Origin of the sequence: Streptomyces sp. NPDC050619, assembly GCF_040654815.1 — a bacterium.
GTDB lineage: Bacteria > Actinomycetota > Actinomycetes > Streptomycetales > Streptomycetaceae > Streptomyces.
Window position 1 is genome coordinate 56,932 of sequence record NZ_JBFAIR010000036.1, and the last position, 57,671, is coordinate 114,602.

At 69.9% G+C, this 57,671-nt stretch carries 46 protein-coding genes and 3 pseudogenes (2 of these 49 only partly in view); 34 read left to right on the forward strand and 15 right to left on the reverse strand.

The features are described from left to right. On the reverse strand, positions 1-1,202 hold the 5' portion of the coding sequence (locus AB0I77_RS41360) for a Cmx/CmrA family chloramphenicol efflux MFS transporter (RefSeq protein WP_363287995.1). It extends 61 nt beyond the left edge of the window; only the first 1,202 of its 1,263 coding nucleotides appear in the window; the start codon lies at positions 1,200-1,202; the stop codon falls past the left edge of the window. 397 nt (positions 1,203-1,599) lie between these two features. Here AB0I77_RS41360 and AB0I77_RS41365 point away from each other — a divergent pair, with 397 nt between their 5' ends. From AB0I77_RS41365 to AB0I77_RS41410, 10 genes are all read left to right on the forward strand, one after another. Then, positions 1,600-2,184 (forward strand): TetR/AcrR family transcriptional regulator, encoded by a 585-nt coding sequence (locus AB0I77_RS41365; protein WP_363287996.1) that lies wholly within the window; start codon positions 1,600-1,602, stop codon positions 2,182-2,184. Between the two features lie 87 nt (positions 2,185-2,271). Beyond that, positions 2,272-3,072, forward strand: coding sequence for a cupin domain-containing protein (locus AB0I77_RS41370; protein ID WP_363287997.1), 801 nt, complete (start codon positions 2,272-2,274; stop codon positions 3,070-3,072). Between the two features lie 22 nt (positions 3,073-3,094). Then, on the forward strand, positions 3,095-3,535 hold the full coding sequence (locus AB0I77_RS41375) for a luciferase family protein (RefSeq protein ID WP_363287998.1): 441 nt from the start codon (positions 3,095-3,097) through the stop codon (positions 3,533-3,535). A gap of 71 nt (positions 3,536-3,606) precedes the next feature. After that, entirely contained in the window at positions 3,607-4,374 is a 768-nt protein-coding gene (locus AB0I77_RS41380) for an SDR family oxidoreductase (protein ID WP_363287999.1), read from the forward strand. Between the two features lie 1,332 nt (positions 4,375-5,706). Further along, positions 5,707-5,892: a tautomerase family protein gene (locus AB0I77_RS41385; RefSeq protein WP_363288000.1), complete on the forward strand. Its 186-nt coding sequence runs from the start codon at positions 5,707-5,709 to the stop codon at positions 5,890-5,892. Positions 5,893-5,979: 87 nt separating this feature from the next. Continuing rightward, positions 5,980-7,800 carry an asparagine synthase (glutamine-hydrolyzing) gene (gene asnB, locus AB0I77_RS41390; protein ID WP_363288001.1) on the forward strand — a complete coding sequence of 607 codons (1,821 nt, stop codon included), beginning with the start codon at positions 5,980-5,982 and terminating at the stop codon, positions 7,798-7,800. After that, positions 7,797-8,861: a PrpF domain-containing protein gene (locus AB0I77_RS41395; protein WP_363288002.1), complete on the forward strand. Its 1,065-nt coding sequence runs from the start codon at positions 7,797-7,799 to the stop codon at positions 8,859-8,861. The genes asnB and AB0I77_RS41395 overlap by 4 nt, the downstream gene beginning before the upstream one ends. Next, positions 8,840-9,979 carry an acyl-CoA dehydrogenase family protein gene (locus AB0I77_RS41400; protein WP_363288003.1) on the forward strand — a complete coding sequence of 380 codons (1,140 nt, stop codon included), beginning with the start codon at positions 8,840-8,842 and terminating at the stop codon, positions 9,977-9,979. The genes AB0I77_RS41395 and AB0I77_RS41400 overlap by 22 nt, the downstream gene beginning before the upstream one ends. Beyond that, positions 9,976-11,487 carry a dihydroorotase family protein gene (locus AB0I77_RS41405; protein ID WP_363288004.1) on the forward strand — a complete coding sequence of 504 codons (1,512 nt, stop codon included), beginning with the start codon at positions 9,976-9,978 and terminating at the stop codon, positions 11,485-11,487. The genes AB0I77_RS41400 and AB0I77_RS41405 overlap by 4 nt, the downstream gene beginning before the upstream one ends. Positions 11,488-11,526: 39 nt before the next feature. Continuing rightward, entirely contained in the window at positions 11,527-12,027 is a 501-nt protein-coding gene (locus AB0I77_RS41410) for a flavin reductase family protein (RefSeq protein ID WP_363288005.1), read from the forward strand. A 296-nt stretch (positions 12,028-12,323) separates the two neighbouring features. Here the strand turns inward: AB0I77_RS41410 and AB0I77_RS41415 are convergent, their stop codons facing one another. The 5 genes from AB0I77_RS41415 to AB0I77_RS41435 form a co-directional block, all read right to left on the reverse strand. Then, on the reverse strand, positions 12,324-12,725 hold the full coding sequence (locus AB0I77_RS41415) for a helix-turn-helix domain-containing protein (protein WP_363288006.1): 402 nt from the start codon (positions 12,723-12,725) through the stop codon (positions 12,324-12,326). Next, positions 12,722-12,973 (reverse strand): hypothetical protein, encoded by a 252-nt coding sequence (locus AB0I77_RS41420; RefSeq protein ID WP_363288007.1) that lies wholly within the window; start codon positions 12,971-12,973, stop codon positions 12,722-12,724. Before AB0I77_RS41420 ends, AB0I77_RS41415 begins: the two co-directional genes overlap by 4 nt. Before the next feature lie 79 nt (positions 12,974-13,052). Then, a complete protein-coding gene (locus AB0I77_RS41425; protein WP_363288008.1) occupies positions 13,053-14,717 on the reverse strand; it encodes a hypothetical protein in 1,665 nt (554 codons plus the stop codon). Between the two features lie 187 nt (positions 14,718-14,904). Beyond that, entirely contained in the window at positions 14,905-17,163 is a 2,259-nt protein-coding gene (locus tag AB0I77_RS41430; protein ID WP_363288009.1) for a hypothetical protein, read from the reverse strand. Continuing rightward, entirely contained in the window at positions 17,160-17,948 is a 789-nt protein-coding gene (locus AB0I77_RS41435; RefSeq protein ID WP_363288010.1) for a hypothetical protein, read from the reverse strand. The genes AB0I77_RS41430 and AB0I77_RS41435 overlap by 4 nt, the downstream gene beginning before the upstream one ends. Positions 17,949-18,135: 187 nt before the next feature. Here AB0I77_RS41435 and AB0I77_RS41440 point away from each other — a divergent pair, with 187 nt between their 5' ends. The 4 genes from AB0I77_RS41440 (at position 18,136) to AB0I77_RS41455 (ending at position 21,003) form a co-directional block, all read left to right on the forward strand. After that, positions 18,136-18,993 carry a TIM barrel protein gene (locus AB0I77_RS41440; protein WP_363288011.1) on the forward strand — a complete coding sequence of 286 codons (858 nt, stop codon included), beginning with the start codon at positions 18,136-18,138 and terminating at the stop codon, positions 18,991-18,993. 30 nt (positions 18,994-19,023) lie between these two features. Continuing rightward, positions 19,024-19,917 carry a 2-hydroxy-3-oxopropionate reductase gene (locus AB0I77_RS41445; RefSeq protein WP_363288012.1) on the forward strand — a complete coding sequence of 298 codons (894 nt, stop codon included), beginning with the start codon at positions 19,024-19,026 and terminating at the stop codon, positions 19,915-19,917. Between the two features lie 99 nt (positions 19,918-20,016). After that, complete coding sequence (locus AB0I77_RS41450) at positions 20,017-20,250, forward strand: hypothetical protein (RefSeq protein WP_363288013.1); 234 nt, start codon at positions 20,017-20,019, stop codon at positions 20,248-20,250. 135 nt (positions 20,251-20,385) lie between these two features. Further along, positions 20,386-21,003: a TIGR04222 domain-containing membrane protein gene (locus tag AB0I77_RS41455; protein ID WP_363288014.1), complete on the forward strand. Its 618-nt coding sequence runs from the start codon at positions 20,386-20,388 to the stop codon at positions 21,001-21,003. 79 nt (positions 21,004-21,082) lie between these two features. Here AB0I77_RS41455 and gcl read toward each other — a convergent pair whose 3' ends face one another. Then, positions 21,083-22,867: a glyoxylate carboligase gene (gene gcl / locus AB0I77_RS41460; RefSeq protein ID WP_363288015.1), complete on the reverse strand. Its 1,785-nt coding sequence runs from the start codon at positions 22,865-22,867 to the stop codon at positions 21,083-21,085. A 173-nt stretch (positions 22,868-23,040) separates the two neighbouring features. Between gcl and AB0I77_RS41465 the strand changes: the two genes are divergently transcribed. Both AB0I77_RS41465 and AB0I77_RS41470 read left to right on the forward strand, forming a co-directional pair. Beyond that, positions 23,041-23,976, forward strand: a complete 936-nt coding sequence (locus tag AB0I77_RS41465) for a hypothetical protein (RefSeq protein ID WP_363288016.1) — start codon at positions 23,041-23,043, stop codon at positions 23,974-23,976. 43 nt (positions 23,977-24,019) lie between these two features. Further along, on the forward strand, positions 24,020-24,532 hold the full coding sequence (locus tag AB0I77_RS41470; protein ID WP_363288017.1) for a GNAT family N-acetyltransferase: 513 nt from the start codon (positions 24,020-24,022) through the stop codon (positions 24,530-24,532). Here AB0I77_RS41470 and AB0I77_RS41475 read toward each other — a convergent pair. Both AB0I77_RS41475 and AB0I77_RS41480 read right to left on the reverse strand, forming a co-directional pair. Beyond that, entirely contained in the window at positions 24,529-26,127 is a 1,599-nt protein-coding gene (locus AB0I77_RS41475; RefSeq protein ID WP_363288018.1) for an AMP-binding protein, read from the reverse strand. The genes AB0I77_RS41470 and AB0I77_RS41475 overlap by 4 nt on opposite strands. Further along, positions 26,124-27,794, reverse strand: coding sequence for an AMP-binding protein (locus AB0I77_RS41480; RefSeq protein WP_363288019.1), 1,671 nt, complete (start codon positions 27,792-27,794; stop codon positions 26,124-26,126). The genes AB0I77_RS41475 and AB0I77_RS41480 overlap by 4 nt, the downstream gene beginning before the upstream one ends. Before the next feature lie 114 nt (positions 27,795-27,908). Here AB0I77_RS41480 and AB0I77_RS41485 point away from each other — a divergent pair, with 114 nt between their 5' ends. From AB0I77_RS41485 to AB0I77_RS41495, 3 genes are all read left to right on the forward strand, one after another. Continuing rightward, on the forward strand, positions 27,909-28,754 hold the full coding sequence (locus AB0I77_RS41485; protein ID WP_363288020.1) for a LuxR C-terminal-related transcriptional regulator: 846 nt from the start codon (positions 27,909-27,911) through the stop codon (positions 28,752-28,754). Between the two features lie 161 nt (positions 28,755-28,915). Further along, positions 28,916-31,729 carry an AAA family ATPase gene (locus AB0I77_RS41490; protein ID WP_363288021.1) on the forward strand — a complete coding sequence of 938 codons (2,814 nt, stop codon included), beginning with the start codon at positions 28,916-28,918 and terminating at the stop codon, positions 31,727-31,729. A gap of 221 nt (positions 31,730-31,950) precedes the next feature. Further along, complete coding sequence (locus tag AB0I77_RS41495) at positions 31,951-32,757, forward strand: serine protease (protein WP_363288022.1); 807 nt, start codon at positions 31,951-31,953, stop codon at positions 32,755-32,757. A gap of 130 nt (positions 32,758-32,887) precedes the next feature. Here the strand turns inward: AB0I77_RS41495 and dmpI are convergent, their stop codons facing one another. Together dmpI and AB0I77_RS41505 are read right to left on the reverse strand one after the other, a co-directional pair. Next, positions 32,888-33,070, reverse strand: coding sequence for a 4-oxalocrotonate tautomerase DmpI (gene dmpI, locus AB0I77_RS41500; protein WP_363288023.1), 183 nt, complete (start codon positions 33,068-33,070; stop codon positions 32,888-32,890). A 199-nt stretch (positions 33,071-33,269) separates the two neighbouring features. Next, positions 33,270-34,136 carry a LysR family transcriptional regulator gene (locus AB0I77_RS41505; protein ID WP_363288024.1) on the reverse strand — a complete coding sequence of 289 codons (867 nt, stop codon included), beginning with the start codon at positions 34,134-34,136 and terminating at the stop codon, positions 33,270-33,272. A 53-nt stretch (positions 34,137-34,189) separates the two neighbouring features. Between AB0I77_RS41505 and AB0I77_RS41510 the strand changes: the two genes are divergently transcribed. Continuing rightward, positions 34,190-34,837 carry a LysE family translocator gene (locus tag AB0I77_RS41510; protein WP_363288025.1) on the forward strand — a complete coding sequence of 216 codons (648 nt, stop codon included), beginning with the start codon at positions 34,190-34,192 and terminating at the stop codon, positions 34,835-34,837. A 4-nt stretch (positions 34,838-34,841) separates the two neighbouring features. Here AB0I77_RS41510 and AB0I77_RS41515 read toward each other — a convergent pair whose 3' ends face one another. Then, entirely contained in the window at positions 34,842-35,945 is a 1,104-nt protein-coding gene (locus tag AB0I77_RS41515) for a winged helix DNA-binding domain-containing protein (protein WP_363288026.1), read from the reverse strand. Between the two features lie 120 nt (positions 35,946-36,065). Between AB0I77_RS41515 and AB0I77_RS41520 the strand changes: the two genes are divergently transcribed. Continuing rightward, positions 36,066-37,238 carry a magnesium and cobalt transport protein CorA gene (locus AB0I77_RS41520; RefSeq protein WP_363288048.1) on the forward strand — a complete coding sequence of 391 codons (1,173 nt, stop codon included), beginning with the start codon at positions 36,066-36,068 and terminating at the stop codon, positions 37,236-37,238. 286 nt (positions 37,239-37,524) lie between these two features. Here the strand turns inward: AB0I77_RS41520 and AB0I77_RS41525 are convergent, their stop codons facing one another. Both AB0I77_RS41525 and AB0I77_RS41530 read right to left on the reverse strand, forming a co-directional pair. After that, the gene (locus AB0I77_RS41525; RefSeq protein ID WP_363288027.1) at positions 37,525-38,751 is read right to left on the reverse strand and encodes a site-specific integrase; all 1,227 of its coding nucleotides are present in this window, start codon (positions 38,749-38,751) and stop codon (positions 37,525-37,527) included. Positions 38,752-39,394: 643 nt separating this feature from the next. Next, the gene (locus tag AB0I77_RS41530; RefSeq protein WP_363288028.1) at positions 39,395-39,976 is read right to left on the reverse strand and encodes a tyrosine-type recombinase/integrase; all 582 of its coding nucleotides are present in this window, start codon (positions 39,974-39,976) and stop codon (positions 39,395-39,397) included. A gap of 317 nt (positions 39,977-40,293) precedes the next feature. Between AB0I77_RS41530 and AB0I77_RS41535 the strand changes: the two are divergent. From AB0I77_RS41535 to AB0I77_RS41555, 5 genes and pseudogenes are all read left to right on the forward strand, one after another. Beyond that, positions 40,294-40,502: pseudogene (locus tag AB0I77_RS41535) on the forward strand (Scr1 family TA system antitoxin-like transcriptional regulator); the annotation flags it as partial. 289 nt (positions 40,503-40,791) lie between these two features. Further along, positions 40,792-41,400: a hypothetical protein gene (locus tag AB0I77_RS41540; RefSeq protein WP_363288049.1), complete on the forward strand. Its 609-nt coding sequence runs from the start codon at positions 40,792-40,794 to the stop codon at positions 41,398-41,400. 366 nt (positions 41,401-41,766) lie between these two features. Next, the gene (locus tag AB0I77_RS41545) at positions 41,767-42,351 is read left to right on the forward strand and encodes a hypothetical protein (RefSeq protein WP_363288029.1); all 585 of its coding nucleotides are present in this window, start codon (positions 41,767-41,769) and stop codon (positions 42,349-42,351) included. Positions 42,352-42,410: 59 nt separating this feature from the next. Further along, positions 42,411-43,950, forward strand: a pseudogene (locus AB0I77_RS41550) (ISKra4 family transposase). Between the two features lie 676 nt (positions 43,951-44,626). Continuing rightward, on the forward strand, positions 44,627-45,373 hold the full coding sequence (locus AB0I77_RS41555) for a YaaC family protein (RefSeq protein ID WP_363288030.1): 747 nt from the start codon (positions 44,627-44,629) through the stop codon (positions 45,371-45,373). Positions 45,374-45,744: 371 nt separating this feature from the next. Here the strand turns inward: AB0I77_RS41555 and AB0I77_RS41560 are convergent, their stop codons facing one another. Next, a complete protein-coding gene (locus AB0I77_RS41560) occupies positions 45,745-46,059 on the reverse strand; it encodes a hypothetical protein (protein ID WP_363288031.1) in 315 nt (104 codons plus the stop codon). Between the two features lie 387 nt (positions 46,060-46,446). On the opposite strand from AB0I77_RS41560, the gene AB0I77_RS41565 reads away from it, so the two are divergent. The 8 genes and pseudogenes from AB0I77_RS41565 to AB0I77_RS41600 all read left to right on the forward strand — a co-directional run. Then, positions 46,447-48,207: a hypothetical protein gene (locus tag AB0I77_RS41565; protein ID WP_363288032.1), complete on the forward strand. Its 1,761-nt coding sequence runs from the start codon at positions 46,447-46,449 to the stop codon at positions 48,205-48,207. Between the two features lie 18 nt (positions 48,208-48,225). Further along, a complete protein-coding gene (locus AB0I77_RS41570) occupies positions 48,226-49,725 on the forward strand; it encodes a hypothetical protein (protein ID WP_363288033.1) in 1,500 nt (499 codons plus the stop codon). Between the two features lie 658 nt (positions 49,726-50,383). Beyond that, positions 50,384-51,460, forward strand: coding sequence for a recombinase RecA (gene recA / locus AB0I77_RS41575; protein WP_363288034.1), 1,077 nt, complete (start codon positions 50,384-50,386; stop codon positions 51,458-51,460). A gap of 713 nt (positions 51,461-52,173) precedes the next feature. Further along, positions 52,174-52,356 (forward strand): annotated as a pseudogene (locus AB0I77_RS41580) (CorA family divalent cation transporter); the annotation flags it as partial. Between the two features lie 269 nt (positions 52,357-52,625). Beyond that, the gene (locus AB0I77_RS41585; RefSeq protein ID WP_363288035.1) at positions 52,626-53,225 is read left to right on the forward strand and encodes an IS607 family transposase; all 600 of its coding nucleotides are present in this window, start codon (positions 52,626-52,628) and stop codon (positions 53,223-53,225) included. Then, on the forward strand, positions 53,222-55,057 hold the full coding sequence (locus tag AB0I77_RS41590) for a zinc ribbon domain-containing protein (RefSeq protein WP_363288036.1): 1,836 nt from the start codon (positions 53,222-53,224) through the stop codon (positions 55,055-55,057). The genes AB0I77_RS41585 and AB0I77_RS41590 overlap by 4 nt, the downstream gene beginning before the upstream one ends. Before the next feature lie 349 nt (positions 55,058-55,406). Then, on the forward strand, positions 55,407-55,799 hold the full coding sequence (locus AB0I77_RS41595) for a hypothetical protein (RefSeq protein ID WP_363288037.1): 393 nt from the start codon (positions 55,407-55,409) through the stop codon (positions 55,797-55,799). A gap of 744 nt (positions 55,800-56,543) precedes the next feature. Continuing rightward, positions 56,544-57,671 carry the 5' portion of a 3-hydroxyacyl-CoA dehydrogenase gene (locus AB0I77_RS41600; protein ID WP_363288038.1) on the forward strand. 417 nt of this gene lie beyond the right edge of the window, so 1,128 of the gene's 1,545 nt are visible here — the first part of the coding sequence; it begins with the start codon at positions 56,544-56,546; its stop codon lies beyond the right edge, outside the window.

Here is a 57,671-nt window from a genome sequence, read left to right on the forward strand (position 1 = left end):
TCCGCCTGCGTCGCGGGTGCCTCGCGGGCGGTCCGGTCGGCCACCGGCGTGCGGCGGCGCTCGACGGCGTCGACGGTGCTGCCGGCCAGGGCCGTGATCAGTGCGCAACCCGCGAAGGCCACCGCGACCCAGCTCGGCGAGAGGTAACCGTGGCCGGCGCTGATGGCCAGTCCGGCGGCCCACGGGCCGACCGCGTTGCCGATGTTGAACGCCGAGATGTTGCCGGCGCTGGCCAGGGTCGCCGCGCCCTTGGCCTCGTTCAGGACCCGGGTCTGCAGGCCCGGGTTGATGAGGAAACCGGCCACACCGAACACGATCAGCGTGGCGGTCATCAGGACCTTGTTGTGCGCGGTGACGGAGAACGCCGCGAGGGACACGCCGAGGATGACCATGCCCACCCACAGGGTGCGCATCAGGTTCATGTCGGCGAACCGGCCGCCGAGCACGCTGCCGCAGAGGGTGCCCACACCGAACAGGACGAGGAGGACGGGCACGACTCCCTCGGAGAAGCCCGTCACATCGGTCAGCAGCGGCGCGATGTACGAGTAGCAGCCGAACAGCGCGGCCTGGCTGAGTGCCGTAGTCGCGAGTCCCAGCCACACCCGGCCGCTGCGGAAGGCCGCCAGCTCGCTGCGGACGCTCGCCTCCTCGGTGGAACGGTGGGGCGGTACGAGGGTGATGACGCCGATCAGCCCGACCAGGGCCAGTCCGTTGACGACCCAGAACGGGGCCCGCCAGCCCCATTCCTGTCCCAGGAAGGCGCCCAGCGGCACACCGGCGATGGTCGCGATGGTGAGTCCGCCGAACATGATCGCGATGGCACTCGCCCGCTTCGACGGCGGTACGAGGTCCGCGGCCATCACGGCGCCGATACCGAAGAAGGCGCTCTGTGCGACGGCGGTCACCACGCGGGCCACCAGGAGCACCTCGTAGGTCTGTGCGGTCGCCGCCATGACCTGGCCCGCGAGGAACACGACGAGCAGTACGACGAGGGTGGTCTTCTTCGGCAGCCGCGCCGAGAGCAGCGCCACCGCCGGCGCGCCGACGGCCGCGCCCACGGCGAACGCCGAGATGAGGAGTCCGGCGGCGGGGATGGAGACCCCGAAGGACTGGGCCAGCTCCGGGAGGAGCCCGGCGATCATGAATTCGGTCGTGCCCAGACTGAAGATCGTCAGACCGAGTACGAAGAGTGCGATTGGCACAGCGAACGCTCCAAACGGGCGTGGCGGAAGGAGGAGCTCCCACGAGGCGCTACGGAGTGGCACGTCGGGCCACATCGGTGGTCCCCCACCTGGCGCTGAACGCCTGAATGCCGCGATGAAGCGCGCGATTCCGGGGGATGCGGCCGCCGGCGAGGGGGCGGCCGGAGTGAGCGGCGGACCGTGCGACGGGCTCGTAGACCCGCGGAATCCTCCAGCGATACGTCGGTCACGCTAATCATTCAGGGACGATCGGTCCAGTAAGAGGCCAGATTTCAGACAGTCAAAATGCATATAAAAGCCATATTGCGCGTCAAAACTCTTGAGAACTGGCTGAACAAGAGCTTGCCGAGCGACCGCTTTCTTGACCGATCGGTCCGGCGCTGCCTACGTTCGGGACATGACGAGACAGCGCGGCTTCGCAGAGGACGAGGCCCTGCTCAAGATCATGCAGGTGTTCTGGACGAAAGGGTTCGAGGCGACCTCGGTCTCGGACCTGTGTGAGGCGACCGGTCTGGGACGCGGTTCTCTCTACGCCGCCTTCGGGACCAAACAGGAGGTGTATGAACGTTCGCTGCGCCGCTATGTCGACGTCACGAACCGGCGCCTGCGGGACCAGTTGGCCCGCCAGGTGCCCATCCGCCAGGTCGTACGCGACCTGTTGACGGAGCGCGTCGAGGACTCGCTGTCGGCACAGGATCGCCCCGGCTGTCTGCTGGTCGGAGCGATCGTCGAGCGGGCCGCGCACGACCCGACGGCGGCACGCATCGCACATGACGCGATGAGCGCGACGCAGGCCGCCTTCGCCTCGGCCCTGCACGCCGCCGCGGCATCCGGCGAGCTCCCCTCCGGGACGGACGTGGTGAGCATCTCCGCGTTCTTCACCACGATGGTGCAGGGACTGCGCGTGATGAGCATCTCCGTCCCGGACCGGGACCTGCTCACCTCGATCATCGACACCTCGCTGGCGGCACTGCCCGAGTGACGGGCCCCAGCGCCGCACAGTCCGTACACAGCCGAGCGGGCACAGGCCGGCCCGGGGCCGACCCCTGCCCGCTCGGGAAAGGAACGCATGTCTGCCAACGACGCCAAGGGCTGCATCATCCGGCGGTCCGAGTTCGTGTTCTCGTCCTTCGACTGGGGGGCCGTCGCCGAACCGGTGGGACCCGCCATGGGCGCCGAGCTGGTCAAGCTCAACGTCGTGGAGATCGCTCCGGGGGCCGCGTGGCGGCTGGGGTGGGCCTTCGAGGAGGAGAACACCGTGGTCGTCCTCGAAGGGACCGGCCATGGCGATGTCACTGGAGAAAGGTTTCAGCTGGGGCGAGGTTCCTCGGTCTACTCACCCACCGGCAAGACCCTGGAACTGGCCGCCGGCGACGAAGGCATGACGGCCTACGTCTGGCGCACCAAGTTGAACGGCGGCGAGACGTGGGCGGCCTCGCCCAAGCTCGCCGGGGCACTCAGCGACGACGACGTCCAGCTGCGCGGCTTCTCGGGCATCGGCGAGGCGCCCACCGAGGGCGAGGGCGCCGTCATGAACTTCGTCTTCTGGCCCGGCACCGGCAGCCCCCGGCTGTGCCTGCACTGCGGTGTGCAGCAGCCCGGACAGACGTTCAACGTGCACGTCCACCCGGACAGCGAGGAGGCGTTCATCGCCTTCCAGGGCGTCGGCCAGCTCTACATGTACGACCAGTGGAACGACGTCGAGCCCGGAGACGTGCTGTTCGCCCCGCCGGGCGTGCCGCACGGTGCCCGCAAGCCGGGCGGCGACGGGCAGGACACCGCCGAGTTCATCACCTGCGGCGGCCCGACCCCCTTCGATCCCGCCCTGTACCGCGCCGCGGGTGTGTCCGCGGACGTACAGGCCGCCTGAGCACCCGACAGGAGAAGCCCCCGTGAACCTTCCCGACAGGCCGGGACCCGCCCCGCGTACCAGGGGCCCCGTCCCGCACGGCCAGCTGGACCAGGTGGCCCCCACTCCGCTCCAGGAGGAACTCTGGCAGCGCATGCGCTCGCTGAGCGGGGTCTATCTGGCTCCCACCCACGTCCCGTACCCGGAGGCGCGCGCGATCCACCTCGCACCCGAGTTCGGGACCGGCCCGGACGACGCGTTCATCCGCGACAGCCGGGAGTTCGCCCACCAGCACCCGCCCCAGGACGGGAGCGTGCACCTCACCCTCCCCGAGGACACCAAGAAGCTGGTGACCGAGGCCGGTTGGGGCATCCCGCACCCCATCCAGAACACCGAGCTGGTCTTCGGACCGCGCGACCGCGACGAGATCGAGGTGGTCTGGCAGATCATCCTCGCCTCCTACCACTACGCCCGGGGCCGCTGAGTCACAGGACCGGCTCCTCTCCCGGGGGCCTCCCGGGTACCTACCGACACGTATTTCTAGGAGTTCAACCGATGACGGTGAAGACAGCTGTGGTGACCGGCGCGAGCAAGGGCATCGGGCTCGCGGTGACCCGCGCTCTGGAAGAGGACGGCTTCAAGGTCGTCGGCGCGGCGCGCACCATCACCCCCGAGCTGAAGGAGGCCGCGTCCCTGACCGTCTCCGTCGACCTGTCCACGCCCGAGGGACCGGCCGAACTCATCAGGCAGGCCCAGGAGGGTGTGGGCGCCATCGACGTCCTCGTCAACAACGTCGGCGCCTTCTCGCCGAGGACCAGCGGCTTCGCCGCGATCGACGACGCGGAGTGGCAGAGCACGTTCGAGCTGAACTTCTTCGGCGTCGTACGCACCGTTCGCGCCGCGCTGCCGCAGTTGATCGAGCGTCAGGGCGCCATTGTCAACGTCTCGTCCGCCCGTGCGCGCGGCCCCCAGCCGCCGACCGTGGACTACGGCGCCGCGAAGGCCGCGCTGACCAACTTCAGCAAGGCCCTGTCCATGGAACTCGGCCCGAAGGGCGTCCGGGTGAACACCGTCTCCCCCGGCCCGACCCGCACCCCGGCCTGGCTCGACTCCGACGGCTTCGGTGCCGGCCTGGCGGCCGCCTCGGGCAAGAGCCTCGATGAGTTCCTCGAGGGCTTCCCGGCCGCCGCCGGCCTGACCACCGGCCGGCTCACCGAGCCGGAGGAGGTCGCCGAGGTCGTCCGCATGCTCGCGAACGGACGCACCCGCGCCCTCAACGGTGCCGACCTGGTCGTCGACGGCGGACAGCTCAAGACCGTCTGACGCCCCATGAGCCTGGCCCACCCGGGCCAGGCTCAGCCGTGTCCGGGCAGGCCCTGGCGCGGAGGTGTGCGGCGGTACGTCCAAGGCGACGATACGGCCGCGGGCCCCAGGGCCGGGTCTCCGCCGGGGCACCGGGTCCGCACCTGTCGTCGAGGGCACGGCATCGCGACCTTGCCCAGGTGTGCCACGGCCCGTACGCATCCTGACTGCCCGTACTCCGGGCACGCCGGGGGACGTGTACGCGCCCTGTCCACCCGTACGGCTACCGGCTCCGGGGGGACACGTCCGGCCTCGGCACAGCAACGGGCAGCACGGCCCTGCCCACCTGCGCCACGGCCCGTACGCATCCTGACTGCCCGTACTCCGGGCACGCCGGGGGACGTGTACGCGCCCTGTCCACCCGTACGGCTACCGGCTCGGGGAGACGCGTCCGGCCTCGGCACAGCAACGGGCAGCACGGCCCTGCCCACGTGCGCCACGGCCCGTACGCATCCTGACTGCCCGTACTCCGGGCACGCCGGGGGACGTGTACGCGCCCTGTCCACCCGTACGGCTACCGGCTCCGGGGGGACACGTCCGGCCTCGGCACAGCAACGGGCAGCACGGCCCTGCCCACCTGCGCCACGGCCCGTACGCATCCTGACTGCCCGTACTCCGGGCACGCCGGGGGACGTGTACGCGCCCTGTCCACCCGTACGGCTACCGGCTCCGGGGGGACGCGTCCGGCCTCGGCACAGCAACGGGCAGCGCGATCCGCCCAGGCATGCCACGGGCCGTCCGCGCGCGGACCGCCCGTACGGCCGGGGCACCGAGTGCGCGGTCCGGCCCTGGCGCCGTCATATGCGTGCCCCACTGATCCGCCCGGGCACCCCAGCGAAAACTTCATATCGCCTTTCCCACGTCAGACCGACTCGAAAATGCGGCCGGCCTGCCGTTTTCGCATGCCCGAAAACCGTCGGGTAAAGGGCGTGGAAAAGAGACATGATCAGGTTGCTGACGGTGCTGCCGATGTGCTTCCGTGTTGTCGTCGGCGCGGCAAACGTCAGACGTTCCGCGATGACCGCTCCTATTTCTGGGAGACCTCGCAGCCAAAGTGCCGCTGCGCAGTAAAGACAGCCCGAGGACGTACGAACACCTCGCGGCGCAATCCGGGGGATCAATGACATTCACGCTGATCACAGCGGTTTTGAGGCTGGCGTCATACCAGTCGACGTGCGACGCCTGACCTCTCTCTTCACCTCACAGAGCCCCTGCTCACGCGCGCCGTCGCAGGCAGCAGAGCCGCTGCCGCCCACACCTCCGACATTACCCCACAGTAGCAAGGACAGTCACATGCCTGTAGTCACCATCGACTGGTGGTCCGGAAGCAACGAGGACGGACGACGAGAAGCGATCGACGAGATTTCTTCCACCGTTTCCCGCATTGCCGAATGCCCGTTGGAAGCGGTCACTGTCATTATCCGCGAAGTCGAGACCAGCTACTGGGGCAAGGGGGGAAAGCTGGCTTCCGAGCTCTAGAAAATACGCGCCGTCAAGGCGCCTGTCACCCGTTCGACCGACGTTCTCCCTGAGCACAGTCATTTCCAAAGGTTCGGTGATCCAGTCATGTGCAGGATATTCGGCCACTTCGATGCCGAGGCGACCCCCCACGAACTGAAGTCCGTCGCCGCTCTCCAGCGGCACGGCGGCCCCGACGCCCAGACCCAGGCCGCCGGTGCCGGATGGGCACTGGGCAACAACCGACTCGCGATCATGGACCTCGACGGTGGCGACCAGCCCTACCGGCTGGGCGAGGACATCGTCGCGGTGTTCAACGGCGAGATCTACAACCACCAGGAGCTGCGGGACCGGCTCTCCGCGAAGGGCCACCGCTTCGCGGACACCTGCGACGGCTCCGTCATCCCCGCCCTCTACGCCGAGTACGGGACACGGTTCCCCGAGCAGCTCGACGGCATGTACTCCGTCGCCCTCGTCGACCTGCGCGACGAGCCGACCCTGGTCCTCGCGACCGACGACGTCGGCATGAAGCCTCTCTACTACCACTGGGAGGCCTCCTCGCGGCACCTGTACTTCTCCTCCGAGCTGCCGGCACTGCTGTCCTTCCGCAACGTCGCCGCGCGTCCCTGGGACGCCGGTCTCGACGCCTATCTGGCGACCAAGACGCCGTTCGGCGAGCAGACGATGTTCGAGGGGATCAGCGTGCTGCCGCCCGCGGCGACCGCCCGCGTCACCCTCTCGGCCGGTCTGCACATCACCCGCCGCGAGGTGACCCGCGCCGCCGGCCCGCCCGCCGGCGAGGCGGAGGCCACACAGCAGGTGCGCGACCGGCTGCGGGACGAGGTGCACCGGCTCACCCTGGCCGACGTACCCGTCGCCACCATCACCAGCGGCGGACTCGACTCCAGCCTCGTGACGGCCCTGGCCGCGGAGAAGGTCCGTGACCTCCACACCTTCAACATCGCCTACCGCGGTACCTGGCCGTCGGACGAGCGCGCGTTCGCCCGGGAAGTGGCCGAGCGCTGCGGTACGCGCTACCACCAGATCGAGCTCGACCCCGCGTCGTTCCCGTCCCTGCTGTCGGACGTGGTCTGGCACCTGGGCCAGCCCAACGCCGACCCGATCACTCTGAGCACCTACGCGCTGTTCGCCTCGGTCCGCGACGCGGGCTTCAAGGTCGCCCTCACCGGAGACGCGGCCGACGAGCTGTTCGGCGGCTACGACCGCATCAGGAAGGCGGTGAGCGCCCCGTTCGGCACCGACTGGGTGACGCCGTACGTCGACGCGCTGGCCGCCGTGCCGAAGTCCCTGCGCGAATCCCTGTACTCCCCGGAGTACCGCGCCTTCGTCTCCGCCAGCGGATCGTCCTCCGACCTGATCGCGGAGCACCTGCGTGCCGCGTCGGGCGACACCCTGGAGGTCCTGACCGACTTCGAGATCGGCAGCCGGCTGCCCGCCTACCACCTGCGCCGCGTCGACCACCTGAGCATGTCGGCCTCCGTGGAGGCGCGGCTGCCGTTCTGCCAGCCCAGCGTCGTCCAGTACGCCCGCTCCCTGCCGCGGGATCTGAAGATCGCGCCCGGCAAGGGCAAGAAGGTCCTGTACTCGGCGGCCGAGGGCATGCTGCCGGACTCCGTGCTGAACCGTCCCAAGCAGCCGTTCACCCTGCCGGTCACCGCCATGTTGCGGCCCGGCCAGCCGCTGATGGACTTCGCCCGCGACGCGCTGTCCGCCGACCGGCTGCGCAGCCGCGGCCAGCTCGACCCGCGGCGGGTCGACGCCCTCTTCGAGACCCAGGCCGGCGCCCCCAACGACCAGGCGGCCATGGCTATCTGGTCGCTGATGGTCCATGAGCTGTGGCTCGAGCAGTTCTGCGGACCGCCCGCGTCCGTGACCGCCGGCCAACGCACTCTGGAGGGGCAGAAGTGATCGGCCACATAGCGCACGTGGAAGGCGCCCCCACTCCCACCGTCGTACTGGACGCCACACGGCTGCCGGGCGAGGAGGCGCAACTGCGTCCCGTGCTCACGGTGGCCCGCGAGTGGCTGGCCGGCAACGGCCAGGCGCACGTCCTCAAGATGGCGCTGGTGTCCCCGTCCGACCACCCGCTGTTCGACCTGGACTACCGGTTCGTCCAGGCGTTGCCCGACGCCCTGGACAGCTTCGACTTCCGGGGCAGTTGCGGCCACTCCATCCTCGCCTCGGTGGTCTGCGCCGAGGAGCGGGGCTGGCTGCCCCGGCTCGCCCCCGGCGGGCGGGTCCGGGTGCGGGTGCTCAACAACGGCGACCACGTGGTCTGCGAGGTGGACGAGGCACGGCGCCGCAGCGGCAGCTTCACGGTGCACTTCCTCCAGGACGCCGGCGTGCGGATGCGGGACCTGCTGCTCACCGGCCGGCCCACGGACCAGTTACCCACCGACTCCGGCGTGTACGAGGCGTCGCTGGTCTCCATGGGCAACCCGTACGTCTTCGTCGATGCCCGGGAGCTCGGCATCACCGGTGAGCAGGAGCTCTTCGGCGCCGGCGACGAGGTGTACGAGCTCCTGCTGCGGATCCGCGAGGCCGCGGCCGACCTGCTCCACTGGCCCCGCAGCGGAGCCTTCCCGAAGGTCGCCGCACTCGGCGCCTACGAGCCGGGCCGCCTGACGGTGCGTGCCGTGTCCGTGCCCAAATGGCACCCCAGCGTGGCCCTGACCGGCACGATCTGCCTGGCGGCGGCCGCGGGCGTCCCCGGTGCGCTGCCCGCGCGGCTGGCCCGGCAGGCCGGGCTGAACGACAGCGTGGTCGAGATCGCCACCGCCTCCGGCGGCACCGCCGCCAAGGCGTTCGTCACCCCCGCGTCCGACGGCTCCGGCGACGGTTTTGATGACGTACTCCAGTGGGTCAGCGTCAGCCGCAAGCTGGCCCGTCTCACCAGCCCGGCGGACATCACCCCGCTGCGCGACTACCGCTACCAGGAGGACTCCGCATGCCTGCCACTGACAGTCTGACGCCCGTTCCCTCCCACGAGGAGCTCGCCGAGCGCTACGCCCCGCTGCTGGACGTCGTCCGCGCGGAGGCCGCGGAGGCCGACGAGGCCGGGACACTGCCGCCGCAGGTCTTCGCGGCCCTGCGCGCCTCCGGGATCCTGGGTGCCGCGATCGCGGTGGAACACGGGGGCCTCGGCGGTGACGCGGTCCTGACCAACCGGCTGATCGAACTGGTCGCGGCGGCCGACCCGTCCCTGGCCATCATCCTGTTCCAGCACTACGCGGTGAGCGCCAGGATCGGCGAGTGGGGGTCCGCCGAGCAGCGGGGCGGCTACCTCCCCCTGCTGGCGAGCGGCGAGTGGATCGCCGCCTCCGCCTGGAGCGAGAGCGGCGCCGGAGCGGACAAGCGCAACCTGTCGACGAAGGCCCGGCGCAGCGGTGACGGCTGGGTGCTGGACGGCGCCAAGACGTTCACCACCGGAGCCGGGATCGCCCAGCTCTACCTCGTACTCGCCCAGTCCTCCGAGCCCGGTGACACGGACAGCACCTACGGCAGCGACGGGCAGACCTTCTTCCTCGTCGAGTCCGGCACTCCGGGGCTGGTCGCCGACACCGGCATGGACCTGGTGGGCATGCGCGCCTCCGCCACGGGCTTCGTGGAATTGCACGAATGCCCGGTGGACTCCGGCTCCGTCCTCGGCCCGGTCGGCCGGGCGACGTCCATCATCGCCGGTGTCCGCGAGTCGGGCGCCACCCTCGGCGCGGTGTCGACCGGCATCGCCGAGTCCGCCTACCGCCTGGTCATGGCGCACGCCGAGCGCCGGGGCCTGGCCCGGCAGCAGGCCGCCCGGCACCGGCTCGTCGACCTCGGCGCCCGGGTCGAGGCGGCGCGGGCCCTGGTCGAGCGGGCCGGCCGCAAGGACGCGGACGACCCGGGGACCACGACGCTGTACAGCAAGGTCATAGCCTCCACCGTCTCGGAGGAGGTGTGCCAGGAGGCCCTGCGGCTGCTGGGCAGCGCCGGTTTCCTGCGCGGCCACCAGCTCAACAAGCTGGCACGCGACGCACGTGCCGTCGGCCTGATGGGCCCGACCAACGATCTGTGCCGGGACCTGGTGAGCGCGGGATGGGCCCGGTGAACGACAGCAAGGCGGAGAACATGACCTCGACCACGACAGGGCCGGGCGCCGTGCCGGCCGACGGATTCGATCTGCACATCACCAACGCGCGGGTGGTCACCCCACGGGGGGTGGTCGACGGCGGGGTCGCCGTGCGCGGCGGGCGTATCGCCGCGGTCACCGCGAACGGGGCCGCGCCGCCCGCCCGCCGTACCCTCGACGCCCAGGGCCGCTACCTGCTGCCCGGCGCGATCGACTCGCACGTCCACTTCCGGACGCCCGGTCTGACGTACAAGGAGGACTGGGCCCACGGAAGCCGTGCGGCGGCGGCCGGCGGTGTCACCACGGTCATCGACATGCCCAACACCCAGCCGCCGCTGACGGATCCCGGCGAGGCGGAGGGCAAGGCCGCGCTGATCGACGGCCAGTCGCTGGTGGACTACCGGTTCCACTTCGGTGTCACCGAGTCCACCGTGGAGAACCTGCACCGGCTCACCCCCCGCGAGGCCACGTCCGTCAAGGTCTTCATGACGGGCCACCACACGGCTCCGCACGTCATCCGGGACCCGCTGGTCCTCGACCGGATCTTCGCGATCGCCGCGCAGCGCGGCCTGAGGCTGGTGCTGCACGCGGAGGACGACGCGGTCTTCTCCCTCCTGGACGACCTCTTGGGTCCCCCGGCCGGATACGGCGACTACGAGCCCTCCCGGCCCCGGAGCGGCGGCATCGTGGCGGCGGCCAAGGTGATCGAACTCGTCCGCAGGCACGGCACCTCCGTGCACGTCGTGCACGTCTCCTCCGCCGAGGAGTCCGAACTGCTGCGGGCCGCGCACCACGCCGGACTGCCCGTCACCCATGAGGTGACGGCCCATCACCTGTCGTTCTCGGCCGACGACACGCAGCGGCTGGGCGCCCGTATCCGGCTCAGCCCCGCCATCCGCACCGTCGCCGACCAGAGCCGGCTGTGGCGGGGCCTGGTCGACGGGGCGGTGGCCACGATCGGCAGCGACCACGCACCGCACACCATCGAGGAGAAGTCGAGGTCCGTACAGGACTCGCCGCCCGGACTGCCCGGCGTGCAGGAACTGGTCACCGCGGTCTTCACGGGCATGCGCCGCCGGTTCCCGGAGATGCCTCTGGACGAGGTGATGACCCGCGTCGCCGACTTCAGCTCGCGGCGGCCCGCCCAGCTGTTCGGCATCGCCGGACGCAAGGGCCGTGTCGCGCCCGGATACGACGCCGACCTGACCCTCTTCGACCCGGAAGCCATCTGGATCATGTCCGCCGCCGACGTGCACGCCAAGTGCGGCTGGTCGGCCTACGAGGGCTGGACCTTCACCGGACGCCCCGACGTCACCGTGCGCCGCGGCGAGGTGATCTACGACGGGCGCGGCCACGACCCGGTCTTCGGCACGCCGAGCGGTGTCTGGCTGGAGGCCGAGCCGAGCGTGCGGCCAGTCGGCGGAGCGGGCGCCGCACCGCGGGCCGACGGAGGTGAGACGCCGGACGCCAGCCCCGCACTTGTCTGACCCCGCGTACGGCCGACCACCAGGAGGAGTGGAGACCCGATGTCTGTCGACACCACCGATTTCACCCAGGCCCTGGCCCGTGTCCCGGGCCCCGTCACCGTCGTCACCACCGTCAGCCCGTCGGGGCAGTCCTGGGGGTTCACGGCGAGTTCGTTCAGCTCCCTGTCCCTCAGTCCGCCGCTGGTCCTCGTGTGCCTGGACAAGGCCGCCAGCACCCACCAGGCGTTCCTCGAGGCCGATCGGTTCCTCATCAACGTGCTGTCCGAGGAACAGTCCGATGTCGCCCTGCGCTTCGCCAAGTCGGGCACCGACCGGTTCGCCGCGGGTGACATGGCCCCGTGCGAACTCGGCCTGCCCGGTCTGCCCAGGGCGTCGGCCCGGCTGGCCTGCTCGACGCACGACATCGCCGACGGCGGCGACCACAGCATCCTGATCGGCCGCGCGGAGGCGGCCCACACCGGCGGCGGGATGCCACTGGTCTACTGCGACCGGACCTTCGCCCGGCCCGCCCCCGCCGATCCGGCCCTGGCCGCCCGATGACCCCGACCGCGGCACCGGAGCCGTCCGCCGAGCCCTTGGCGGGGCGTGCGCCCGACGTACCGCACCTCGCGGCGGCGGACGGCATGGCCGGACGGTGAACCGCGCCCGGTCATCCACAGGTACCAGCCGCGGGTGTGGGACCGGCTCGTCGCCCTGTCAGTGACGGCCCGCTGACAGCCGCGGCCGGGCACGCCGTATGCGGCCGTGCCCGGCCGCGGCGGCCGTTCACCGGCCGGTCCCTCCCGTCCGCGACCGGGAAGCAGGTGGAAGCAGTCGATCCGAGCGGCACCCGAGCCTCACTCGTCGGGCTTGACCTGCTGCTTTGTCTCCCGAGCCGCGGTGTCCCGGTTCAGGTAGTTGTAGACCGTGAAGCGGCTCACCCCGAGCGCGCTCGCCACGGTCTCCACGCCGTGCCGCACATGGAAGGCGCCGCGCGCCTCGAGTAGCCGTACGACCTCCTGCTTGGCCTTGCGGTCGAGCTCCGCCAGGGGCTTGCCCTTCTTGCGCTCCATGGCGGTCAGAATGTGATCGAGGGAGTCGGCGAGCTGCGGCAGGCGTACGGCGACGATGTCGGCGCCCTCCCAGGAGAGCACGACGTCGTCGGGGCCGGCCTCGTCCGGCGGGAGCAGCTCGCCGCCCATCGCGTCGACCAGCGGCTTCACGGCGGTGATGAAGGGCTCGTCCGATGCGCCGGTCACTTCTCGCCCTCCCCGGTCACGTTGACCTGGAGCGAGATCCGGGTGGCACCGGCCTCCAGGGCCCTGCGCATCAGGGTGTCCACGGCGGTGAGCACGACGTCGGCACTGCCCTCCGCCGTGTTGCCGAACGGCCCGACGTCCACCGCGTCCAGCTCGGCCGCCTCGATGACCTCGCGGGCCACCAGGGCGTGCGCCGGCGGTTCGTCCAGGTCGAAGGGCTCGGTCGTGAACTCCACTCTCAATCGCACGCGCACAACCTAACGCGCGCGGGGCGGCCACGGGGAGCCACGCTCGGATCCGCTGCGCCCGTCGCCCGATCAGGCCGGATCACGGCGGCGGGCAGGTGTTCTCCCCCTCCTCCTCATAGGTCCGGTAGAGCGGCGACTTGCTGCGCAGCTCCTTCGGGAAGGTCACCACGGGTACCGGTTTGCACACCGGCCACAGCCCCGTCGCCACCTCGTGCCGGGTGCCCTCGTCCCTCCCGATGCTCGCGTCGTCGAAGGTGAAGACGCCGCTCGCGCCCGGTACGCAGCCCGCGGGGCAGTGGCCACCCGGGCTACCCCGGCGCAGTTCGTCGTAGACGTCGCCCCGGTTCACCGAGTCGCTGCCGCTGCTCGAGGCCGCGGCCACGGCGGTGCCCACGGCGGTGAGGGCGTCGTGGTACATCACGGCGTAGCCGTCGTTGAGGGCGTCCGGCCTCTCCTCGTCGAAAGACCCGTCGTAGGAGTCGGCGAAGGGCGCGAAGGCCTTGGGGACCTGCTCGTCACCGCTCCTGGCGGCAAGCCAGCGGGGTGCGTCCACGGCGGCCGCGGTCACGATCTCGATGTTGCTCCGGTCGGCGATCGCGCGCATCTCGGCGGTCTCGGTGACCGGGTCGCGGCCCGTGCTGACGCGCAGGATGCGCAGCGGCCCTTCGTCCGGATCCCGGACACAGGCGGGCTGACTGTCGATCGCCTTCAGGAAGGGCCACAGGTCCGCGTCACGGCCGGCCAGGAACACCGTACTGGTGTCGGCCACGCACATCGCGGACACGGCCCGCCCGAAGATCTGCGGCTCGCCTTCGTCGGGCGGCCCCTTCCGGCCCTTGTACATCTCGGTCAGCCGCCCCACCTCGTTGTCCGTGATGCCGTACTGCGCGCCGAACTCCCGGCGGAAGACAAGGCTGAGGTTTGCGACGTAGTTGTCCTCCCGCTCGTCGGCGATCATGAACGTCTTCTCGCGGTTCACCTGGTTCGCGGGATCCGTGGCATAGCGCTTGAGGGCGTCGACGAGTTGGTCGTTGGAGGGCGAGACCTTGAAGAGGTAGCGGTTCTCCATGTCGCCGGAGCTGAGCGCCGCGCTGACGGCCGGGATTTCGTCGGCCCCGAGTCCGTACTTCACGGACTCGAGCGTGTAGTTGTCGCTGTTGGGCAGGCCGATGGCGGCCACGAGGGGGCTCTCGTCGTCGGTCCGGGCGGCCAGTGCGTCGGTCACGATCCGCCACTGCTTCAGATCCTCGCCGACATTGGCGAAGAGGAGCTGGATGGCGGGCCCGCCGCTGACGGGCCCGTTGTTGTGGTCGCGCTGGGCCAGGTAGGCACCCTGGAGGGAGTGCCGGATCAGGTCCTTCGACATGGCCGCGCCGGGGCTCCTGGAGGTGTACGGCATGACGACGGCGACGCTCACCACCGGCCTGCCCGAATCCCGTGCCGCCTTGTTCTCGTCCTCGATCCGGCCCAGGACGTCGTCGAGGTCCGGGGCGAAGGGGTACGCCTCGGCCGTGACGCCGATGCACTCCTCGCCCGCGTCCGCGCCCGCGTCCACGCGCCGTAGCTCCTGATTCTCGGTGCAGTAGTCGCGGTGCTGCTGGTAGGTGTCCACGCCCCACCAGGCACCGGCCCCGGTCAGGACGGCGACCAGGACCCACAGCGCCACCGCATCGATCAGTCCGAGCACCCGGAAGCGAAGCCGCCCCGGCAGCCAGGCCCAGTTCCTACGATCCGTCCTCCTCATCGCACCCCTCCCGTCCGCGGTTGATCCCCCTGCCAACGCGGATCAAGAGGCCAGTCCTCACCGTCCCGCACCGCACGCGGCCAACGGATCGCCGCCTGAACCGGCACCGCGCGGCCGGTCAGGTGCCGCACCCGACGCAAACGGAACCCACCCTCAAACCAAGCCCAACTCCCGCGACCCGTCCCCCTCATCGCACCCCTCCCGTCCGCGGCTGATCCCCCTGCCAACGCGGATCAAGAGGCCAGTCCTCACCGTCCCGCACCGCACGCGGCCAACGGATCGCCGCCTGAGCCAGGACCGCGCGGCCGGTCAGGTGCTGGGCGGAGAGGAAGGACAGGTCCTGGCCGATGCGGTCGGCCAGGGTCCGGTCCGCCTCGGCCAGTTCGTCCGCGGCGTACCACAGGGCGTGCAGGAGCCGGTTGACGGCCTGCTTCTCCAGGCCCGCTCCCGGGTCCGCCTGGAGCTGCTGCCGGTCCCGGCGGCCCTTCGCGACCTCTTGGCACTGCTCGAACCAGATGTCTCCCGGCGGGCGCGGCGCATGGGCCACGGTGCGCAGGATGTGCAGCCAGTCGACCGCGTCGCCGTCGTCCCTGACGAACTCCGCGTGCAGCCAGTCGACGACCTCCTGCGCCTCTCCCCCGGCGAGCCGGTGCCACAGAAAGCGGGACCGCTCGCCCCGCTCCGCCTGCCCCGAGCGGCCCTCGGCCCGCTGCCGGTGGTGCTCGGCGAGCAGGGCGTGCGCGCTGAACCAGTCCACCCCGCTGCCGCCGCGCCCGCTGCGCATCTGGTGCACCAGCAGGGCGCGCAGAAAACGGTCCGTGATGAACGGCCGGCTGCCCGTACCTCGCGACCAGCGCTCCCGCTCCAGCTGGGCGGCGGCGCCGTCGGCCGCGGCCAGTCCGTCGATGCGGCGCGGCACCCACCGCTCGGCCAGTTCCTCGGCCGCCTCCCGGTCCCAGGCCAGGGAGAACAGGCACAGTTCGTCGTGGTTCTCACTGCCGACGAGGGTGTTCAGCAGCCGCCAGATGACGGATTCGCCGGTGCCGCCGGGATGGGTCAGGTCGAGGAGTTCCTCGGCCGCCACCCACTCCTCGCCGCGCGCCTTGTGCACCACGGCGTCGCACAACCGGCGCGCTCCCATGGGGTGGCCTCGGGTCAGGTCGTGGACGGCGGTGGCGATGTACGGGTCGAAGGAGGCCCGGTCGTCGCGCTTGAGCATCCTCTCCAGGTGCTCCGTGTCGAGCGGTGGCAGCGGCAGGACCAGCACGCCCGCCGAGGGGGCGGTGCCGCCCCGGGTCCATCGGGAGTTCCTGCCGACCTCGTGCAGCGACCGGTGGGCGGCGTCCGGGTAGGGGTCGTTCTCCCCGTCGGGGTTGTCGTCCCGGGTGGCCGGGCTGTCGTCGCCGCGCAGTTCGGTGGCGATCACGACCAGCCGGTCGCGGTCGCCGCGGCTGAGCCGCGCCCGTTGCTCCAGGAGCAGTTCGAGGAAGTCCCGGCCGGCGTCGGTGTGCGCGTTGTCGAGGAGGACCAGCGGACGCGGGGCACGGTTCCCGCGCCGGAAGGGGCCGTAGCGCACATCCGCGAGGAACGCGGCCATCAGCATGCGTTCCACGCCGCGGCGGAATCCGCGGCCCTGGTGGAACTCCTGGCAGAGCCGGGCCACGGCCTGCGCGCGCTCCGCGGCCGGCACCGACCGCGGCTGCGCGGCGGCGCCCGGCGGCATGCCGCGCAGCCGGTTGTCGGCCTCGCTGCGGTAGGTCTCGTACCAGCGGACCAGATGGCGGGAGGCGAGTCGGCGCGAGCGCCATCGGTACTGCCTGCCCAGGTAGGTGCGCACGGCCGCCTCGGGAAACTCCGCGGGGTCGGGGGCAGCGGGCAGTGCCGCGCGGAAGAGGGTGTCCCAGGTGGGGGGCGGGCCCTCGCCCGACCAGGGCCCCATCAGGGCGGCCGTGTGCCGGTCGGCCACCCGCAGTTCGTCGTCGTTGCCGGGGCGCCGGGCGGACACCACGGCGAGCAGCCCGGCGGTGGTCCGGGGAAAGCGCAGCCGCCCGAACCCCGCGACGGGACGGGACAGTTGGGTGACGAGTGCGGCCAGGACCTCCACCGCGTAGGAGTTGTTGGAGATCTCCGGGCCGACCCTGGCCCGCTCCTCCAGGGCCGCGCAGTTGATCCGCGCGAACGGCACGCGCGGCCCCGGCCAGGGCCCGGCGTCAGGCGCGTAGGCCTCCTTGAGATCGTCCAGCAGGGCGCTCTTGCCGGTGCCGTGCCGTCCGCTGAGCAGCACCACCGGCAGGTCCTCGGCGAACTCCTGGTGCCGCCGCCTGCGGTGGCGGTCGCGGTCGAGGCCGACCAGGCGCGGCACCAGTTGGCGCAGCAGGGGCTGGCGCGCGTACGCCTCCGGTATCTGCTCCTCCGCGCCCGGTGCGGGGCCCACGGGATCGCTCATCCCAGCCTCAGCATCGAGTTGATGACCTCCGAGAGGATGCCGGACGCCATGTCCCTGCCCATCGAACTCACCGACCGGGAACCGGCCTGCACCAGGTCGCTGCTGTGCTTCAGGAAGCGCTGCAACGTGCCCGCGTCGGGTTCGGCACCGCGCTGGGCGGCCTCGGTCAGGGCCCCGGCGAGTTCGCGCACCTGCCGCACCTCGCTGTCGGCCTCCGACAGGTCGGGGCGGGACGCCTGCACCAGCTGGGCCAGCTGCTCGAAGGACAGGAACACTCCGGCGCCCTGCTCGCCGACGCCGACGTGTACCGGGGTGGGCAGGTCCAGGTGGTTCTTGGCGTACTCCAGGTCCTCGAGTTCCAACTGGCGGCCGCAGTAGAAGGCCTCCCGCGCCCAGAGGAAGTCCTCGGGGTTCAGCTCGCCGCTCTGGTGCCGCCCGGCTCGGTCCCAATAGGCGAACAGGGCCGCCTTGGCGTACCGGCGCCGGGCGTCGCAATCGTCGTAGGCCGCGTCCCAGACCCGGACCTCCGCGAGCCCGGCGTCGCTGGGGCTGACCAGCGGTGGCACGGCACCTGAGTCGTTGTGCACGGCCAGCCAGCCGAGTGCGGCCAGGCGTTCCACGACGTCCTCGACCAGTTCCAGGCTGCACCGCTCATGGGGTGCGTAGTCGGCGCTGGGTACGCGGTTCCCGGCGACGCCGTCGGTCTCCTCGGTGAGCCATCTGAGGAAACGTGCGGACGCGGCACCGGTCTCGTCGTACACGGGAGAGAGTCCGTTCGTGGGCACCGCCCGGGATCTGATCAACGTCCGTCCCCCAACTCCCATGACCGCCATCCGCGTTCGCCTTCCCCAAAGAGCGAAGTCACACACGTGGCACATGTGGTTCCTCTGTGTGTCCTCTTGACAGTCCCAGACCACTCCGGGCAGCCTTCCATTAAGCAGAAGTTACTTTCCATATTACGGAATGAACCCCATGCCGAGTTTTGGACTGGACACAGCCGCAGAGCAGCGCTTCACCGTCAATCTGTCGATCCTCTTCACGGAACTCCCGCTCCTGGAGCGCCCCGCGGCCGCCGCCGCGGCCGGCTTCACCGCGGTCGAGCTGTGGTGGCCCTGGGTCGACTCCCCCGCCCCCGAGCGGTCCGAGCTCGACGCCCTGAAGAAGGCGATCGAGGACGCCGGCGTCCGGCTCACGGGCCTGAACCTCTACGCCGGGCGACTCCCGGGCCCGGACCGCGGCGCCCTGTCGATCCCGGGCGAGGAGTCGCGGCGGTTCCGCGCCAACATCGACGTGGCCGCCGACTTCGCCCGGTCCCTGAGCTGCGCGGCGCTCAACGCCCTGTACGGCAATCGCGTCGAGGGCGTGGACCCGGCCGAGCAGGACGCACTGGCGCTGGAGAACCTGGTCCAGGCCGCCCGGGCGGCCGACCGGATCGGGGCGATCCTGCTGATCGAGGCCCTGAATGGGCCCGAGTCGCCGCTCTACCCGCTGGTGTCGGCCCCGGCCGCCGTCGGCGTCGTCGACAAGGTCAACCAGGCGACCGGCCTCGGCAACGCCAGGTTCCTGATGGACCTCTACCACCTGTCGATGAACGGCGAGGACCTGCCGTCGGCGATCGAGCGGTACGCCCCGAAGACGGGGCACGTGCAGATCGCCGACAACCCCGGCCGTGGTGCGCCGGGCACGGGCGCGCTCCCGCTGACGGACCTCCTCGACCGGCTGAGGAAGGCCGGTTACGAGGGCTGGGTGGGCCTGGAGTACAAGCCCGGCGACAAGCCGAGCGCGCAGGCCTTCGAGTGGCTGCCCCGCGAAGCGCGCGCCGCCCGTTGAACGCACCCCCGCACTGAGAGGCACCCCATCATGAGCAACACGCTGCCCAAGATTGCCTGGATCGGCCTCGGCATCATGGGCTCTCCCATGTCCGAGAACCTGATCAAGGCGGGCTACGACGTCACCGGCTTCACCCTGGAACAGGAGAAGCTGGACCGCCTGGCCGCCGCGGGCGGCACCGCCGCGGGCTCCCTCGCCGAGGCCGTCCGTGACGCCGACGTGATCATCACGATGGTGCCCGCGTCCCCGCAGGTCGAGGCCGTCGCGTACGGCCCCGACGGCATCCTGGAGAACGCGAGGTCCGGCGCCCTCCTGATCGACATGTCGTCGATCACCCCGCAGACCTCGGTCGACCTGGCGAAGGCGGCCGGGGACAAGGGCATCCGCGTCCTGGACGCCCCCGTGTCCGGCGGTGAGGCCGGCGCCGTCGAGGCGGTGCTGTCCATCATGGCCGGCGGCGAGCAGGCCGACTTCGACGAGGCGAGGCCGGTCTTCGAGGCGCTGGGCAAGACCGTCGTGCTGTGCGGTCCGCACGGCTCGGGCCAGACCGTGAAGGCCGCCAACCAGCTGATCGTCGCCGTGAACATCCAGGCGTGCGCCGAGGCCGTGGTCTTCCTGGAGAAGTCGGGCGTGGACCTGAGGGCGGCGCTCGACGTCCTGAACGGCGGGCTCGCGGGCTCCACCGTGCTGACCCGCAAGAAGGACAACTTCCTGGCCCGCGACTTCAAGCCGGGCTTCCGCATCGACCTGCACCACAAGGACATGGGCATCGTCACGGACGCCGCGCGCAACGTCGGCGCCGCGCTTCCGGTCGGCGCCGTGGTCGCCCAGCTCGTCGCCTCGCTGCGTACGCAGGGCGACGGCGGCCTGGACCATTCCGCCCTGCTGCGCGCGGTCGAGCGCCTCTCCGGCACGCGGGTCTGACACCCACCCCCTATACGTTCGCCAGTAGGGGGAAGTGCACGTCGGCTCCGACATCCCCGCCGACGTGCGGATCCGCGAGGCCGGCGGGAGGCTTGGGGCATGGAGTATCCGCACATCGTGGTCCACCCCCCGGCCCTGGACGGCTCCCGCCGCGTCACCGCCGGGGACATCACCCTGGGAGTCGCCTCGCACCTCGACGATGTCGTCGAGATCCTCCGGCTGGCCGACCTGGACCGGATCGAGGTGGAGGAGAGCGACCTCATCGAGTGGCAGGGCGGCGGCCCGGACGACTGGCCGGGACTGTCGGAACACCACGGACAGCACCAGGCGTAGGCCGGGTACGTCAACCTCAAATGAAGCTCTGAACATGGTTCAGCAGGCTTCAACCACCCCCGGGCGCGGGCACATTGCCGTCACGTGGGGCCCGCGGCACGGGGGCGGCGGGCCCCACGTCCCAGGGGGTGAGCCATGAGCGGCGACACATCGATCCGGCTCCAGCCGTACGAGGTCGCGCTGCTGCGGGGCGGCCCCCGCGCCGCTGTCACGGCGGCCGTGGTCGCCCTGCATCTGCGGGGCGCCGTAGAGGCGGGCCGGCCCGGCACGATGCGGACCTCACAAGCGTCCACCGAGGGTGCCGGGCAGGCTCATCCTCCCCTTCCGCCCCTTCCACCTCTCGCCGAGATCGTGCACGCGGCACTCGAACATCCTCTCGGAATAAGGGAGTTGGAGCGACGGTCGGACGTACGGCAGGCGCTCGCCGAGCTGCGGGCCGGCCTCACGTCCGCCGGCCTCCTGCGCACATTCCCGCCGCGCCGGACGGGCGCCGCCCGGCGCGACCTCCTCGCCCTGTACGCCGAGCACCCGCTCCCGAGGAGCAGGAAGAACGTGTCGACGACCGACACGCTGATGGCGGTGGCCCTGCACGGCGACCCGGCCCTGAGCCTCCTCGTCCCACGCTTCGCCCTGCGAGCGGGGCTGATCGCCCGTGCCGTCGTCACGGACAAGGGGTTCCACGGGCGCCCGAGAGGCGGCGGCACGGGCGGCGTGGCGTACTCCTGCGGCGGCGGGGGCGGCGGTACGGACTGATCGCGCGGGAAGGCGCGGCCCGTCAAGCGGGCGGGGGAGGATCGTCCAGCGGGTGGCCGCCGCCCCTCCGGCGCGCGCGTCAGACCTTCAGCGTCCTGATCGATGTCGGCGCATGCCCCGGCTCGGTCGCGACTTCCTCGAACTCCACGACGTCGCCGATGTCGTTGGTCGTCGACATCGAGATGTTGGTGACGCGTTCCAGGATCGCCTCGACGACCACCGGCACCTGGAACTCGGCGGCGAGCTTCTTCGCCTGCTCGAAGGCCGCGCTCAGTCGGTTCGGGTCAGTCACCCGGATCGCCTTGCAGCCGAGGCCCTCGACGACCTTGACGTGGTCGACGCCGTAGACGCCCAGCTCCGGCGAGTTGACGTTCTCGAATTCCAGGCTGACCTGGAAGTCGATGTCGAACGCCCGCTGCGCCTGGCGGATCAGGCCCAGGTAGGAGTTGTTCACCAGGACATGGATGTACGGGATCCGGTGCTGGGCCCCGACGGCCAGCTCCTCGATCATGAACTGGAAGTCGTAGTCGCCGGAGAGGGCGACGACGGATGCCTCCGGGTCGGCCTTGGCCACGCCCAGCGCGGCGGGGATCGTCCAGCCCAGCGGGCCCGCCTGGCCGCAGTTGATCCAGTGGCGCGGCCGGTGGACGTGCAGCATCTGGGCACCGGCGATCTGCGAGAGGCCGATCGTGGAGACGTACCGCGTTTCCGGGCCGAAGGCCTTGTTCATCTCCTCGTAGACGCGCTGCGGCTTGATCGGGATGTCGTCGAAGTGCGTACGGCGCTGGAGCGTGGCCTTCCTCTCCTGCGCGGCGGCGGCCCACGCGGAGCGGTCCGGCAGCCGGCCCGCGGCCTTCAACTCCCTTGCCACCACCACGAACAGCTCGAGGGCGGCCCTGGCGTCGGAGGCGATCCCGTAGTCGGGGGCGAAGACCCTGCCGATCTGGGTGGGCTCGATGTCGACGTGGACGAACGTCCGTCCCGCCGTGTAGACGTCGAGCTTGCCGGTGTGGCGGTTGGCCCACCTGTTGCCGATGCCGAGGACGAAGTCGGACTCCAGGAAGGTCGCGTTGCCGTAGCGGTGCGAGGTCTGTAGGCCGACCATGCCGGCGTTCAGTTCGTGGTCGTCGGGCAGGACGCCCCAGCCCATGAGCGTGGGGATGACCGGGACGCCCGTCAACTCGGCGAATTCCACCAGCAGTTCGGCAGCGTCGGCGTTGATGACACCGCCGCCGGCGACGACGAGGGGACGCTCGGACGCGTTCAGCATGCCGAGCGCCTTCTCGATCTGGGCGCGGGTGGCAGCCGGCTTGTAGGCCGGGAGCGGCTCGTACGTGTCCGCGTCGAACTCGATCTCCGTCAGCTGGACGTCGATCGGCAGGTCGATCAGAACCGGGCCGGGGCGGCCGGAGCGCATGAGGTGGAAGGCCTGCTGGAAGACGCCAGGGACCTGGGCCGCCTCCAGGACGGTGACCGCCATCTTCGTCACCGGCCCCGCGATCGAGGCGATGTCGACGGCCTGGAAGTCCTCCTTGTGGATCACGGCGGTCGGGGCCTGGCCCGTGACGCACAGGATCGGGACGGAGTCGCCGGTCGCGGAGTACAGGCCGGTGATCATGTCGGTGCCGGCCGGGCCGGAAGTGCCGACGCAGACGCCGATGTTGCCCGGGCGGGTGCGGGTGTAGCCCTCGGCCATGTGCGAGGCGCCCTCGACGTGCCGGGCGAGGGTGTGGTGTATGCCGCCGGAGGCCTTGAGGGCCGCGTAGAAGGGGTTGATCGCCGCGCCCGGGACACCGAACGCGTCGGTGACGCCCTCACGCTTGAGGATCTCAACTGCCGCGCGGGCAGCGGTCATTCGAGCCATCGAGTACTCCCATAGATTCCGCATTACGGAAACTAACTTCTACTATCTGGAAGGAATGTAAGTGGGTGGTCGAAGGCCGTCAAGACCGAGACAAGGGATGTGGACAAGAGAGGTGGACAGGAGAGGGACAAGAGAGGGGACAAGAGGGGGCTTCCTGGAGGACGATGTGGCCCATGCCCGAGAGCGTCCTGGTGCGCTGCCCGGCCTGCCGGCGCGAGCACCTCTACGTGGTCCCCTCGTACCCCTGCGTGTGCGGGACGCCCGCCAGCCCGCCGCTGGACCGGCACGGGACGGCCACCGCCGTCACCCACCGCACCTGGGCGGAGGACTGGGTCACCGTGGGGTGCGCCTCCTGCGGCCGCCGGAACCAGTGGCCGCACCCGGAGCTGGGCTGCCCGTGCGGAACCGTGCTGCGAGTCGCGGTGGCCACGACGCCCACGGCCACGGAGGCGGGGATGCCCGTCGCGGCAGAAGCGGCGCCGTCGGCCGCGGCGGACACGACGGACGCGGGTGCGAGTGCGAGTGCGAGCGCAGCTGCGGGCGCGAGTCCGGGCGCAGGTCCGGGTGCAGGCGCGAGTCCGGGCGCAGGCGCGGGCGCGAGTCCGGGCGCAGGTCCGGGCGCGAGTCCGGGCGCAGGTCCGGGCGCAGGTCCGGGCGCAGGTCCGGGCGCGAGTCCGGGCGCAGGCGCAGGTCCGGGTGCCGGCGCCGAACCCCCCGCCCGCCCAGCGCCGCGGCGCGCCTTCCAGCCCGTCGCGATCCGTACGGCCCGCGACGCGGTCACGGTCGCCGCCCTCTATCTGCGCTGGCTCGGCTACCAGGACATCCGCCGCGCCGACCAGCGGCCCCCGTCCGGCATCGGCCTCGCCGCGCGCGGCCTGCTGGCGCAGGTCGACCCGACCGTGCGCCCGGCCTCGCTGCGGGACGTGGAGTGCCTGTGGCTGACGGCCATGACGGAGTCCTCGCGCTGCGTCTACTTCTCCCTCGCCGGGTACGCCGACGACGCCCGAGAACGCGCCGACACCCTGGGCGTCCCGCTCTTCGTGCTCGACCTCACCGGAACCCCGCAGCCGGTCAACAGCCTCGCCGGCGATCTCGACGCCGGCGCCTGAAATCGGGTCGCCCCGGGCACCTGCGGTGCCGGACACTCGGCGGATGCGCATCCGTCCCGCCACCGCCGGCGAGCTTCCGCTCCTCCAGGACATCGAACGCGCCGCCGGCGCCCCCTTCCGCGACCTCGGCATGGCGGAGATCGCCGAGCACGAGCCGCCCGCCCCGGACGTCCTGGAGCGCTACCGGCGCACGGGCCGCCTCTGGGTCGCGGCCGACGACCGCGACCTGCCGGTCGCCTATCTGATCTGCGAACCCGTCGACGGCGCCCTCCACGTCGAACAGGTCTCGGTCCACCCCGACGCCGCCCGCCGGGGCGTGGGCCGCACCCTCCTCGCCTTCGCCGCCGACCGCGCGCGCGAGGAGGGCCTGGCCGGTCTCACCCTCACCACCTTCACGGAGGTGCCGTGGAACGCGCCGTACTACACACGCCTCGGCTTCCGCGTGCTGGACGAGGCCGAACTCACCCCCGGACTGCGCGGCATCCGCGCCGCCGAGGCCGAGCACGGGCTCGACCGGTGGCCACGGGTGTGCATGCGCAGGGACATGCTGGGCTAACCGGTCGTGTACTTCTCCCGCAGCTCGATTTTCCGCACCTTCCCCGACACCGTCATCGGGAAGGAGTCGAGGATCCGCAGCCCGCTCGGGATCTTGTAGTGGGCCAACCGCCCCTCGCAGAAGGCGCGCAGCTCCTCCAGCGTCGGCGCCTCGGCCGGGTCGCGCGGGATGACGCAGGCGAGGACCTCCTCGCCGTAGCGCTCGTGCGGTACGCCGACGACCTGGACGTCCGCGATCTTCGGGTGGGCGTAGAGGAACTCCTCGATCTCGCGCGGGTAGATGTTCTCGCCGCCCCGGATGATCATGTCCTTGATGCGGCCGACGATCTCGACGTATCCGTCCTCGCGCATCATGGCCAGGTCCCCGGTGTGCATCCAGCGGCCGGGGTCGACGGCCTCGGCGGTCTTCTCGGGTTCGTTCCAGTAGCCGAGCATCACGCTGTACCCGCGGGTGCACAACTCGCCTGCCACGCCCCGGGGTTGGGTCACTCCGGTGGCCGGGTCGACGACCTTCACCTCGATGTGCGGCAGGACACGCCCGACCGTGGCCGTGCGGTGCTCCAGGTCGTCGTCCCGCCGCGTCTGGAGTGACACCGGGGAGGTCTCGGTCATGCCGTAGCAGATGGCGACCTCCTCCATGTGCATCTCGGCGACCACCCGCTTCATCACCTCCACCGGACAGGGCGAGCCCGCCATGATGCCGGTGCGCAGGCAGGACACGTCGTACGTGGCGAAGTCGGGGAGGTTCAACTCCGCGATGAACATGGTCGGGACGCCGTACAGGGAGGTGCAGCGCTCCCGCTGGACGGCCTCCAGGGTGGCCTTCGGGTCGAAGGACGGGGCCGGAATGACGATGCAGGCGCCGTGCGAGGTCGCGGCCAGATTGCCCATCACCATGCCGAAGCAGTGGTAGAAGGGCACCGGGACGCAGATCCGGTCCTGCTCGGTGTAGGCGATCAACTCGCCCACGAAATAGCCGTTGTTGAGAATGTTGTGGTGGGAGAGCGTGGCTCCCTTGGGGAAGCCCGTCGTGCCCGAGGTGTACTGGATGTTGATCGGGTCGTCGCAGGACAGGTCCTCGTACGGGCCGGGGGTCCCGCGCCCGATCAGCGCATCCCAGCTCGGGTCGCCGATGTACACGGTCTCGCGCAACTCGGGGCACCTGCCCCGCACTTGCTCGACCATGGCCCGGTAGTCGCTGGTCTTGTGGCTGACGGAGGCGAAGAGGAGTGAGATCCCGGCCTGCTTGAGGACGTACTCGACCTCGTGGGTGCGGTAGGCCGGGTTGATGTTCACCATGATCGCGCCGATGCGGGCGGTGGCGTACTGGACGAGCATCCACTCGGGGCAGTTGACCGCCCAGATGCCCACCCGGTCGCCCTTGGCGACTCCGGCCGCGAGCAGGGCGTACGCCAACCGCTCGACGTCCGCGCCGAACCGGGCGTACGTCCAGCGCCGCCCGGAGGGCACGTCGACGAGCGCCTCGCGGTCCGGCCAGGCGGCCACCGCCCGGTCCAGGTTGGCCCCGATGGTGTCGCCGAGCAGGGTCGTCCCGCTCGTGCCGTGCGTGTACGACAGTTCGCTCACCGGACTCATCGGAAGTCCTCCTCGCGGTACTCGGCGTCCGAGCCGGCCGCCGTGGCCTCGCGCAGCTCGATGCGGCGGATCTTGCCGGAGACGGTCTTGGGCAGGGCACCGAACTCCAGGCGGCGGACGCGCTTGTAGGGCGCGAGGACGTCCCGGGAGTGCTCGAACAGCACCTTCGCGGTGTCGGGTCCGGGCTCCCAGCCCTCGGCGAGGACGACATACGCCTTGGGCACGGCCAGCCGCAGTTCGTCGGGTGCGGGCACGACGGCCGCCTCGGCGACCGCCTCGTGCTCCAGCAGGGCGCTCTCCAGCTCGAAGGGACTGATCTTGTAGTCGGAGGCCTTGAAGACGTCGTCGGCGCGCCCGACATAGGTGATGTATCCGTCTTCGTCCCGGGAGCCGATGTCGCCCGTCCGGTAGTAGTTGCCGGCCATCGCCTCCGCCGTACGGTCGGGGTCGCCGTGGTAGCCGGTCATCAGGCCGACCGGCCGCGTGGACAGGTCGAGCGCGATCTCGCCCTCGTCCGCGCCCGGCGCACCCGACACCGGGTCGAGGAGCGCCACCCGGTAGCCGGGGCTGGGGCGGCCCATGGAGCCGGTCTTCAGGGGCTGGCCGGGGCTGTTGGAGACCTGGACAGCGGTCTCGGTCTGGCCGAAGCCGTCGCGGATGGTCACGCCCCAGGCCCGGCGGACCTGTTCGATGACCTCGGGGTTCAGCGGCTCGCCGGCGGCCAGGGCCTCGCGCGGCGGAGTGCGCAGTTGGGTCAGGTCGGCCTGGATGAGCATGCGCCAGACGGTCGGCGGGGCGCAGAAGGTCGTCACGCCCGCGCGGTCCATCTCCGCCATCAGGCGGCCCGGGTCGAAGCGCGTGTAGTTGTGGAGGAAGACGGTCGCCTCCGCGTTCCACGGCGCGAACAGGTTGGACCAGGCGTGCTTGGCCCAGCCCGGCGAGGAGATGTTCAGGTGCACGTCACCGGGCTTGAGGCCGATCCAGTACATGGTCGCCAGGTGGCCGATCGGGTAGGACGCGTGGGTGTGCTCGACGAGCTTGGGGCGGGCCGTCGTACCGGAGGTGAAGTAGAGCATCAGCGGGTCGTCCGCGTGGGTCGGCCCGGCGGGCAGGAAGGTCGCGTCCGCCTCGTACATGTCGTCGTACGCCAGCCAGCCCTCGGTGGCGTCGCCGACCGCGATGCGGGTGTAGTCGCCGGGCACGTCGGCGAACTTGCCGGTGTCCTCCGCGCGCACGATCACGTGCCGGACCCGGCCGCGCTCGACCCGGTCGCGCAGGTCGGCCGGGCCGAGCAGCGGGGTGGCCGGGATGACGACGGCGCGCAGCTTCATCGCGGCCAGCGCCACCTGCCACAGCTCCACCTGGTTGCCGAGCATGACCAGGATGCGGTCCTCGGCGCCGACGCCCTGCTCGCGCAGCCAGTTCGCCGCCTGGTCGGAGTGGACGGACATCTCCCCGAAGGAGATCCGGGTCTCCCGGCCGTCCTCCTCGACGATGTGCAGCGCGGTGCGGGCGTTCCCGTGCGCGATGTCGTCGAACCAGTCGAGCGCCCAGTTGAAGTACTGGGGGCGCGGCCAGGTGAAGCCCTCGTAGGCCGTGGCGTAGTCCTCGCGGTGTTCCAGCAGGAAGTCCCGCGCCCCGCGGAAGAGCTCCGTCTGAGTCGTCATGTGTCCTCCTTGGTGCCGGACCATTGCCGGGCGGCTCTCTGCCATCGTGTAATCCCTGATGCAGGTCTCACTACCCCCGAACGGGGGTGAGCGCCGCGATGAAGGGGCGAACAGGTGACGGGTGACAGTGGCGGGGCGGTGGAGATCCGTGGTGCGCTGCTACGGCTGCGGCGCACGACCGGGCTTCCGGTCGCCTTCGGCGGCCTGCTGGAGGGCGGCCGGCGGCAGATACGCATCAGAGAACTGAACGGCACGGCCACGCCCGCCCTCAGCGCGCTCGCGGTGACCTCCGGCAACGGACTCGGCGGCAAGGCGGTCACCCTCGCCCGCCCGTGCGCCGTGACGGACTACTCCTGCTCGCGGCAGATCAGCCACGAGTACGATGCCGCCGTCGCCGCGGAGGGACTGCGGTCGGTGGTGGCGGTGCCCGTCGTCGTACGGCGCCGGGTGCGCGGCGTGTTGTACGGCGCCCTGCGGGACGCCCGGCCGCTGGGCGACCGCGTGTTCAGTGCGGCGGTGGACGCCGCGCGGGACGTGGAACAGGCGCTGGTCGCGCAGGACGAGGCACGGGAACTGCTCGCGGCGACGCGGGTGGAGCCCTCCTCGGCCCGCTCGGCCCCCGCGGACCGCTCCGCGTGGGAGCAGGTCCGGGAAGCGCACGCGGCGCTGCGGGCGCTGGCACCCCGGATCACCGACGAGGCGTTGCGGGCCGAACTTCTGGACGCGTGCGGGCTGCTGACCTCGGGCGCCCTGCCGTCGGAAGGGGTGAGTCTGGCGCCCCGTGAGGTCGATGTGCTGGCGTGCGCCGCCGCGGGCGCGACGAACGCCGGTGCGGCGCAGCGGCTGGGGGTCACCGCCGAGACGGTCAAGGGGTATCTCCGGTCAGCCATGCGGAAGCTCGGCGCGCATACGCGGGGCGAGGCGGTCGTCGCCGCGCGCCGGGCGGGGTGGTTGCCGTAGGCCCTGGCCCGGGGGCTGTTTCGTCGGCGTTCCGTTCATGCTGCGGCGCTTTGAATTTCCGCATACTTCCCGGCTCTGTTATTTCCCTCACCGCGCTGACCGACCGAATTCCAAAGACCGTTGCCTAATATTGGCCAGGACACGACACAGGGAGGGGAGCGGTGACCGTGCGAGGGGACTTCGAGGAGCCTGCCAGACGCCGCCCCGACCTGGTGATCGGCAGGGAGGAGCTGTTCACCGCGGCCCGTGAGCGGCTCGTCGCGGGCGGCAGCGTGCTGCTCCACGGCCCCGCCGGAATAGGAAAGTCGACCGTTCTGCGGACATTGACCGCGCAATACGCCGGCACGGCCCGCACCGTCCTGCGCTGCTCGGCCACGGAGTCGGAATCCCACCTCCCCTTCCTGGCGCTCGCCGACCTCCTCGGGCTGGTCGTGGACCAGGTGTCCGGCCGGCTGCCCGCCGCCCAGCGCACCGCCCTGGAGTCGGCGCTCACCGGCCGGGGCGAGTCCACCCTCCAGCGCGACGGGCTGGCACTGCGCCTGGCCGTCCTGTCCACGCTGCGCGCGCTCGCCGCCGAGGGCCCCGTCCTGATCGTCGCGGACGACCTCCAGTGGCTGGATTCCGCGAGCGCGGAGCTCCTCGGCTTCGCCGCCCGCCGCCTCGGCGACACCCCCGTCCAACTGCTCTGCGCGGCGCGGACCGAGGGGCAGGACTACGACCGTCATCTACGCGCGTTGCCCCCGGACAGTCTCACGGTCCGCCTCAGCCCGCTCTCCCGGGCCCAGGTGTCCGAGCTGCTGGACCACCGCGGCTACCCCGGCCTGCCGCGCTCGACCGTCCGGGACATCCACCGCACCAGCGGCGGCAACCCCCTGTTCGCCCTCGAACTGGGCCGCGCGCTGGCCGAGAACCCAACCCCGCCCCGGCCGGGCGAACCGCTGCACGTGCCCACCTCGCTGCGGGCCCTGGTGCTCAACCGGCTGGAGATGCTGTCGGACGAGGCCCGCCGCACCCTCCTGGTGGCGAGCGCCGGCGCCCGCCCCACCCTGACCCTGCTGCACGCGGCCGGCCGGGACAACGCCGAGGCCGAGACCGCCCAGGCGGCCGAACTCGGGCTGCTGGCGACGGAGTCGGAGGGCCCCGCCGTACGGTTCGCGCATCCGCTGATCTCCGCCGCGCTGTACGCGGAGGCGCCGGCGCAGGAACGGCGGGCCGCGCATGCCGCGCTGTCCACGGCGGCCTCCGATCCCATCGAGCGGGCCCGGCACCTGGCTCTCGCGAGCAGCGGCACCGACCCGGAGGTGGCGGCCCGGCTGGCGGAGGCCGCCGCCCTGGCCCGGGACCGCGGGGCGCCCTCGGTGGCCGCGTCGCTGGGACTGCTCGCGGCCCGGCACACTCCGGCCGACGGCGTGCCGGGCGCGGACGAGAGGCGGTTGCAGGCCGCCGCGGACGCGATCACCGCCGGCGAGGTGGATCTCGCCCGGGACATCGCCCACGAGGTGCTGGGCCGGGCCACCGTGCCGGCGGAGCGGGTACGGGCCTGGATGGTGGTGATCGAGTCGGCCGGGCACGCCCTCGGCGACGTCGACGCCGTCTTCCCGCAGGCGCTGGCCGACGCGGGCGAGGACCCGGGACTGCTCGCCCTGGTCCACTACCAACTGGCCTGGCGGGGCCTGGTGGTGGAGGGGAACTTCGCGGAGGGCCGGGAGGAGGCCGCGCACGCGGCTCAGCTGGCCGCCCGGGCCGGCGAGCGGCGCACCGAACTCCTCGCGCTCGCCTTCCAGGCCCAGGCCGAGACCCTGATGGGCCACCCGGACGCCCCCGCGACCATCAAACGGGCGCTCAAGGAGCCCCAGGACCCGCAGGTGGCGTGTCATCACAACGGTCCCGGTCTGGCCCGTTTCCGCTGGCTGCTGATGAGCGACCAGCTGGCCGAGGCCCGCCGCACCGTCACCGCGCTGCTGCGCGAGGTGCGGCGGCGCGGCATGGTCGAGAGCGAGGTGCACTTCCTGCGGCTGCTCGCCGAGACCGAACTGCGTTCCGGGCACTGCGGCCGGGCCCTCGAACTGGCCCGGGAGAGCCTCCGGCTGGCCCGGGACTCCGGCATCGGCGAGGTGGCCGGCGCGCTGCTGACCTCGTTCGCGGAGGCGGCCGGCGGGGACGTGGACCGGGCGCTGGCGCTGGCCCGGGAGGCGGTGGAGCACGCCGAGGTGGACGGCGACCAGATGTACGTCTCCCGCGCCCTGGCCGCCCTCGGCCACGCCCAGTTGGTGGCCGGGGACGCCGAGGGCACCGTCCGCTCCCTGCGCCGGGTGCGGGAGCTGGAGTCCGGGCTCGGCATCACCGACCCGGCGCGTGGCCGCTGGCACGGCGATCTCGCCGAGGCCCTGGTCCGGATCGGCGAGGTCGCCGAGGCGCGGGACCTCATCGAGGTGACCCGCGAGCACGCGCTGCGGCTGGGCCGCGAGAGCGTGCTCGCCGTGGTGGAGCGGGCCGAGGCGCTGGCCCGCGCGGCACACGGCGAACACGAGGCCGCCGTCGGCCAGTTGACGTCGGTGCAGGACCGCCTCGGCAAGATCGGCTACGGCCTGGAGGAGGCACGGGCCGCGTTCGCGCTGGCCGCGCTGCGCACCAGCCGGCCGGGGCCGACGTCGTACGACGAGGCGGCGCGGCTGTTTCGGCGCTGCCGGGCGCTGCCCTGGCTGCGCCAGGTGGAGGCGGCCGTCGTGACACCACCGCCGGCGGAGGCGGCCGTCGTGCCCGGGCCCACGCTCGACGCGCTGGACGGGCTCGCCTCGATGGAGCGTCAAGTCGCCGCGCTCGTCATGGAGGGCGCGACCAACCGGGAGATAGCGGCGCGGCTGTTCATCAGCGTCAAGACGGTCGAGGCGACGCTGACCCGGGTCTACCGCAAGCTGGGGATCCGATCACGGGTGGACATCGTCAGACTGACGGCGGGCCGCCGTACGACATGAGACCCCGCGAGCTTTCCTGCTCCAGGTGGGTTTACCCGGTCCGACCGAGGGTTTTCCCTGCCCAACTCCCCTAGGGGGTTCCCTCATTGGGAAGAGCACGTTCCGGGTTCTAGCTTAAGGACGTGCCGCTCGCCCGGTCACACGGAGGTCGGTCCCGCGACCCCCGTGTCGAACCCCCCACCCGGGCGATCCCCCACCGGCAATTCCCAATGAGGAGACTCATGTTCGGGCTCTACCGCGCCAAGAAGTCCCCCGGCAAGAAGACCGCCGCCATCCTGGCGGCCACCGCTGCCGCCGCCACGACCGTGCTGATCGGCGCCCCCACCGCCGTCGCCGCTCCCCAGCCCATCGTGGGCGGTACGACCACCACGACGACCGCGTACCCCTTCATGATGCAGATCACGGACGCCTCGCAGAACCAGTTCTGCGGCGGCACCCTGGTCTCGCCCACCAAGGTCGTCACCGCGGCCCACTGTATGGTCGGCAGGACCCCGAGCAGCGTCCGCGTGATCGGCGGCAGAACGTACCTCAACGGCACGAACGGCACGGTCAGTCAGGTCAGCAAGATCTGGATCAACCCCGACTACACGGACGCCACCAACGGCGACGACGTGGCCGTGCTGACCCTGTCGACGTCGATGTCGTACACGCCGGCGAAGTACGTCTCCTCCTCGGACACCGGCGTGTACGCGGCCGGCACCACCGCCCGCATCATCGGCTGGGGCACCACCTCCGCGGGCGGCAGCTCCTCCAACCAACTGCGCACCACGACCGTACCGACGGTGTCCGACAGCAGCTGCGCGAGCTCCTACGGCTCCGACTTCGTAGCGAGCGACATGGTGTGCGCCGGATACGACGAGGGCGGCAAAGACACCTGCCAGGGCGACAGCGGCGGCCCCTTCCTCATCGAAGGCGTCCTGGCAGGGATCACTTCTTGGGGCGAGGGCTGTGCCCAGGCGGGTTACCCGGGTATCTACACCCGGCTGACCACCTTCTCCAGCCTCGTGACCACACAGGTCAACTCGTAACCCATCGAGGTCTCCTGAGCACCACTCAGGTGAATACCAGGGGGCGTTGCGGGCCTCCACGAGCGGCCCGCAGCGCCCCCTATCCATGTCGTCTACTCCAGGTCATCTGCTCCGGGTCAGCTACTCCAGGTCACCTGTCGGCGGTGAGCTTCCCGGCGGCGCCCCAGCTGTCGGCGGGGACCTCGTGGATCCAGACCTGCACGGTCTCGGCCGGGATCTTGTACGCGTCGACGAAGGCGTCGGTGACCCGCTTGACCAGGTCCCGCTTGAGCTCGGTGTCGCGCGGGCCCTGCTGGATCGTGACGATGGGCATGACTGAACTCCCTTGTGCGGTGCTTGTGTAGGGCTTGTGCGGGGCGGCGGTTGCCGCTCGTTCCCGCACTGGGTCCAGTCCATCGCGCGGGGCGCCCGCGACCAAGAGGCAGCTCGCGACCGCAGCGATCACTTCTCGTGATGGATCAGTTCGCGTGACGGGGGCAGCCTTCGTGACGGGATCAGCCTTCGTGACGGGATCAGCCTTCGTGATCGCCGCAGGCCAGCAGGAGGGTGTCGAGATACGGCGGCGGGGCCGAGGCGCGCACCGCGAGTCCCGTCGACAGCGCGAGGCCGGGCGCGCGGAACGGCACGAAGGCCACCCGGGAGCTGTGCAGCACGCGCGCGTGGGACGCGTACACGACCGTCCACAGCGGCCGGGTGCCGATGGTGGCGAGGGTGTCCTGAAGGGAGCCGCTCACCGGTCCGGGCAACGGCTCGAACCCGGCGCCGTGACAGGCGCCGACGACCAGGTCGACCAGGGCCGGGTTGTTCCGGCGCTCGGTGAGGATCAGCGGCAGTCCGGCCAGCTCCTCGATCCCCACCTCGGGGCGGCCGGCCAGCGGGTGCGTGGCCGGGAGGGCGGCCACCAGGGGGTCGGGCCACAGGGGCAGCACCCGTACCCCCGGCCTCGGCTCGACGGCCCGGACGAACGCGGCGTCGAGGCGCCCGTCCGCGATCCGGGCGAGGCGTTCGGCGGCCGGGAGGGAGAAGAGCTCGACGGGCACGTCCGGCGCGTGCCGTGCGAAGGCGGCGAGCACCCGGTCCAGATGCTCGCCGAGTCCGGTGCTGGTGCCGATCCGCAGCCCCGGCGGCGGGGCGACGGCCGCGCGTGCCCGCTCGGCCGCCGCGAGCACGGCCCGCGCCTCGGGCAGCAGCCGCTCCCCCGCCGCGGTGAGCCGGACGTGCCGCGAGGAGCGGTCGAACAGTTCGGCGCCCAACTCCCGCTCCAGCCGCCGTATCTGCTGGCTGACCGCCGACTGCACGATGTGCAGATGTTCGGCGGCCCGCCCGAAGTGCAGCTCTTCGGCGACCGTCACGAAGTAGGTGAGCTGCCGCAGTTCCATGGCCCGGACTGTAGGCCTCCTGTTTCAATGGCCGCGGAACGGGGGTGACGGACATGGTGTCCACGGACCGCTTGCTGGCCTTCGCGGCCATGTCGCTCCTGGTCGTGATGATCCCGGGACCGAGCGTCCTGTTCGTCATCGGCCGGGCGCTGGCCCACGGCCGCCGGACCGCCGTGGCCACGGCGATCGGCAACGTCTTCGGCTCGTACCTGCTGGTCGTGGCGGTCGCGGTCGGGATCGGCTCGCTGGTCGAGCGGTCGGTGGCCGTCTACACGGCGGTCAAGCTGGCGGGCGCGGCCTATCTGGTGTTCCTGGGCGTGCAGGCGTTGCGGCACCGCGGGCAGCTGAAGGCGTCGGCGATCGGGACGGAGCCGGCCGGGCCGGCCCGGGGCGATGTGCGGACCGTGCTCGACGGTGCGCTGGTCGGGGTGACCAATCCGAAGGGCGTGGTCTTCTTCGCCGCCGTACTGCCCCAGTTCGTGGACCACGCGGCGGGTCAAGTGCCATTGCAGATGCTGTTGTTGGGCCTCGTCCCGATCTCGATCGGCCTGGTCACGGACACCCTGTGGGGCCTGACCGCGTCGGCCGCCCGCACCTGGTTCGCCGGCTCGGACCGCCGGCTGTCGCTGATCGGCGGGGCGGGTGGGTTCACCATGATCGGGCTGGGGGTCACGGTGGCGGTGACGGGGCGGGCGGAGTAGCGGGCTACCGCAGCACAGGGCCGAACCGGAGGTCGTAGGACGTCTGCGGGTGCATCACGGCGAGCATCCGCTCCCCTTCGGCGGCCACCTCGCCCTTCTGCGCCTTGGTGAGCGTGCCGAAGGGCTGGACGACGAGCGTGTCCTGCTCCAGCTTCCACACGCCCGCCAGGAACCCGTCGACGAGGAGCGTGCGGTAGGCCTGGTTGCCCTGCCAGCTGCGGCCCCGGTACTCGGACGGTACGACGCGGGTGCGGTCGGCGTGGGAGAGGAGGAGGTTGTCGAACTCGGGGAGGAAGCGGGGCGGGGCCGGGATGTCCGGGTCGGGGCGGGGCGCGTCCGGGAGGTCGAAGAGTTCGACGCCCCTCTCGTCGCGGAAGGTGACGAGAACGGGGCGGAGGCGTTCGAAGGCCTCGCGCAGGCGGGTCAGGCCGGCCCAGGTCTGCATGTCCTTAACGGAGGCCGGGCCGAAGGCGGCGAGATAGCGCAGGACGGTGGCGTCGGGGGTGGGCGTAGGCTCGGTGGGGCGGCCCAGCCAGTGCTCGGCGGTGGTGAGGACGACCTGGCCGCTGCGGCCCCACAGTCCGCGCGGGGTGATCTGCACGAGGGGCAGCTTGCAGCGGGCGGCGATGGCGAGGGCCTGCGGATCGGCGTCCGGCCACTCGGCGAGCAGGGCATCGCGCAGCTGCTTCATGGTGCGCGGCTCGGCCTCGACGAGGGTGCGGGCGAGCACGGCGAGCCGGTCGAGGTCGACGCCTTCGAGCCCCTTGCGGAAATTGACGAGTTCCCGGTCCCGGGCGGGCTGCACCAGGGGCCGCAGGGTGAGGCAGTCGTCGGCGGTGTGGGTGTGGATGGTCGAGCGCATGGTGACGATACGGACGGCCTCCCGGTCGGCCATCAGCCCGGACAGTTCCCCCGGGGTGAAGCCGTCGAGGCGGGCGGCGAGAGCGTAGTACGGGGGCTTCACGTTCTGCGCCTGGAGCCCGATCAGGTGTTCCACGGCCGCCTTCGCGGACAACGGCGAGCGGCGCAGCAGCAGCTGACGGTCGAGGGTCGCGCGGTTCAGGGCGCGGGTGCCGAGCACGGGGGCCGTCGCGGTCGTCTTCGTCATGCGCAGCACGCTAGCGCCCCGACAGGCAACGTTCGCCCCGTATATCCTGCTCTGTGATCACGCAGATGCCCGCAGATGCAGATGCCCGCAGATGCCGGCTCGAGCGGAGAGGCAGCCATGATGTCCGAGCGACGCGCCCGCCCCGCCTCGAAGAACTCCAGAAAGTCCGTCTGGCGCCGCGCCCTGACCCCGCCGGCCGCGCCGCCGGACCCACCCGGCGCTGACGGGGAGTCGACCTCTTCCGATTCTTCCGATTCTTCCGAGACGGAACCGGCGAGCATCGTCCAGGCGGCGCTGTACCGGGACGGCGTGCGGGTCTCCACGCCGGGTTCGCTCGCGGAGACGTTCCGCGAGCTGCGCGAGCAGCCGTGCGGCATGGCGTGGATCGGCCTGGCCCGCCCGACCGAGAGTGAACTCTTCTCCCTCGCCGCCGAGTTCGACCTGCACCCGCTCGCTGTCGAGGACGCGATGGAGGCCCATCAGCGCCCGAAACTGGAGCGCTACGGCGAGACGCTCTTCGTCGTCCTGCGTGCCGCCCGTTACCTCGACGCCCCGGAGGAGGTCGACTTCGGCGAGCTGCACGTGTTCGTGGGCCCCGACTTCCTGATCACCGTCCGGCATGGCGCGGCGCCGGACCTGTCGGCGGTCCGCCGGCGCATGGAGGAGACGCCCGAGCTGCTGAAACTGGGCCCGGAGGCGGTGCTGTACGCGATCCTGGACGCGGTGGTCGACGGCTACGTGCCGGTGGTCGTCGGCGTCCAGAACGACATCGACGAGATCGAGACCGAGGTCTTCCGCGGCGATCCCGAGGTCTCCCGCCGTATCTACGAACTCTCCCGCGAGATGGTCGAGTTCCAGCGCGCGACCCGCCCCCTGGTCGGCATGCTGCACGGCCTGATGGCCGGCTTCGCCAAGTACGAGACGGACGAAGAACTCCAGCGCTACCTCCGGGACGTCGCCGACCACGTCACCCACACCAGCGAGCGCGTCGACGGCTTCCGCCAGGCCCTCCAGGACATCCTCACGGTGAACGCCACCCTGGTCACGCAGCAGCAGAACGCGGAGATGCGGGCGCTGGCGGAGGCGGGGTTCGAGCAGAACGAGGAGATCAAGAAGATCTCGTCATGGGCGGCGATCCTGTTCGCTCCGACGCTGGTCGGGACGGTCTACGGCATGAACTTCGACCACATGCCGGAGTTGCACTGGGTACTCGGATACCCCTTCGCGATCACCCTGATGGCGGTTGTTTGCACCAGTTTGTACGTCATCTTCAAGAGGCGCGACTGGCTCTGAGTAGTCGGCTCGCAAGCGTCGGCACACCGGGCCCGACGGCGCGAACATGGCTGCCACAGGCACCGTTCAAGCCGCTGGGGAGAATCTGGGGAGAATGAAACGCGCCTCGCTTCGGCCGACCTCCCCCATCGCGAGGACTCTGCCTGGATCGCTCCCTCCGCACCATTGACCACCCGGAGCGTTGACAGATACGGAGAGTAAGCAACTTTGCAGGCTACGAAACATCGAGGAGGGGCGCAGCAGCGCCGCGCCCCTCCTGTTCCCACACCATGGGGAATCGTTACTTCTATGCGGTTCCCGGAGTCCGATTGAGCAGGGCGTCGATGGCACCGCGCCCCTTCCCGCCGGCCTCGGGCATGAAGAGGGCGTAGAAGTCCAAGGTGATGGTCGGGCTGGAGTGCCCGAGCCAGCGCGCAAGGGTGACAACGGATTCTCCCGCTTCGAGAATGACCGAGGCGTACGTGTGCCTCAGCACGTGGAAGCCGTCCTTGCGGGACGCCTTCCAGCGCTCGCCCTGCTTCCGCACGGGGATCACACCGGCCGCGCCCAGGGCGGGCTTCCACACGTCGACGTTGAAGATGTTCGCCCGGATCGCGTTGCCGTACGTCGTGGTCAGGATGAGCGGGAACTTCTCCCTCTCCCGGTCGGGCTCCGGACCGCCCCACGGCAGCTCGACCTCGACAGCCGGGTACTCCATGAAGTACTCGGCCAGCGCCGAGGCGACCGAGGAAGGCATATCGACGACGCGAGTCTTGCCGCCCTTCGGGAGCGTGAAGTACAAGCGCCCGTGAAGGAGTTGAACCTGCCGACGGACGCGCAGCAGTCCGCGACGGAAGTCGACGTCCTCCGGTGACAGCCCGAACACCTCGCCCTGTCGCAGTCCGCAGCCCAGGGCAACCACGGCGGCAATGCGATAGCGCGGGTTGACCGAGTCCCGAACCCGCAGCGCGGTCTCCAGCGGCCGGGCTTCCCGCTGGTCGTCAGGCGCCCTGGGCCAACGCACCGACTTGGCCCGCAGCGGGTTGCACACCAACCGCTTGTCGTCGATGGCGGTCTCGAAGATGTTCGAGAGCGTCGAGAGGATCTGTCGCGAGTACCGCGGAGAGAGCTCCCTCACCAGCGTGGCAATGTAGCCCCGCAGTACCGTCGGTGTGATGTCACGCAGGGACACCACCCCGAGATGAGGCCGGATGTGGAGCCGGACCCGCTCGTCGATGCGCTTGACGGTGCCGGGGACGCCCTGGACTCCCGCTTGCCAGTAGCGGACGACGTAGTCCTCCAGGGCGATGGAGCCGTCGCGCGGATCGACGAATTCGCCGCGTTCGCTGTCGGTGCCCGCCTGACGCAGCCATGTCTTGGCGTCTTCGAGCGTGTCGAAGGACTTGTCCCGGACACCAGGGATGCCGGCGACTCGGTACCGGGAGCCCTTGCCGTAGCGGGTCGTGCGTTCGCGCTTGCCGCTGACGGGGTCTTTCTTCTTCTTGATCCAACGGTCTTCGATGTAGCCGGCCAAGCGACCCCTTCGGGTTAGGCGATGAGAGGTGGATCAGCACGCGTTAAGCGCTTGTCTCGTAGTCGGGGCGGGTCTGTGGTGCCGTGTTGAGGGGGTTCAGAGCGGCGTTCGAGCGGGAATCGGCCCGCTCTTGTTCACGGACCCAGACATCCAGAGCCTGAACGCGGTACATGACACGGCCGCGTGGCCCCATCCGGAAACTCGGCGGTCCTTGGCGCCGGTGCCGCCAGACGTAGAGGGTGTGGGGGCGAGAGGCCGAGATACTCGGCCGCGTCCCTCACGTTCAGGAACGCTTGGCGGGTGGTGCTGCCCGCGTCTGGTACTCCGGATCGGTCAGATGACGGGTGTGCAGGCATGGGTGGGTCCTTGCCGGTGAAGGTGGATGAGATCCCGGGGCAGTGGGCCCGGGCCGTCGGGCGGTCCAGGACGAAGGTCAACCAGCCTTGTCAGGGCAGTGGGACCGCGTCACGGAGGGCTCCGACGAGAGGGAGACTGATCACGTGACGGCTTCGTTGGGATGGGGACCATCGGTGCGGAGGAAAATGTGCTGGTGGCGCCCGCGCTCTGAGCAGGAACCTGAACGGGGGGGCGGGAATTACGGCTTGGGCGAGTCCAGAAGGGCCAGGACTGCGGCCAGGTGGCCTCAGTCGGTCTCGACGTCCTCCGCGCGGAAGCAGTGCGGGTAACGCTGCGCCAGCCACCTCGGGGTCACGCCGGCCCACTCGGCAACCGTGACGGGTGAGATGCCCGCCCTCAGCCACTTCGCCAGGCAGGAATCGCGAAGGATGGAGATGGGCTCCCCCAGGCGCCACGAGAACAGCTCGTCCCGCGGAAGGACGGCCTCTTGGGCCTGCTTCCAGATCTGCTTATAGTCGGAAGCCGAGATCGGCCCGCCTCGCATACCGGGAAACAGCAAGTCGTCCTCCTGCAGACCAGCATCGCTGATCCACTCAAGGAGGAACTCGACGGACTGCGGCTGGAGGGGTATCTCCCTCGCCTCCCCATTGCGAAAGACCGTCAACTTATCCCCGTCGCCCTCCGGGAGCACCACGTCACTCACGCGCAGGGCGCGAGCCTCACGTGGGAACAGAGCCTGCTCGGCCACGGTACGCATGAAGGGGTACACCGAGCGATTGGCACCCACGCGCCCATGAATCGACTTGAGCAGCGATCGAACCTGCTCCTCGGAAAGCAACCACTCTTCTTCCATGACTTCGACATACACGGCTTTGAACTCCTCAGGGAAGACGACTGAATGTGCCACGCGGAGATCAGCGCGACAGATTCAATGGTCTGCAGAATCGCCGGTTTGGCTAACCGGCGATCGTCGGCTATGTTGCCGCCCGCCTCCGCGCTCCTGGCATCCAACTGCACACAGGAACAGCCGGCCGCAACCGCACTTCTCCGGACCGCTCTAGGTTTGCTTGCTTCGCCGCGTTGTTCCAGTCCGTTGCGCACCCAATGTGTCTGCCGTGGGCGAATCAGCGCGACCCCAGCAACGGGTGTAGCTCTCCTGTAGGGAGCTTTGCCCAGTCGTAGAGCCCGCAGGCCGTGCTCGCCGCCCAGCTTGACCGGCTTATCGGCGTCATCGGGTTGCACACGGTGGAGCTGCCATCGTGCCGTTCTCCGCTTCACTGAAGCTCGCCCCGGGCCACGGCTTCTGGATGTACGACGAGCGGCTGGTGGTCGTCGAGGACCGCCACGCCGAGCTGTGGCTGGAGGACGCGGGCAGCATCGCCGTCTACACGCGCAGGCGGAGCATGTTCCACGTGCGCGCCCGGCACGTCCTCGATGTCACCTGATCCGGCCGCCCGGTCGAGAGCGCACCCGGTCGGGGCCTGCGCGCACTCCGGTGTGGGTCAAATGACCGTCACACTCCGCCACCGGGCCGGAATACGCTCTGGCATGTCCGGCTGTGTGGCCGGTCATTTCTCGAAACCATCGACTGTTCCGAGCTGCCGTATCGGGCAGCTCTCGTTACCAGTGAGGTAGTAGTAAGTGCACAAGGGACGTATCGTGTTCGCGGCTGCTCTGGCCACCATGGGGCTCGGGCTTTCGGCCTGCTCCAGCGACGAGGGAGGGCCGGTGGCGCAGGATTCGCCGGCGGCATCGGCGGCGTCGGCCCCGGCCTCGTCCGCGCCAGGCAGCGAGAGCCCGGCTGCCGACAGCGGCGACGACAATGCCGCGCCGGTCGAGGGTGACGTCGCCGCGCCGGGCACGGAACTCAAGGTCGGCGACAGGGCTGTCCTGCCCTTCAGGTACACGAGCGAGAAGAAGGGCACCATCGCCGTAACCGTCACGGCGATCGAGAAGGGCGCCGAGGCCGACATGGCCGCCTTCGGTGCGAAGGCGAAGGGAATGACGCCCTACTTCATCAAGATGAAGGTGGAGAACGTCGGCGGCACCGACCTGTCCTACGCGTCGCTGAAGCTGGACGGTGTGCTGGAGGGTGGCACCGGTACGGGCGTCGTACTGTTCGGTGACATCCCGGGCAAGTGCGACCGCGAGAGCGCGCCCACCGAGTTCACCACCAAGGGTGCGTCGTACGAGACCTGCGCGCTCAGCGCCACGAAAAGCTCGCCCATCACCGGCGCCTCGTTCGACGAGGGCGACGCGTACCGCGACAGCCCGGTCGTCTGGACCAACTGAGAATCGGCGCCGGCCTGTACCTCGCCGGCCCGACCGCTGCAGCCGGTCCAGGTCGCCCTCGCCCGGCCGGCCATGTCGTCCGGGCCGATCGCAGCGGCACCCTGACCGCCATGCCGGGCGGCCAGTTGACCGGACACCCGCTCGTCGTGTGGCAGCGGCGGGGGTGTCCACGGTGGCGGCAACTGGCCAGGTCCTGCCCGGCGTCCCACGGCCTAACGTCCCAGCTGTAACACTCGCAGGCAACCAATTAGGGTGCAGATCCGACCAGCCTTCAGGAAAGCGGCACAACCGAAGAAGGGTGTGCCTCTTCTCCAGTGAGATCGCCTTGGTGGGTTGTTGCTGCCGGGGATCGTTTGCCGGATCGTCGTGTCCAGGGTTCGGGGCTGGGAGACGGCGATGGTGTCGTGGCTGGAGGAACTGGAGCGGCGGGAGGCTGCTGCACGGCATCGGATCGCTGAACTGCGTGGGCAGATCGAGGAGTTGAAGGCCCTTCTGGTCGAGGAGGAAGGGGTGGTGCCCCGGCTGGAGATCACGCGGGAGACGATGCCCGAGGTCCTGTCCGCGGACGATGCGGTGACCGGTCCCGAGACCGACGATGACCGTGTGGTGGAGTCGGCGGACGGGCCGGTGGCCGGGGTGGGGTCGCCGGTGGGGGTGCGGCTGGTGCCGGTCTGGTCGGCGGAGTTGGACGCGGGCGTGCTGCCGTCCTCGTACCGGGACATCGTGGAAGTCCTTGGTGACGCGGTGCGTCCGATGCGGGCGCACCAGCTATGCGCCGCGCTCGGGCTGTCGACCGACAAGAACAAGGTGGAGGGGTTGCGTTCGAAGCTGAAACGGCTGGTGGAACGGGACTGGATCGCGGAACTGGAGCCGGGACTGTTCGCCGCGCGGGGCACGCCGATGCCCGCGGGTCGTGCGCCCGGGCAGCCGGGAGATGCGAGTCGGCGCTGACGCGCCGGTGAAGGCGACGGGCTCGCGCTCCTAGCGTCGGAGGCGACGAAACCAGCCCGATGCCGTGGAAGCGAGAGCCCGATGGAACCCAGAGCGCCGCGATAGCTGACCCGTTTGCCCGCGCCGTTTCCTTCTTCACGTCTCTGCTCACCGACTTCGCCCGCCCCGATGCGCTCCGGCTGCCCCACCAGGAGGTGGAGGAGATGGCCGCGGCCGGCGGCCGGGAGGTGGCCCGCCTCCTTTTGCAGGGCCATCTCGACCTGCGCCGAGCGGGAAGAGCGGGCTCTGTCCGTGCTGGACGCGCCCGGCCGGGCCCGGCTCGGCCGTGGGCGCAGGCGCCTGGAGACGGGCCACCAGCGCGAGTTGGCCACGGTGGTCGGGACGGTGACGGTGACCCGGTGCGCGCTGCGCGCCGCAGGGCTGCCCAACCTCTGTCCGGCCGACGCACACCTCGCACTGCCGCGCGAGCGACACAGCCTCGGCCTGCGCCGTCTCGCGGTGCTCGAAGCAGTCCGTGGCTCTTACGACTGCGCGCTTCAAGCAGTCGGCCGGGCCTGCGGCAACGTCGTGGGCAAACGCCAGCTCGAGCACCTCGTGAAGGCCGCCGCCACCGACGTCGCCGCCTTCTACGCCGCCCGCACCCCCGCCCCGGCAAGCGCCTCCACGCTGCTGGTCCTCAGCGTCGACGGCACGGGCATCGTGATGAGGCCCGGGCATCTGCGCACCGACACCGCCCGCGCCGCCCAGCGCGCCCAGCACGTCTTCCGCACCCGGCTGTCCCAGGGCGAGAAGGCGAACCGGAAACGGATGGCGACCCTGGCCTGCGTCTACGACACCGACCCGGCCGTGCGCCGCCCGCACGACGTCATCGCCCCGCCCGGCGGCCGCACCGGAAACCGCCGGCCCGCCCCGGACCCCGGGCCCCACACAAGTGGCTTACCGGCTCCGTCGAGAAGGACCCCGAGACGGTCATAGGCCAAGCTTTCGACCAGGCAGAAGCCCGCGACCCCGAACACCGGCGCGACTGGATCGTCCTGGTCGACGGCGCCCGCCACCAACTCGACCTGATCCAGGCAGAAGCCGCCCGCCCTGACGCAAAGATCCACATCGTCCTCGACATCGCACGTCCTGGAGAAACTCTGGGCCGCCGCCCGCAGCTTCTTCGGCCCCTCTGATCCCGGCGCCGAGGACTGGGTCGCCGCCCACGCCGCCCGCCTCCTCAACGGTGCCACCAACGACACCGTCACCGCCCTGAACGCCGAGGCCGACCACCACAATCTGACCGGCGAGCAGCGCGCCGCCGCGACAAAGCCGTCCGCTACCTGGCCAACAACACCGCCTTCCTCCTACGACCAGGCCCTCGCCCAGGGCTGGCCGATCGGCAGCGGCGCGATCGAGGGAGCAGCCCGGCACCTGGTCGCCGACCACCTCGCGATCACCGGAAGCCGCTGGAGCGTCCCCGGCGCCGAAGCCCTCCTCCAACTCCGCGCGATCATCAGCAACGGCGACTTCACCGCCTACTGGCACTATCACGTGCGTCAGGAACACACACGTCTCTATCCCCGCCCCGACCAGGCCGATTACCGCCTGACGGCCTGAACGATCTCACGGCAGGAGAGCTACACCCCCCAGCAACAGGCAGGAGCACCGCTACAAGCGCGTTCACCTGGCGGGACGCCACCGAGGAACAGAGCAGGCTTCTTCTAAGCGCTTGGCCGCAGGTTCGAGTCCTGCCGGGGGCGCCTAGTCTCCGCCCTTCTTCGGGAGGGCGTTTTTACTGGTCAGAGCATGTGCAGCCTCACGCAAAAGAGCGCCGGACCGCCCTCGGCGATCACAGGGAGGGTCCGGCGCTGTCCGGCTGTCACCGGGTTTCTGCGGGTGGCTGCGGTGAATACGCGGTGACGTCACAGGTCCACCCGGGAGGCAAGCGCCCGGGGACCAGTCTCTGTGCTGGCAGGATGGGGCGATGGTTCGCAGGCCGTATCCGACATACCGTGATCAGACGTACCCTCCGACAGCAGCAGTATGGAGGGCCCTTCGGGAACTCCGTGCGGCACCGCCCGGCTACGCAAGCAGCGGCTCGCGCCAGAAGCTGTTCAGCTCAGCGCTGGAGCAGTCGGAGCAACTGTTCACAGCGGCAGCCTCGGTTGGGCCGGCTTCCAGGCCCCTTGTACTCTTCTACGGCCTGAGCCAGGCAGGCAGGGCCATCGCGGCGTGTGCCCGGGTCCCCATGGACAAGTGCCGCCTGAACGGCCATGGAATATCTGCAACACGAATGGATCAGCCGGACCTAGGCTCGGTGATCATCACGGATAAGGGTACGGCGGGAGCTGAGTCATTCACCCAGGTTGCAGCGATGCTCGGATCGCGATCTCTGTCTGAGGAAACCCGTCTCGCGGACGTGTGGGCAGCGATCTTGGAGGTCAGCCTCTGGCCCTTGCAGTCGACGATCCATCCGCAGCTCTCAATCAGTCGAGAGACTTACCAGGTGGATGCCAACACCTTGCAGGCCATAGTCTCTGGGCTGCCCGGCGACCTCCAAAAGCACTCGGATCCCAAAGATCGTGAACAGGCCGTGCGTGCGTGGCTTGCTGACTATCCGGCGTTGAACGGCTACCGCTTCCGGTCGATCGGCGGCATCCCTGATAACGGGCCGGAAAGCTGGGATGAGAGGCAAGGCACCATCGACTGTCGACTCGTATGGGATGTTGAATATGGAGAGGAAGCCGCAAAGCGCAAATTTGAAGATATAGCCCCATGGAAGGGGCGCAGCCTGACAGATTCCGCCCGAGTGATCCATGCACGGTTCGGCGGGGACGACCGTCAGCTTCACCCGCTGCTGTCCTGGTGGTCAGCGCTCTTCGCGCTTTCGATGCTCGCTCGCTACCAGCCGGGGCAGTGGACAGCGCAGATCGACGTCAACCGAAGCAAAGACGCTGTAGCGATCGAATACCTGCTGGACAGCGCTCTCGCCACCGTGCCTGAGTTGATCGTCGCTGCCATCGACGAGGTGACGGCCTAGCCGTCCAACAGTGCCGCTGGCCCGCATTGGGGCCAGCGGCACTTCCCTCAGGTCAGACCTCGGGGAGGTCCCCGCGGGCCAGGATCCGCTGTTTAAGAGGGCGGTACGTGAATTGATGTCCGTTTCGCGCTTTCGGGAGGAGTGTGCGGGCCGGCCGCGGCGTCGCCTGGCGGTTACGGCCGCGGCTGGGTGAACAACCCCTGCTCGGTCTCGACCAGGATCCCGCGCTCGACCAGCCGCTTGAGCTTCAGCCGGACGTTGTTGACGTTGCTGGGCGCCGCACTACGACGCTCCCGGCAACCAGAACAAACTGGGGCCCGCTGGAGCCACCTCGGCGGAGCCGGAAGAAGTCGCCGTAGCCACCGAGTGGCTCAATGTGGCGAGCCGAGATTGCCAAAAAGAAGAAAGCTGAACAACCCCAAAACGATGGCGCGGTAGTCGTGCTGCTGATGCTCCCAAACACTCCACGGCGCGTTCCACGCAAGGGAATGCGACCAAAAGGTGACAAAGAGGGCAGCAAATAGGAGTCCAAATGGAAGAATCGGATTCGTCACCCCCGGCCACGACCAGTGGGACACGGCGGTCACCATGACTATGAACGATGACACTCCCTTCCATGTGTGCATCGGCCACAGCAGGCCAGCTCCGAAGGCCACGTAGATCCACCAGGTACTGATGCTTCCCATGCACCGGAGGTTAGCGTTCAGGCTTCGGGACCCCTCCCGAAGCGACCAATCCTCAGGGGGGTACGTGAGTTGATGTCCGTATTGCCTTGTCGACTGGGGTAGGCAGGCTGGCCGCGGCGTCGCCGGGCGGCTACGGCCGCGGCTGGGTGAACAAGCCCTGCTCGGTCTCGACCAGGATGCCGCGCTCGGTCAGCCGCTTGAGTTTCAGGCGGGTGTTGTTGATGGTGCTGGGGCGCGATCTTGAGATCCATCGCCTCGCACACCTGCCGCGCCCGCAGCGGGGCGTCGGCCGCGGCGACCACCGCCATGATCTGCTGGTAGGCCGGATGGTCCGGCAGCTTCGGGGCCGGCGGCGCGGCCCGCTACGCCGCCGTTCTTCTCGCCTCGTTGCTGACCGGCGATACTTTGGAAGAACTCGGCGACCCAGTGCTCGTACCGGTGGAGATCAAGCTCCAGGCGAGCCAGTTCAGCAAGGTCGACGACATTCTGATCACAGCCCGGCCGCGCCAGGGCGGTGAAGAGTTTCGGGTAGCCATTGGGGACCGGCGCGACCCCAATGTGGTGCCGTCCAGCGATGCGACCGTGGCGTTGGTCGGCTCTTACCTGCGTGAGGTCATCGAACATTGGGGCGAGATCCAGGCGGGCCGCTACCGGCTTGCACTCGCGGTCACCGACCGAAATACCCATGGCCACGAGGTAGCCGGGCTCGCCGGCATCGCTTCGGGACGGGGGCCGGAAGAGTTCCGCACTGAGGCTTCTCGCTCAGGTCCCACGAACCGCAAGATGCGGGCCAGGCTAGAGCAGTTGGACCACGTTGTAGCTGAAGCCGTGTCCCGCGGAATCGGAACGCACGGAGTTCCCACGCGGGAATTGACCTGGCGTTTGCTGTCTGCCCTGAGGGTTCATCACCTTCGTCTGGAGGACGGCGACGAGCGGGACTACACCCAGGCGGTCAGCAGCCTGCGCAGTGAGGCAGTGGGGAACACCGCAGGGGCGGCTGAACAGGTCCTGAGCCGCATCGAGCATCTTGTCGGTGGATGGGCCCCGACCGCCGCTCAGGTCACCGAAGCCATGCTGCGCCGGGATCTGGCGGCTCGGCTCAAGCCCCGCTTCTCTTCAGTCGGCGCAGAGGTGCAGTCGGCTGAAGTCGAACCTGATGCCCTGATCCGGGGCCCGGTCGCACACCTTGGGCTGGCCCCGGACTTTCAGGAAGCCCAGAGGCTGGAGGCCGCCGATCCCGCTTCTGCGGCTCGTCTCTATGCGCGCGTCGCGGACGCGCTGGAGACGTCCGTGTGGGCGCCACTTGCCCTCTCCCTTCGGCAACGGCAGGCCAAGGCCCACCACGAGGCCGGTGACCACGCGAAGGGCGTAGCCGCGAATGTGACCGTCCTTGCCGCCGCGCTACCAATGGGCGAGGTCTGGCGTGCAATGTCGGTTGTCCGCCGACTCGTCAACGACCAGATCGAGGCACCTGACGAGCTCATCCGCGCGGCCAATGCCCTTGGCGACCTCGCCTCCTTCGAGTACCACCACGATGTCTCCCTGGATGACATCGCCGCCAGCATCGACGCCCTCCAGATCACTGACCCGCACTGTCTGATGGCCGTCACCTGGTTCGCCGAGCACGCTGTCGCTTCGGACCGGACGGACCTGCTGCGGTCGCGGGTTGAGGGCTTGACCAGTCTCTCTGCCTCGGCAGAACAGGCTGATCAGATATGGCAGGCTCGCCTGCTGGCTTGCCTGGCTGATACCGACCGGTCCGGCGTCATGTGGACCGCTCTCGCCGGATCCGCTCGATCCAAGTACCCCCCTCCGGTCACAGCGCTACTTCTCGCGCGCCACGCCCGCTACCTGGCTGACGCCGGACGGGCCCAGGACGCTCTCGACCGATATGACGATGCCATCGAGCGGGCTGTTCAGCGCCGCAATCACCAAGATGCTGCGGCATGGGCCGAGGCCCACAACCTTGTACGCATCCGTTACGGCCTGCAAACCGCACGAATCGGCGAAACCTACCCCACCGCCACCGCGCTGCGTGCCGCAGGCGGCGGCAGCGTCCTGCCCGAACCCTTCTCGGCCCGTGAACGCGCTCGGGGGCGAGTTGCGAATCACGCTCGGCCAGCCGAGACCCTGCAAGCCCTCACCTAGTACCTCCGGCAGGCTGTCATGACGGCAAGCTGGCTGGAGGAACACGAGGCCCACGAACTACTGGGACGCTTCCACCTGGATCACGGCGAGATTATTGCCGCCGTCAACCACCTCGTCGCCGCCAGCTCCCACGAACTCCTCAATACTCTCGGCGCCCAACTACCCGAGGAGCCGTTCCACCTTCCCGTCCCCGACAATTGGGCTGCCCACCCTCGATGGAGACGGCACTGCACGCTTACCGCAGTGCGCGCTACGGCAGACCTGCTCCCCGACGAGCAGGCGCGGGGCTGGGTTGACGTCACCCTTGCCGAGATCGCCGATGACCAGGAAGTACCTTTCGGTACACACAATGTGCGTCGAGCCGCTTTCAGCGCCTTCGCTAGCCTTGCTGACGCTGCCGACACGCAGCAGGCCCAGCACTTCCTCGACCTCACAGGTCTGGTGCTTACCGGCCCCGGACGACGCCACCGCGGTGCAGAGCAGGACTACGCCCAGGCGCTCATCCGCATCGCCATCCGCCACCCCGGCCTGCAACGCGTCGAAGCCGTCGACCGGGTGTGCCAGGTCCTCCTGACGGATGCGTTCGCCGCCAATGTGATCCTCGGCCGTGGCGAAGACGCTCTCCGCCTGCAGCCCTCGGTGGTTAGCGAACGCTGCACCACAGCGGCGGCCAGCGGCAATACCGAGGCTGCCTTGGCTCTCATACTGGCCAAAACTCCCGCCGACAGCGCCCGGCCTCTGGCCCAGACGTTGCTCGACCACAGCCTCGGCCGACAGACCGAAACCAATCCGAACATCGACGCATCGCCCTCGCAGGCAGCCCCTCTGATCGGCTGCCTCCTGCCCATGGGCGATCGCGAGTCGTTTGCCGACGCTCTCACTCTGAGAATCCGGAGTCACCATCACACGGCTCAACAGCGGCAGGAGGCACTCGACGCCCTCAACATCCTCAGCGGCTACCTTGGGCCCGAACAGCGTGCCCGCTATCTCGACGTCGCGTTGGACGCGGCCCGTGGACGCCTCGACGGCAGCACCCAGGACGATCTCAACACCGCGCACGTCTACGACCGTTTCCAGCTGGACATGGGGACGGCAACCCTCCGTTACCACGGCCTGAGCACGGCGGCCCACGTGGCCCAGACCTCCAGCGATGGAGAGGAAATCATCGGAATCGCCCTTCCGCTACTTGCCCAGCCAGACGAACCGGCGGAGAGCCTCATCGTGGAGGCTCTCGCTCAACTGCCGCGCAGCCAGCATCTCCTCCCACTGCTGGTTCTAGCCGGGCACTCCTCACCCTGGATCCGCGCCCTGGCCGCCCACCTCTGGTGCACTACCGACCAGACAGCAGCAACAGCCCACCTCGGCACCCACCTTGCGGCCGACGCCAGCCCCCGCGTCCGCTGCACTCTTGCCCGCGAACTCCCCAACGATGAGGAGCACACCGCCCTGCGCGAAGTGCTCCGCCACGACTGCCGCCGGTCCGTACGAACCGCTGCGGGCCAACCAGCACATCGATAATCCCTCGGGCTGAAAGGCGCCGCACAGCATGCTCTGTCCGCCTCTGCCCGAGAGGTGGCCTGAACAGCAGAGAACGCGACCTGATACCCCATCAGAACGAGCGTCAAGCGAGCGTCATTTCAGCGTCAAGATATCGCCCGTAACGCCCACACCGCACATGACGCGCACACACAAAACCGCAGGTCAGGAGCCCTTCGCGGCTGGTTCAAGGATCGCGACACACTCAACATGATGCGTCATCGGGAACAGGTCAACGAGACTCAGCAAGGCGACTCGAGCCGGTTACCGAGAGACAGCAGGACTGCGTGACTACGACTTCGCGATCGGCACGGCCACCTGAGTACACCTCATGCCAGCGAGGAGGCCGACCGCAGCGAGGTCTCATACGTCACGAAGTCGATGGAGGGCATTCTCGGAAGCAGTGACGACACTCGGCGGCGCCGCGGCTCAGCGAGGGAAAGCGGGCGGCGGCGCGGCCTGCGTCCGGAGCGGTCCGGTGCGCGACCCGTCCCGCTCCCCTCTGTTTGATACCTTTCACTGGACACGCAAATCGATCGGATGTTCGTTTACTGGGATCTCCGAGACGTCCGTTGTCGGCAGTAGACGCTCACGTCCTCCGACGTGCGGCGTGCCACACAATCGGACCGGGTGAACGCTCATGGCAGGAACCGACCACGAAAAGGCGCTGGACACCGCGCTCGCACAGATCGAGCGGAAATTCGGCAGGGGCGCGGTCATGCGCCTCGGCGAGCGGCCCAATGAGCCCATCGAGGTGATCCCTACAGGATCGACCGCGCTGGACGTGGCGCTCGGCGTGGGCGGTCTGCCCCGCGGCCGTGTGGTGGAGGTATACGGGCCGGAGTCCTCCGGCAAGACGACCCTGACGTTGCACGCAGTAGCGAACGCACAGAAGGCCGGCGGCTCGGTGGCCTTCATCGACGCCGAGCACGCACTCGAACCCGAGTACGCCAAGAAGCTCGGCGTCGACACCGACAACCTCATCCTGTCCCAGCCGGACAACGGTGAACAGGCGCTGGAGATCGTCGACATCCTGATCCGCTCCGGCGCGATCGACTTGATCGTGATCGACTCCGTCGCGGCCCTGGTGCCACGCGCCGAGATCGAGGGCGAGATGGGCGACTCCCACATGGGTCTGCAGGCCCGTCTGATGAGCCAGGCGCTGCGGAAGATCACCGGCGCGCTGAGCCAGTCCAAGACCACCGCGATCTTCATCAACCAGCTCCGCGAGAAGATCGGCGTGATGTTCGGCTCCCCGGAGACCACGACCGGTGGCCGCGCGCTGAAGTTCTACGCCTCGGTGCGGCTCGACATCCGCCGGATCGAGACGCTGAAGGACGGCACCGACGCGGTCGGCAACCGCACCCGCGTCAAGGTCGTCAAGAACAAGGTCGCGCCGCCCTTCAAGCAGGCCGAGTTCGACATCCTCTACGGGCAGGGCATCAGCCGCGAGGGCGGCCTGATCGACATGGGCGTGGAGAACGGCTTCGTCCGCAAGGCAGGCGCCTGGTACACGTACGAGGGCGACCAGCTCGGCCAGGGCAAGGAGAACGCCCGCAACTTCCTCAAGGACAACCCCGACCTCGCCAACGAGATCGAGAAGAAGATCCTCGAGAAGCTCGGAATCGGGGCACCGGCGAAGGCCGCAGTCGCCGAGGACACGGGCGCCGTCCCGGTCCCTGGTGCCGCCCGGACCTCGGCGGGAAACGCCGCCTGACAGGCACGGGCGCGGCCTGGCCGGGGGCAGGCTTCCGGCATGTTCAGCATCTCGGCGTGCTCCACGGCCCAGATCCGCTCGCGTCCCTGTTCCGTGCCGAGAACCTGCTCGTGCGCGTCCGGGCGATACCAGCCCATAGGCGAGGCGCAGAGGACACCGCGCTCGGCAAGGAATCGATGACCGCGTTAGGATCCGGCTGGTCGGGAGCGGCCGGATGTATCGGGGATGCCGGGCACTTCGGGCATGGCTCTCTCCTCGCGGGGGTCGGCTGGAGGCACAGGTGACTGGGGAGCACAGGGAGGTGTGCATCCCGCGCGAGCGGAGGTGTTCCGTCGTGCAAGATCCGGACCATTCCCGGACCAAGTTGGCGGCAATCACCGACAGCACTCTCGTTTTCGCAGATCAACGCAGCCGCCACGCGTGTACCAGCAGCAGACGAAGAACCTACTGGCAGGTCTGGCCCGAACGCCGACAGTGACACAGCGTGGCTTCGACGGCACCTCATGTGGACCGGCTTCCCGCGTCTCCCTGCCCCGCAGTGAGGTCATCCCTGGGGAGAATCTGGGGAGTATGAAGGGTGCTGGGGAGCGCGTGGGGAGAATCGACTGCGTAACGCGGCACGATCCTGAATAACGCTGAAAGATTCACTTGCGCAGTTCAGAGGCGGACGCGGCCGCATCACCGCAGGTCAGCGGGACCTGGTAGACAACTTCAAGAAGATCTCGAGCTGGGCCGCCATTCTCTTTGCTCCCACACTGGTGGGAACTATTTACGGCATGAACTTTCAGCACATGCCGGAGCTGGGCTGGCGCTTCGGATACCCCTTCGCGATCGGCTTGATGGGGGTGGTTTGCGCCAGTTTGTATGTGATTTTCAAGCGGCGGGACTGGCTCTAGGTCAGGCAACGACTCCTCCAGCCATTCGCACTGTCTGCTCTCGCACCTCCAGAAAACAGAGCCATGACGGGCTCTGGGGAATCCCTGGGGAGAATCCGGGGAGAAACGAATGGCAGCCCGCGCCTTGCGCCCGCCACAACGAGCCCCCTGGCTTCCTGTTCAGCGCTCCCCGCAGAGCCCGCCGGCAATGAGAACGCACCTGGGCGTAGGCTTACAGATTCTGTTAGTTATCCCTAACTTCCCATAATGTTCCGTGTACGGTGTGCGGCATGGAGTTGCTGCGCATGTCGAAGGCCGCGAAGCGTCTGGGAATCCATCCCATGACGCTCCGCCAGTGGGCGATCGACGAAAAGATCCCGTACACCTGGGTCGGCCGCGAGCGCCGCTTCTCCTCCGTCGACATCGAGAACATGAAGCGCGGCGGCATCGACCGCCCTCGCTTGGAGCTGCTGTACGTCCGTGTCTCCGGTTCCACCGGCCAGGAGACTTCTCTGACCGCGCAGGAAGAGGAGTTGCGGACCACGGCCACCGGTGAAGTCGTCAAGGTTGTCAAGGACCGGAGCTCCGGCCTGAAGGAGAACCGCCCAGGACTCAGCCGGGTCCTGGCGATGGTGTCCGACGGATCGGTGACCGTCGTCCGTGTCACCCATGAAGACCGTCTCGCCCGGTTCGGTGTCGGCTGGCTCAAGCAGCTGTTCGCCGTGTACGGCGTGACTGTGGAAGTACTGCACCCGAAGAAGTCCGGGGGCCGCGAAGAACTCCTCGAAGACTTCATGTCCCTGCTCACCACGTTCGCCGGACGCCTGTACGGCATGCGCTCGGCACAATCCCGCCGACGGCTGCTCGCCGAAGCCGCAGAGCGCGCATGAGCCGGAAGCTACCGCTCGCGGAGAACGAGACGTCCCGCACCGCCTGCGCCCGTGGCCTGCTGCGCACCGCAGTCGATGAGAAGAGCGGTGAATTTCTCAGGGCTTGTGGTCTGGCGGAGCGGGTCGGCTGGGCCGCCGGTCTGGTGTCCGGCATGGTCGCCGATCTGCTGGGCGAGCACTGGAACACTCTCGACGTGAACGCGCTGGCCACCGGCGTGGACGCGGGTGGGCAGAAGCTGCCGTCGAATGCCTGGATGGCCCTGCGCCGCCTGGGCTGGACCGTCAAGCCTGGCGCGAAGGTCAATGACCGCATCGTCCGCATGGCGCAGGAGCAGGCCGGACGCACCCTGCGCTCGGTGAAGTGGCGATCGGATCTGGCCGCCGGCGTCCTCAAGGCGTGGCCTGCCGATCCGAAGAAGCGCACTGCCGAGGAGTGGGATGCCGTCCGTGAGGCGGTGCCTGGTGGCCAGTTGCTGTCGTCCAGCCTCATCACGTCCCGCACCCGGCAGGTCGTCTCCTTTCATCAGAAGCACGACCGGATGCCGGTGGATGTCTTCGAGCTGGAAGGCGCTCCCCGGATTGCCCGCATGCTGCTTCTGTCCGCCTGCGACAGCCAGCAGGCCACCATCGAGCGCGGCGATGAGCCAGGCCGGGCGCTGCTGCGCCTGCAACTGCCGATCCGCCCGGATCCGCAGTCGTATGCGGACTGGACGTGGGTGGCCTGCCCGATCACGCTGCCCCCGACTGTTCCCGCCGGTGCGGTGCTGCATCTGCCTACCCTGCGCATCCACCAGGGCGCCGTACATGCCGACCTTGCCTACACGCATGGTGTCCCGAAGACGCGGCGTACTGGCCACACGGTCGCCCTTGGCGTGGACTGGGGCCTGAACACCCTGCTCAGTGCGGGTGCCGCCCGGCTCCACGAGGACCAAAAGATCACCACCCTCGGCAGCGGCGGCATGTTCCGTGCGTCCGGTGTCCTGTCCAAGCAGCACCGCCTGCGCCGGCAGTCCGAGTACCTGCACACCAGGATTGACCAGTACGACCGGCTCATCGGCAGCGGTGAACGGCACCACCTGGCGGACAAGCGTCACATCCTCGCCGACGAGATCCGTCACGTGTCCGACCGCCGGTCGAATCTCAATGACGCTCTGGCGTGGTCTGCCGCCCGATGGGCCGTGGACCAGGCAATCAGCGCCGGGGCCACCGTCATCTACATCGAGGATCTCCGCTCGATGGAGGCCCGGGGCATGGGCCGCAACCACAACACCCGCATGTCGCAGACGGTGCGCGGGCAGATCATGGAGCGGATGCGCCATCTGGCCGCCGAGATGGGCATCGCCGTGGTGAGCGTCCCGGCCCGCAACACCTCGAAGCACTGCCCGCAGTGCCTGGTTCCGCTGCGTCACCGCAAGTCTCCCGACCGTCCGACAGTTCCTGGCTGGAAGTGGGCGATCTGCCCGTCATGCAGCTGGCAGGGCGACCGGGACCAGGGCGCCTGGCGCCGGATCCCCGCACGCGGCCTCACCCACCAGGCCAAGACGGTCACCGACCGCGCCAGCGGCGCCATGGTCATCCGCTCCGTGATGGACAAACTCGAAACCAAGGCGGTCGTCACACCGGCTGCCACCCAGACCGGCCGGGACAGGTCCAAAACGGGACCGACTCGGCGACAAGCAGCATGTCCGACGCCCAGGCGACGCCGGACACCCTCCTCCGCCTCGGCGGGCCAGTGTCCGGAGGGACACTCCCCCACTCTCGACTTCGCTCGAGCGGGGCCCCCATCACGGTCCGGAGACTGCCTCGCGCGGCCCTCCGGAACCAGGGCGTGACGACGATCAGCACACACCGTCCGCGAGGGGCAGTCCTGGGCGCGGGTTTCCACCTGCACGTCCAAGCCTCCCCTCCATGGTGGGAACCCGTACCAGGCGCTACACCTGACTACGTTTCCCTAAGCTGATCAGAGACGCTTCCCGGGCCTGCCGCGACCACTCGCGGCCCGCGGGATCATCGGCCCGCCGCCCTGAAACGCCCGGGCCTGCACTGTCGCAAACGTCGTGGTCAGAATCGGTTTCTCGGCTCGCAGTCCCGCGTGCGGGCGTTGAGGGTCCGCCCCGCTCACTCCGGATGCCGGCTCGCACATCATGACCCGCGCTACTTCCCGGCCGCCATAATGGAGTCATGCCCTCCAGCCCACAGCACCCCGCACCCGCGCCGAAGAACCTCTCGGGCGCGGACGCCGAGGACCTCGCGCTGTACCGGGAGAAGTTCCGGCGCCGCCTGCCGGAGTCGCTGGACGAGTTGCGCGGCCCCACCCAGGGTGTCGTGGAGCTGCCGCTGCACACGGCCTGGTCCGGGATGACCTCGTACGACATGGGCAAGCCTCGCCAGCGCATGGGTCTGTACCGCACAGTCCTGCACGAGGGCCTGCGCGACGACCTGCCCCGCTACCTCAACCAGGACCTGCTCCTCCAGATGTGGCCGGTGCTGCGCACCCTTGTCGGTCGCACCGTGCGCTCCGTGCGGGAAGACGCCTTCTCCCAGCTCGCCTCCCGCACCCGGGCAGCCGCGTGACGGAGATGCCGGAGCTGCACACGGCTCCTGGCTGATGTGATCGCTCTTGGCTCCCCATATCCGCTGGTTCTCACCGGCGGATATGCCGTGCGGGCGCACCGCCTCGTGAACCGCCCCAGCCAGGACCTCGACGTCGCCACCGAGAACCCCGCGCCCATGGCCGACATCGCGGCCGCGCTCCGTACGGCCGGACCGCCGGACACCGTTCGGCCGCCGCCACGCCCGCGGCCGCGGGGACAAGCCCGGTCGAATCCGCCCTGACACACGCGTACGGAAGGCCACGAGGCCGGCCGTGTGCGCTGGCCGGAGCACCCGGCTCGTGAACGACGCGCCGGGCACGAATCCCGTGACTCCACGGGCCCGATGCGCCGCAGAACACCCCGGGCTGTTCCCGGGTATCCCGACGGGCCCCGTGGACCGCGGAAATCCGGCCACCGGCGGCGTGCTCGCCTCGCGGCCGGCCGATCGCTCCGCCCAAGGAACAGGCCCCTCCGGACGGCCGCCCCACGCCATTCCACCGAAAAGAACACGCCATAGAAAATACCGGCCCGCTAACCGGTTTTTCTGCCGAGGACGCCGTTCGCGTTGCCTTTTCTCCCACCTGCGCACAACCCTCTATGAACCTTCTATGAACGGCATGTTGCACACCCCGGCCATGGCCGAGCGGGTGCATTACGTTGGGTGAAGGTGCTGCCACAGAAGGTCGGACGCCACAGCGCAAAAGCCTATTCCCCGAGGAATCCTGTGAAGTTATACAAGCAACCGGACGACCTTGTGGCCGTCGTCGGAGCCGGCGCCATGGGAACCGGGATATCCCAGGTCGCGCTCCTCGCCGGCCACCGGGTGCTCCTGCTGACCCGCCGCGCGGAGAGCTCCCGCCGAGGCCGGGAGGAAATCGAGAACCGCATCCTCCGGCTGGTCGACAAGGGACGGCTGGGCAAAGAGGAAGCGCTCGCCGCTCTGGACCGGCTGACCACCTCGGAAGAATTGCCGGAAGCGGCATCGGCCGGCCTCGTCATAGAGTCCGTGCACGAGGATATGGCGGCCAAGTCCGCACTTCTGGCGGACATCGAGAAGCATGTGGGCGAGGAAGTCGTTATCGCCACCAACACTTCTTCCCTTTCCGTGACCGCTCTCGCCGCCGGCCTGGAAAACCCGGCCCGGTTCGCGGGCCTGCACTTCTTCAATCCGGCTCCGCTGATGGCGCTGGTCGAAGTGGTCTCCGCGCCGTCCACGGCCGAGCGCACCACCCGTTTCCTGCGCAGGACCGCGGAACGCTGGGGAAAGACCCCGGTGCTCTCCGCCGACCTGCCCGGATTCATCGTCAACCGGGTGGCACGCCCCTTCTACGGGGAGGCGCTGCGCACCCGGGAACAGCGGGCGGCGTCACCGGCCACCATCGACGCGGTCCTCACGGGCTCGGGGGGCTTCGCCATGGGCCCCTGCGCGCTGATGGACCTCATCGGCCACGACGTCAACGAAGCGGTCACCCGGGGGGTGTGGAGCGCCTTCCACCACGACGCGCGCTTCGCCCCCTCCCTCGTCCAGCGCAAGCTGGTGGAGGCCGGGTACCTCGGGCGCAAGGCGGGACGAGGGTTCTACGACCACGGGCCCGGCGCCGCCCGGCCCGCTCCCGACACCCGCGCCCCGGTGTCCGTACCGCCGCCGCGTCTGGTGCGTCTGCACGGTGACGCCGGGCCCGCCGGAGGACTCGTGGACGTGCTCGTCGCGGCCGGGATCCCCGTCGAGCGGGTGACGGCCGCCGCCGGCAGCGCGCTGGACGGGATGTTCGAGCTGCCCGACGGGACGCTGCTGCGTCTGACCGACGGGCGTACGGCCGACCGGCACGCCCGGCGTACGGAACGTCCGGTC

Excerpts from the sequence above, each read along its gene's own strand:
- AB0I77_RS41365 (WP_363287996.1), top strand. The coding sequence starts at position 1,600 with ATGACGAGACAGCGCGGCTTCGCAGAGGACGAGGCCCTGCTCAAGATC.
- AB0I77_RS41455 (WP_363288014.1), top strand. The coding sequence starts at position 20,386 with ATGAGCGGCGACACATCGATCCGGCTCCAGCCGTACGAGGTCGCGCTG.
- AB0I77_RS41560 (WP_363288031.1), bottom strand. The coding sequence starts at position 46,059 with ATGGGAAGCATCAGTACCTGGTGGATCTACGTGGCCTTCGGAGCTGGC.
- AB0I77_RS41445 (WP_363288012.1), top strand. The coding sequence starts at position 19,024 with ATGAGCAACACGCTGCCCAAGATTGCCTGGATCGGCCTCGGCATCATG.
- AB0I77_RS41520 (WP_363288048.1), top strand. The coding sequence starts at position 36,066 with ATGTCCGAGCGACGCGCCCGCCCCGCCTCGAAGAACTCCAGAAAGTCC.
- dmpI (WP_363288023.1), bottom strand. The coding sequence starts at position 33,070 with ATGCCCATCGTCACGATCCAGCAGGGCCCGCGCGACACCGAGCTCAAG.
- AB0I77_RS41425 (WP_363288008.1), bottom strand. The coding sequence starts at position 14,717 with ATGAGGAGGACGGATCGTAGGAACTGGGCCTGGCTGCCGGGGCGGCTT.
- AB0I77_RS41540 (WP_363288049.1), top strand. The coding sequence starts at position 40,792 with ATGGGGCTCGGGCTTTCGGCCTGCTCCAGCGACGAGGGAGGGCCGGTG.
- AB0I77_RS41585 (WP_363288035.1), top strand. The coding sequence starts at position 52,626 with ATGGAGTTGCTGCGCATGTCGAAGGCCGCGAAGCGTCTGGGAATCCAT.
- gcl (WP_363288015.1), bottom strand. The coding sequence starts at position 22,867 with ATGGCTCGAATGACCGCTGCCCGCGCGGCAGTTGAGATCCTCAAGCGT.
- AB0I77_RS41480 (WP_363288019.1), bottom strand. The coding sequence starts at position 27,794 with ATGACGACTCAGACGGAGCTCTTCCGCGGGGCGCGGGACTTCCTGCTG.
- AB0I77_RS41570 (WP_363288033.1), top strand. The coding sequence starts at position 48,226 with ATGACGGCAAGCTGGCTGGAGGAACACGAGGCCCACGAACTACTGGGA.
- AB0I77_RS41385 (WP_363288000.1), top strand. The coding sequence starts at position 5,707 with ATGCCTGTAGTCACCATCGACTGGTGGTCCGGAAGCAACGAGGACGGA.
- AB0I77_RS41400 (WP_363288003.1), top strand. The coding sequence starts at position 8,840 with ATGCCTGCCACTGACAGTCTGACGCCCGTTCCCTCCCACGAGGAGCTC.
- AB0I77_RS41595 (WP_363288037.1), top strand. The coding sequence starts at position 55,407 with ATGCCCTCCAGCCCACAGCACCCCGCACCCGCGCCGAAGAACCTCTCG.
- AB0I77_RS41510 (WP_363288025.1), top strand. The coding sequence starts at position 34,190 with ATGGTGTCCACGGACCGCTTGCTGGCCTTCGCGGCCATGTCGCTCCTG.
- AB0I77_RS41495 (WP_363288022.1), top strand. The coding sequence starts at position 31,951 with ATGTTCGGGCTCTACCGCGCCAAGAAGTCCCCCGGCAAGAAGACCGCC.
- AB0I77_RS41475 (WP_363288018.1), bottom strand. The coding sequence starts at position 26,127 with ATGAGTCCGGTGAGCGAACTGTCGTACACGCACGGCACGAGCGGGACG.
- AB0I77_RS41465 (WP_363288016.1), top strand. The coding sequence starts at position 23,041 with ATGCCCGAGAGCGTCCTGGTGCGCTGCCCGGCCTGCCGGCGCGAGCAC.
- asnB (WP_363288001.1), top strand. The coding sequence starts at position 5,980 with ATGTGCAGGATATTCGGCCACTTCGATGCCGAGGCGACCCCCCACGAA.
- AB0I77_RS41450 (WP_363288013.1), top strand. The coding sequence starts at position 20,017 with ATGGAGTATCCGCACATCGTGGTCCACCCCCCGGCCCTGGACGGCTCC.
- AB0I77_RS41590 (WP_363288036.1), top strand. The coding sequence starts at position 53,222 with ATGAGCCGGAAGCTACCGCTCGCGGAGAACGAGACGTCCCGCACCGCC.
- AB0I77_RS41440 (WP_363288011.1), top strand. The coding sequence starts at position 18,136 with ATGCCGAGTTTTGGACTGGACACAGCCGCAGAGCAGCGCTTCACCGTC.
- recA (WP_363288034.1), top strand. The coding sequence starts at position 50,384 with ATGGCAGGAACCGACCACGAAAAGGCGCTGGACACCGCGCTCGCACAG.
- AB0I77_RS41370 (WP_363287997.1), top strand. The coding sequence starts at position 2,272 with ATGTCTGCCAACGACGCCAAGGGCTGCATCATCCGGCGGTCCGAGTTC.
- AB0I77_RS41430 (WP_363288009.1), bottom strand. The coding sequence starts at position 17,163 with ATGAGCGATCCCGTGGGCCCCGCACCGGGCGCGGAGGAGCAGATACCG.
- AB0I77_RS41410 (WP_363288005.1), top strand. The coding sequence starts at position 11,527 with ATGTCTGTCGACACCACCGATTTCACCCAGGCCCTGGCCCGTGTCCCG.
- AB0I77_RS41555 (WP_363288030.1), top strand. The coding sequence starts at position 44,627 with ATGGATCAGCCGGACCTAGGCTCGGTGATCATCACGGATAAGGGTACG.
- AB0I77_RS41515 (WP_363288026.1), bottom strand. The coding sequence starts at position 35,945 with ATGACGAAGACGACCGCGACGGCCCCCGTGCTCGGCACCCGCGCCCTG.
- AB0I77_RS41380 (WP_363287999.1), top strand. The coding sequence starts at position 3,607 with ATGACGGTGAAGACAGCTGTGGTGACCGGCGCGAGCAAGGGCATCGGG.
- AB0I77_RS41470 (WP_363288017.1), top strand. The coding sequence starts at position 24,020 with ATGCGCATCCGTCCCGCCACCGCCGGCGAGCTTCCGCTCCTCCAGGAC.
- AB0I77_RS41505 (WP_363288024.1), bottom strand. The coding sequence starts at position 34,136 with ATGGAACTGCGGCAGCTCACCTACTTCGTGACGGTCGCCGAAGAGCTG.